Here is a 49,779-nt window from a genome sequence, read left to right on the forward strand (position 1 = left end):
GACAGCCCATCCGCTTCGGCACCGACAGAACACGCGGCGTCCTACGCAACCAGGCCACCGGCGACCTGGAAGTCGTCACCGTCACCGCGCACAACGAAGCGGACATCCTCGTCCACGACGCACACTCCACCTCCCCGACCACCGCCTTCGCCCTCTCCCGCCTCGCCGACCCCGACACCCTGCACCACACCCCGATCGGCGTCTTCCGCAACATCCAACGCCCCGTCTACGACACCGCCATGGCCGACCAACTCGACACCGCCGTCGACCAGAAGGGCAAGGGCGACCTCGCCGCACTGCTCGCCGGCACCGACACCTGGACGGTCGTCGGCTAGGCCGTTCGCCGTCGCTGTCGCTTTTCCGCTCAGCTACGAGGCCCGGGACTGGATTTCCCGGGCCTCGTCGTATGCCTGCCGGGCGCCGAGTACGTCGTCCATGCGCCGCGCGGTCCACTGCGCCAGCGCCCGCACCTGCTCCGCCGCCTCGCGGCCCAGCTCGGTCAGGGAGTAGTCGACGCGCGGCGGGATGACCGGCTTGGCGTCCCGGTGCACGAGACCGTCGCGCTCCAGGGTCTGGAGGGTCTGGGTGAGCATCTTCTCGCTGACACGGCCGATCGCCCGGCGCAGTTCGCTGAAGCGATACGAGCGGTCGAGGAGCTGGATCAGCACCAGCACACCCCAGCGGCTCGTCACATGCTCCAGGACCAGACGCTGGGGGCACATGGCCTCGCCGTCGCCCTTCCACTCACTTACCGACATGCCTGTACCTTACTTTGAAGTGGGTACTTTCCGGAAGTTAGCGCACCTCCTAGGGTTAGCGGCAGAACGCATCCCAGAAGGAGAGGGCACATCATGGGCATCGTCGTCACCGGAGCCACCGGACACCTCGGCCGCCACGTCGTGGAGCAGCTGCTGGAGAAGGTTCCCGCGGAGCAGATCACCGCCGTCGTGCGCGACGAGCAGAAGGCCGCGGACCTCGCGGCGCGCGGCGTACGGCTCGCCGTCGCCGACTACAACGCGCCCGAGACCTTCGACAGCCTCTTCGCCGCCGGTGACAAGGTCCTGCTGATCTCGGGCAACGAGTTCGACAAGGGCCGGGTGCGGCAGCACCAGGTCGTCATCGACGCCGCCAGGGCCGCGGGCGTCGCGCTGCTCGCCTACACCAGCGCCCCGGGCACCCTGAAGGCCGCCCTCGCGGACGACCACCGGGCGACGGAGGAGGTGCTGCTCGCCTCCGGCCTGCCGTACACGCTGCTGCGCAACGGCTGGTACTTCGAGAACTACACCGAGAACCTCGCCCCGGTGCTGGAGCACGGCGCCGTCGTCCAGGCCGCCGGCGCCGGCCGGATCTCCGCCGCCTCCCGCGCCGACTACGCCGCCGCCGCGGTCGCGGTGCTGACCGGCGAGGGACACGAGAACACGACCTACGAGCTGGGCGGCGACGAGCCCTTCGGCTTCGCCGAGTACGCGGCCGAGCTGAGCCGGCAGACCGGCAGGGACATCGCCTACACCCCGGTCACTCCCGAGGCCCTGACCGGCATCCTGAGCGGCGCCGGGCTGCCCGCGGCGCTCGCCGAGATCCTGGCCGGCGTGGACGCCTCCATCGAGAAGGGCGAGCTGGTCGTCACCACCGGCGACCTCACCCGCCTGACCGGCCGCCCGGCGCAGTCGCTGGCCGAGGCGGTCACCGCGGCGGTCAAGGGCTGACCCTCCGCCTCCGCCCGGCCTCCCGGCTGTCATGACCGTATGGCGATACGGGCATGACAGCCGGGCGTGCTCGGCGCTACCTTCGTTCTCGCGCGCGCGTGTGCCGATGCGCCACGAGAAGGAGGGGCCGTGAGCGGGACGTCCAAGAACTCCGGGAGCCCGAAAGGCTCCGGGGGCTCCGCGAGCGAGGACCGGATAGGCCTGCTGAACGGCTTCGCCGCCTATGGCATGTGGGGGCTGGTCCCCCTCTTCTGGCCGCTGCTGAAACCCGCCGGGGCGGTGGAGATCCTCGCCCACCGCATGGTCTGGTCCCTGGTCGTGGTCGGCGTCGCGCTGGTTTTCGTACGGCGCTGGGCCTGGGCCGGAGCGCTGCTGCGCCAGCCGCGCCGGCTCGCCCTCGTCGCCGTGGCCGCGACCGTCATCAGCGTGAACTGGGGCGTCTACATCTGGGCCGTGAACTCCGGCCACGTGGTCGAGGCCTCGCTCGGGTACTTCATCAATCCGCTGGTGACCATCGCGATGGGTGTGCTGCTGCTGAAGGAGCGGCTGCGGCCCGTGCAGTGGGTGGCGGTCGCGACCGGCTTCGCCGCCGTCGTCGTGCTGACCGTCGGCTACGGCCGCCCGCCGTGGATCTCACTCGTCCTCGCCTTCTCCTTCGCCACCTACGGCCTGGTGAAGAAGAAGGTCGACCTCGGCGGCGTCGAGTCACTGGCCGCCGAGACCGCGATCCAGTTCCTGCCCGCGCTCGGCTATCTGCTCTGGCTCGTCGGCCACGGCGAGTCCAGCTTCGTGAACGACGGCTCCGGGCACGCCGTCCTGCTCGCCTCCACCGGCCTGGTCACCGCGCTGCCGCTGGTCTGCTTCGGCGCGGCGGCGATCCGCGTGCCGCTGTCCACGCTGGGCCTGCTCCAGTACCTCGCCCCCGTCTTCCAGTTCCTGCTCGGCATCCTGTACTTCCACGAGGCCATGCCGGTGGAGCGGTGGGCCGGCTTCGCGCTGGTCTGGCTGGCGCTGATCCTGCTCACGGGCGACGCGCTGCGCTCCGCACGCCGCACGCGGCAGTCACTGGTGGTGGCGCGCGGCGGCCAGGCCGAGTCCGCCGCGGTGGACGCCTGACGGCTGTTCCACGGTCACGGCCGTCGTGGCGGGCCGTCGTGGCGGACTGTCGTGTCCGGCGGCCGTTGTCAGTGGTGCGCGCTATAAGTGACGGCCATGTCGACACAGACCCCCGCACCCCTGCACTGGAAGCTCGTCATCGACGCGGCCGACCCGCACGCCCAGGCCGACTTCTGGGCCGCGGCGCTGCACTACACGGCCGAGGACAACAGCGCCCTGATCGAACGGCTGCTGTCCGCCGGCGCGCTGCCCGGCGAGGCCACGGTCGAGTACCACGGCCGCCCCGCCTTCCGTGACCTGATCGCCGTACGGCATCCCGACGACCCGTACGACCGCGGGACCGGCACCGGGCTGGGCCGGCGCCTGCTCTTCCAGCGCGTCCCGGAGCCGAAGACGGCCAAGAACCGGCTCCACCTCGATCTGCACGCTGGCCCCGAGCGGCGCGCACAGGAGGTGGCCCGGCTGGAGGCTCTGGGCGCGCGCGTGGTGCGCGAGGTGACGGAGCCCGCCGGGCGGTGGGTGGTGCTGACGGACCCCGAGGGCAACGAATTCTGCGTGCAGTGAGCCGCGCGGGAGCCCCGTGAGACCCCGCTCACGGCTGTCCGGCGGCCGGACTCACGCCTGTGCGGCGCGGGCCGCCCGGTCGGTCAGGCGGCCCATGCGGGCGCGGGCGGACTCCAGGGGGTACGGGTCGTCGGCGGCGGGACCCGGCTCGGCGCTGAGGTCCGTCCACAGCTCGATCAGGTCGCGGCCCAGCCGCAGGCCCTCCTCGGGGTCGCGCACCGCGCGCCAGGCGGTCGCCGCGCTGCGCACGTTGCCGTAGGCGGCCTCCGCGTCCCGCGCCCGCCGGCGCAGCCGGGCGAGGTCCAGGGACTGCTCGAAGGCGCGGACCGGTTCGCCGCCCAAGTAGGCGATGTAGGCGGACAGTTCCCGCAGGTGCAGCACCTCGGCGTGGCCGGGGCCCAGCACGCTGGAGGCCTCGGTGACCGTGCGGTCGGTCAGCTCCGCCGCCGCCTCGATCCGGCCCGCGCGCACGGCCTCGTTGATCCGCGTCATCGGCTCGGTCAGCAACTCGGCCCCCTCCGCCGTCTCCGTCAGCGGCCCGTCCCCGAGCACCTCCTCGGCGACGGCATCGAACCCGCGGGCCGGGGTGTGGCCGGCGGCCGGTGCCTCCGGCCCGGCGTACAGGGGCAGGGAGGCCGAGAGAGAGGCGGCGAGAGCGGAGGCGGGAGCGGGGACGCGGCCGGAGGTGGGGAGGGGTGCCGCTTCGGGCACGGGGGCGACGGGAGAAGGAACGGAGGCAGCGGCGGCCGTGGTGGTGGTCGCGGTGGCGGCGGCCGTCACCGGCGCGTCCATGACCGGCGGCGGGCCGAACCGCCCCGTCGGCACCCGCGCCGTCCCGGCCGACACGCCCTCCGGCTCCTGGTACGCCCCGGGCTTCCGCGCCGACTGCGCCTCCTGCGTCTCCCCCGGCGAAGCCGTCCGCGCCGGCTCCCCCGTGACGCGGCTGGAGCCGTCCGCCGAGACCTCCAGGGGAACCACGAGGCCCGCCCGGTCGTCCTGGATCGTGGCACGTATCGGGGCGCCCAGGCTGATGGCGAGGCGCTGGAGGTGGTTCAGGACCGTCTGCTGGATATCCTCGCCCGGCACGGCCGCCACCGACGTCCCGCCCACCGACGCGCCACCCGCGCCGAACACCCGGACCGGCACCACCGCCGGGTGCTCCGCGGGCTGCTGCGCCCGCTTCTTCTCGAAGCTCAGTCGAGACATCGGTCTTCCCTCACTCCCCCGGCATCGCGATTCCGGTCGCACGTCTCCTGCCCACCAGTGTGTCGGCTCCCCTCGGCTTCCGCGTCACCACACCGTCACAGCCTCGCACCAGCCGCGCCCGGCAGGCCTGGTCAAATTTAATTGCGTATGCATAAAATGCATGCGTCTTTATTTGTGCGCGACAGCACTCTCCTGGGGGACCCATGAATCGCCGTTTCCTGTTCCTGCTCGGCAGCGCCCGCACCGAGGGCAACACCGAGCTACTGGCCCGCGAGGCGGCCGCGCAGTTGCCCGGTGCCGTCGAACAGCGCTGGATCCGCCTCGCCGACCACCCACTGCCCGACTTCGCGGACCTGCGCCACGACGTCGACCACACGGCGCCGTCCCCGGACAGCACCGCTGGCCTGCTGCTGGACGCCACCCTCGCGGCCACGGACATCGTCATCGCCTCGCCGCTGTACTGGTACTCGGTGTCCGGCCTCACCAAGCGCTATCTCGACCACTGGTCGGGCTGGCTGCGCACGCCCGGCCTGGACTTCAGGGCTACCCTGGCCGGCCGCACCCTCTGGGGCGTCGCCGCACTGGCCCACCGTGAAGCGTCGGTCGCCGCTCCCTACGTCGGCACGCTCAACAACTCGGCCGCCTACATGGGCATGCGCTTCGGCGGGGTCCTGCTGGGCAACGGCAGCGGACCGGGCGACGTGCTGCAGGACACCGACGCTCTCACCCGCGCGAAGACGTTCTTCGCCCAGGACGCGCCCCTCGCCCGCTTCCCGTACGAGGCGGCACGAGAAGGCTGAGCCGGTCCGAACAGGTCAGGCGCTGATGTCCTTCGCCGTGAACCTCGCCCACGCCGCCGTGCCGAACACCGCCGCGTACAGCGCCTGGAGGCCGAGGTTCTTCTGCAGGTCGTCCCAGTAGACCGGGTCGCGCATCAGGTCGGCGAAAGACAGCCAGTAGTGCGAGAAGAAGTACGGCTGGAGGGCGTGCAACTGGGGTATCTGGTCGAGGATCTGAACAGTGGTGAGCAGCCCGACGGTCGTCGCCATCGCCGCGATGCCGCTGTTGGTGAGCGTCGAGACGAACAGGCCGAGGGCGGCCACGCCGACCAGCGAGAGGGCGACGACCAGAGCGATCAGCAGGGCCCGGCCGAGGCCCTCGGCGAAGCTGATCCGCGTGCCGGATATCGTCGTGAGGTCGCCCAGCGGGAAGAGCAGCGCGCCGACGATCAGTGCCGAGACGGCGACGACCAGGGTGGCCAGCAGACAGAAGGCCGTCACCGTTGCGTACTTGGTGAGCAGCAGCCGGGTGCGGCCGGCCGGGGCGACCAGCAGATAGCGCAGGGTGCCCGCACCCGCCTCGCCCGCTATCGCGTCGCCCGCGACGACGCCGACGGCCATCGGCAGGAAGAACGGCAGGGTCGCGGCGAGCGCCGTGAACACCAGGAACAGTCCGTTGTTGGTGATCTGTGAGATGAACGCCGGGCCCTGGCCGCCATGGTCCGCCGACCCGCCGCCGCGCGTCTCGATCTTCACCGCGATCCCGACGAGCACCGGCACCACGGCCAGCACTCCGAGCAGGGCGAGCGTGCGCCAGCGGCGGACGGTCGTGACCAGCTCGCTGCGCAGCAGCCCGAACGTCCACAGGGGGCTCGGTCGCCGCACGGCGGAGGCGACGGCCGCCTCGGCTCCGGGAGCCGCCCTGGGCGCGGGAGCCGCCTCGGACCCGGGGCCCTTCTCGGACAGGGGATCCGTCTCAGCTCGCGACATCGAAACCCTCCCCCGTCAGTGCCACGAACGCGTCCTCCAGCGAGGCCCGTTCGAGCGCGAAGCCGCGCACCCGCACGCCCGCCGTGACCAGCGCGGCGTTCACCTCGGCGAGGTCCCGCGCGGGCGGTTCGCCGGTGACCCGGTCGCCGTCGGCGGTGACGTCCGCGACGCCCTGTTCCTTCAGCACCCGGGCGGCCTCGGCCGGATCCGGAGTGGTGACCACCAGCCGGCCGCGCGCGCCGGCCGCCAGGTCGGCCACCGCGCCCTGGGTGACGAGCCGGCCCTGCGCCATGACCGCCGCGTGCGTGCACACCTGCTCGATCTCGTCGAGCAGGTGGGAGGAGAGGAAGACCGTCGTGCCGTCGGCGGCCAGCTCTCTGATCAGGGCGCGGATCTCCCGCATGCCCTGCGGGTCGAGACCGTTGGTGGGCTCGTCCAGGACGAGCAGCCGGCGCGGCTGGAGCAGGGCCGCCGCGAGCCCCAGGCGCTGCTTCATACCCAGCGAGTACGCTCTCGCCTTCTTCCCGGCGGCCGCCGCGAGGCCCACCCGGTCCAGGGCGGCGGCGACGCGGGCGCTCCGGGTGCGGGGGTCGGCGGTCGGGTCGGCGGCGTCGTAGCGCAACAGGTTGTCCCGGCCGGAGAGGAAGCCGTACAGTGCGGGGCCCTCGATGAGCGCGCCGACCTCGGGCAGCACGGCGCGGGCCGCCCGGGGCATCGGGCGGCCCAGCACACGGGCCGTGCCGGCGGTCGGCTCGATCAGGCCCATCAGCATGCGGATGGTCGTGGTCTTGCCCGAGCCGTTCGGACCGAGGAAGCCGAAGACGCTGCCGGCCGGGACGGTCAGATCCAGACCGTCCACGGCGAGCTGTCCGCCGCGGTAGCGCTTGGTGAGGCCGCGCGTGGCGATGACGCCCGCCTCGGCGTGCCCGGGGACATGCTGCTCGGCGTCCCCCGCCTCCCGCTCCGTGGCGGACGGTCCGTCCATCGGCTCCCCCTCGATCCGTGCCCCCGTAGAGGTCAACGCACGATCACGGTCCGTAGTGCCCGGACGGGGTCACTTTCCTTCGTTCGCCGCCTTCACCAGGGCGTCCTTCGTCACCGCGCCGGCGTAGACCTTGCCGTTGTCGGTCATCAGGACGTTGACCAGGCGAGTGGAGAAGACCGTGCCCTTGCCGAACTTGCCGGAGACCTTGTCGCCGAGCGAGCCGAGGAAGCCGCTGAGGTCACCGGCCTTGGAACCGCCGCTCGGCAGGCCGCCCCTGGCGCCCGTGTCGAACGTGGCGACGGACGTCCAGCCCTTGCCGATGACGGTGCCCTTGTCGTGGCCCTGGGCGAAGCCCTCGCCGGGCTTGAACCCGTCGTGCTCCCGGGCCGCGGCGCCCTTCTTCTGCTCCGTCACCTTCGCGCCCTTGGGCGGGGTGAAGGCGAACGTGGAGGCGGCCGGCCTGGCGAAGGAGACCTCGGTGAAGCCCGCGTCGACGACGGCGGCGCCGCCGCTCTTCGGGGTCAGCGTGAACTTCAGCGGCATGCCGGTCTTCGAGTCGACCGCGATGCTGATCGCGCCGACCGTGGTGCCCGACTGGCGGGGCTTGATCAGCAGCTTGTAGGCGGCGCGGCCGGCGACCTGCTCGGTGCCGTCGACGGTGACGGACGTGGTGCCGTCCACCGCCTTCAGCGCCTGGTCGGCGAAGTCCTTCGGCGTGACCGGCGGCTGCTCGGCCCTGCGGTCCTTGCCGGTCTCGGCGGAGGTGCTGTGGGTGACCGAGTTGGTCTTGCTGTCGTAGCCCCAGACGTTCGCGCCGTCGTGGATGAGGCTGTATTCGGAGCCGCTCTCCAGCAGCGAGACCTTCTGCTTGTCCGGGCCGTCGGCGGCGACGCGCAGCGTGTGCGTGCCGGAGACCAGCTCGGTGAGCTTGGCCTGCGGGTCGGCGGAGGAGCCGCCGCCGGAGCCCTTGCCAGCGCCGGAGCCCAGGCTGCTCTCCAGGCCGCCGAGGTTCGGCAGGCCGAGGTCGGTGCTGATCTTCACCGTGCCGGACAGCTGCTGCACGTCCGACTTGGCGATCTTGTCGATGAGCTGCTTCGCGGTGATCTTGGGCAGGTCGGGGTCGCCCGAGGCGGCGAGCGCCGGGACCAGCCCGATCGTGGCCGCCGCCACGCCCACCACCGCGACCGGGACCGCGTAACGCGCGGCCTTGCGGCGTCCGGCGTGCGGGTTCTCGTCCCGCGCGACGTCCACCGCGTCGTCGGATTCGTACGGTGCCATGTGTGCCTTACCTCCGTCGTCGGCGGCGGCTGTCCTCACGCTGGTCCACCCTGAGCCGCCATTCTCACCCGAATCGGTGAGGAGTGGTGATGTCCGTGTTCCCCATCTCACCAAATCGGCCATGAAGAAGCGTCAGACCACGGAGCCAACTCCGTGTACGACTGCGGTATGACACCCAGGGGTGGCGGCCGCCGGGACCCCTAGGGGTGTGCCAGGTCGCGCGCCGGGTCGTGGACGTCCGCCGCTGTGCCGCGGGAGCGGTCCGACACGCTGTCGCGGGGCCGGCACACCACCCTCCGGCTCGCCGTCGTGGCCCGGTTCGCCGTCGCGGCCGGGGCCTCAGCCCGCGCGGTGGACCACCGCGTCGCACAGCTCCAACAGAGCCGCCTTGGCGTCGCAGTCCCGCAGGGGCGACAGCGCGGCCCGGGCCTCCTCGGCGTAGCGCACGGTGTCGCGGCGGGCCTGCTCCAGCGCGGGGTGCGCGCGCAGCGCGGTCAGCGCCTCGGCGTGCCGGGCGTCGTCGGTGAGGTCGGAGTCCAACAGCTCGCACAGTGCGAGGTCCTCGGGCAGCCCCAGCCGGGCCGCGCGCTCGCGCAGCCGGAGCACGGGCAGCGTCGGGATGCCCTCACGCAGGTCGGTGCCCGGGGTCTTGCCGGACTCGTGCGAGTCGGAGGCGATGTCCAGGACGTCGTCGGCGAGCTGGAAGGCGACACCGAGCCGCTCGCCGTACTGGGTGAGGACGTCGACGACCGTCTCGTCGGCGCCCGACATCATCGCGCCGAACCGGCACGAGACCGCCACCAGCGAGCCGGTCTTGCCACCGAGCACGTCCAGGTAGTGCTCGACCGGGTCACGGCCGTCCGAGGGGCCCGCGGTCTCCAGGATCTGGCCCGTGACCAGCCGCTCGAACGCGAGGGCCTGCACCCGGACCGCCTCGGGCCCGAGGTCGGCGAGGATCTGGGAGGCGCGGGCGAAGAGGAAGTCGCCGGTGAGGACCGCGACGGAGTTGCCCCAGCGGGTGTTGGCGCTGTCCACACCGCGCCGCACGGCCGCCTCGTCCATGACGTCGTCGTGGTACAGCGTGGCGAGGTGGGTCAGCTCCACGACGACGGCCGACGGCACGATGCCCGGCGCGTGGCGGTCGCCGAACTGTGCTGCGAGCATCACGAGCAGCGGCCGGAACCGCTTCCCGCCGGCCCGTACGAGGTGCTGCGCGGCCTCCGTGATGAACGGGACCTCGCTCTTGGTGGCCTCGAGCAAGCCTTCCTCGACAGCCGCCAATCCGGCCTGGACATCGGCTTCGAGAGCCTGGTCCCGTACGCTCAGCCCGAACGGCCCGACGACGGTCACGAGGGGTCTCCTGTCTGCTGGTGTCTGCTGGCGATTACACGGTTTGTCGATAGGTCGCTGCCATCACTCAAGTCAGCGTATCCGGTCCTGTTTCGATCACCGATAGCGCCCACCGGTCCAGCACAGGCGGTATTGGATCATGACCGGTTTGCTTTCGATCAGATGATAAGAACAGACATTCATCGACTTAACAGGACGTCTCCCACTTTGTCGCGAATCGAGGAGCGAGCGGAGTAACACCTCCACCCCGACCCGCCTCCTCACCCCCCTTCCACGTCCCCCTTCCACGTCCCCCTTCCACGTCCCCCTCCACGACCGGCGCCACTCCGAACGTGAGTCCATTAAATCCGTTATGCCCATTCTGTGGCGATTTGCTACTTCGTGAGTTGGGTCACGGACGCTCATGTCCGCCCACCGACCGCCGACCCATCCGTCCCCCTTGCCCTGCGGGGGAGTTGAGGATTGGCAGCGGCAAAGGATCAAGTACCCCAAAGGCCGCACTTCAAGGTCAAACAGGACGTTGTGTGATTCCGGCACTTGTTCCCGACATGTGCTCTCGCATACGTTCCGGCTCGCCGGGCGGACGCCGAATCCTGCCGCCGCCCGCACAACCATCCGCGAACTCATTCGTACGGCAGGAGCGGGGGACCCAGGTAAGTCGCCGGACCGGTCGGCACACGTCGCATCGGAACGGCTAGGGGTGAAGCCGCGCCTTCCCGCGAAGGCACGGCCGGGCACCTCCCCGCCCGAACCCGACAGCTCACCTCGCAGGCGACGGAGAGGAACTCCCCATGTCCGCTGCCGCTCAGCATCGTCGTACCCGCACCAGCCGTCTCATGCGCACCCTCGCCGTCGCCGGCACCGGTGCCGCCGTCCTCGCGATGCCGCTCATCGGTGCCACCAGCGCCTCCGCCGCCACCAGCACGCCCTCGCCGGCCGCCACGACCAGGTCCCTCGTGAACGCCTCCGGGTACACGAACACGCTCGACGGCTGGATCCGCGAGTCTCTCTCGATCATGGCCCAGAAAAGCATCCCGGGCTCCTACAACGGCATCTACCGCAACGTCATGCGGGAGTCCTCCGGCAACCCGCTGGCCATCAACAACTGGGACTCCAACGCCGCCGCCGGCATCCCGTCCAAGGGCCTGCTCCAGGTCATCGACCCGACCTTCCGCGCCTACCACGTGACCGGCACCGCGCTCGACCCGTACGACCCGGTCGCGAACATCACCGCGGCCTGCAACTACGCCGCCGCGCGCTACGGCTCGATCGACAACGTCCACAGCGCGTACTGAGACACCGCGGCCCGGACGCGGCCCAGTACGGAACCGCCTGAGACCCGGCCGACCTGCGCGCACCGATGCGCCGGTCAGCCGGTCAGCCGGTCAGCCGGTCGGAAACAGTCTTTCGAGGACGACGGCGACGCCGTCGTCCTCGTTCGACATGGTGATCTCGTCGGCCACCGCCTTCAGTTCGGGGTGCGCGCCGGCCATGGCGACCCCGTGCCCGGCCCAGTCGAACATCGGGATGTCATTGGGCATGTCCCCGAACGCCAGCGCCCGGCGGGCGCCGACGCCGAGCCGCTCGGCGGCGAGTGCCAGCCCGGTCGCCTTGGTCACCCCGCACGGCTGGAGCTCCACGGTCCCCGGCCCCGACATGGTGACCGTCGCGAGCGAACCCACCACCGCGCGCGCGACAGAGGCCAACTCGTCGTCGGACAGGGCGGCATGGCGCAGCAGCACCTTGCTGATGGGCCTGCGCCACAGGTCGTCGCGCCGGTCGACCCGCACCGAGGGCAGGGTCGGGTGCGGCATCCGGTAGCCGGGCTCGATGAGCGTCAGCCCGTCGACGCCGTCCTGGTCGACGGCCGCGTAGACCTGCCCCACCTCGGCCTCGATCTTGCCGAGCGCCTCCTCGGCCAGCTCCCGGTGCAGCCGGACCGACCACAGCAGGCGCCCGCTTCCGACGTCGTAGACCTGCGCGCCCTGTCCGCACACCGCGAGTCCCGTGCAGCCGAGACGTGCGAGCAGCGGCCGTACCCGAGGAGCCGGACGGCCCGTCACCACCAGATGCCGGGCACCGGCCCGCGCCGCCCGTGCGAGCGCGGCGAGCGACCGGTCGGAGACCGTGTCGTCGCCGCGCAGCAGCGTTCCGTCCAGGTCAGTGGCGATCAGTGCGTATGCGGCTGCCATGATCAGAGAATACGGACGCCAGGCAGGTCCGACTCACCTTGCCGTACCGCGTACTTACGTGCTCATCGCCCCCAAGTGGCGCCCGCGGACCGCCTGGTGGCACTGCCGCGATCATCGCCGCGGTCTCCGCCTCGGACACTGCCGCGGACCCGGAATGCCGTCGCCGTCCCCGGACGCGGCCGCTTCGTCAGCCGTGGGCCGCCGCCAGGTGCCGCGTCAGGCGCGGCGAGGCGAACTCCGTGCCGCACACGAAGCGCATCACCGGGCCGTACGACGACGCCGCCGGCAGGCCCGTGAAGTACAGGCCGGGGACGGAGGAGACGAAGCCGGGACCGAGCCTCGGCGCGCCGCGGCTCACGGCCAGCCGGGTGCGCAGGCCGTGGCCGAGGAAGTCCATCGCCGCGATGTCGACGCGGTAGCCGGTGGCCGCGATGACGTGGTCGGCGGTGAGCCGTTCCGTACCGTCGGCAGGGCTCCCCCCGCGCGGGCCGGTGCGAGGACGGGAGAACGCGCGGACGGTGAGGACGGGGCTGCCGTCCGGTGCCTCCGCGCGGACGATCCGCTCGACTTCCTGCACCTGTACGGCGCTGTCGAACCGCTCGCGCAGCCACCAGGCGCCGAGCGGCCCGAGGACCCGGCGGGCCAGGTGGTGACGGGTGGCCTCGGGCAGGTGGCGGTAATGGTGCGGGTAGTAGCTCAGCGCCCACAGCGACCAGGCGCGGCCGAAGGGGGATGCGGGGCGCAGCCTCGGCTGCTCCCAGGGTGGAGCGCCGAAGGCGACCCGGCCGCGTCCGCGCGCGACCACGCGCACGCGTGCGCCGGCTTCGGCGGCGAGCGCGGCCGTCTCCAGCGCGGACTGGCCGGCGCCGACGACGATCAGCTCCCGGCCGGCGAACCGGCCGAGGTCGTGGTGCTGGGAGCTGTGCGAGAGCGGGCCGGAGGCGGACGGCCCGTCGGACGCCGCGCCCGCGAGTTCCGGCGGTAGGTGGGCGAGGCCGGACAGGCCGGTGGCGACGACCACCGCGCGTGCGGTGCACAACTCTCCCGAGTCCAGCTTGATTTCGAAGCCACCGCGCGCGTCCCGGTCGACGGACACGACCCGTACCCGCTCCAGGCCGGGCAGCAGCTTCTGCTGGAACCACTCGCCGTAGGCGACGAAGGTCTCCACCGGGATGATGTCCTCGTCGGTCACCAGACGGCGGATCCCGGCCGCGTCGCAGTAGTCGGCGAGGGTGTGGCCGGGCTGCGGGCAGTGCAGGCTCGACGCGGCGGGTGTCGACTTCAGGAGCATGCCCTCGGGCATGTGGGCGCGCCAGCTGACCATGGGGTCGCCGAAGACGCGGACGGGGATGCCGCGCGCGCGGAGATGGGCGGCGGTGGACAGGCCGAACGGCCCGGCCCCGATGACTACAACCGGTCGAGTCACGAAGTCCCTCCCCAGGACACGGTGCGCCACTCTCGTCTCGGTGGCTTGGCCTACTTCGTGGAGGTGCTGCCGCCGCGGCGGTTGGTCCGCCACAGCTGATAGAGGTGCTTCGCGCCCGGGCGCACGAAGCGGGCGAGCATCGTGAGGAACGGCAGCGGGTCGTCAGCCGCGAACCAGGCCAGCTCCGTCCCGCTCGCCTTCGCCGGCGCGTGCGGCGTCGTGTAGCCGCTGCGGCGGTAGGCGAGGAGGGCGGGCAGGTCGATGTTCTCCACGACGTAGCGATGGCCGGCGCGCTGTTCCCCCTCCGGTACGGCGCGGCCGGTCAGGTGCAGGTGCAGGGCGCGGACCACGTCCACCCCCGACTCGTTCTCGAAGAGCCGGAACTGGGCGCCCATGCGGGGGTTGAAGTCCAGGAGTTTGTACTGTCCGTCGCGCCGGTCGAAGCGCAGGTCGAGGTCGATGACGCCGCTGAAGCCGATCTGCTTGATGAAACGTGCGGCGACGTCGGCGAGTTCCGGGTTGTCGACGACGTAGGCATTCGCCGTCATCCCGGCGTGCGGTGGCCACGAGCGGACCTTGACACCGGTGAACAGCGCGAGCGGGGTGGAGTCCGGGCCGAAGCAGGCGTGCACGATCCAGTCCTCGGCCTCCTCGCGCGGGAGGTACTCCTGGAGGATCACGCCCGGCTCGTCGCCCCAGTCGCGGGCCAGGGCGAGCAGGCCCTCCCGGGTGGCGATCCGCGTGGTGCCGTTCACGGCGGGCCGGCGCCGCCGTACGAACGCCTCGCGGTTCTTGGCCACCACCGGGAAGCAGGCCGTGTCCGCGAAGGCGACGATGTCGTCGTACGACTCCGGGAACGCGGCCGACGGGCTGGCGATGCCGTGCTCGACGCACAGTTCGTGCAGCCCCTGTTTGCTGGCGAGCCGGCGCGGGAGCCCCGGCTCGACCCTCGGGAAGAGAAAAGATCCGGCCAGCTCGTCCTGGTGCTCGGCGATCAGGACGGCGGCCTCTTCGTCGGTCGGTATCAGGACGGTCGGGCGGCCGATGCGGCGGCCGACGCGCAGCAGCCCCTCGACCAGGTGGCCCGAGTCCTCCGCACCGGTCGTCGGCCACACGAACGCCTTCTTCAGGTAGCGCGAGGAAGCCGCCGGCGTGTACGGATCCTCGGTGATGGCGTACATGGGCACGCCGAGGCGGCCCAGACTGCGAATGGCGCCGACACCGCCGTGGTGCAGCGGGTAATCGCCGAACTTGACGATCAGCCCCGGCACGTCACGGTCGGCCTCGAACGGCACACTGACGGCGTCTCCGGCCACGGGTCCCCCCACGTGTCCCCCCAAACGGAACGGATCCAGCCCGTCCGTGTCCCCAAAGGACGCTAAGCCGGAATTGCCCACTCCGACAAGGCCTATTCAGAGCCTATTCGGACATTGCGAACCCTTTAGGCATCGCGCGGGCAACCTTCGGGGCACCTGGCGGGACATGCACCGGGCACACCTCGGGGCACTGCCCAAGACACGCGTCACGGCCGTAACGTGTGGCGCGACCACATGGAACGCATCGCCATGCATGGCCCGGATGAGAGTGAGGCAGCACCCCATGCCCCCCTTCGACGTCCCCGAGGGCGACCCCTTCGGCCCGCACAACCTTCCCTATGGCGTGTTCTCGCCCTCCGGCAGCACGGAGCGGAGGGTCGGCGTCCGGCTCGGGGACCACGTCCTCGACGCGGGCGCGGCGGCCGCCGCCCTCGGCTCACCGCACCAGGCGCTGCTCGCCCGCCCCACCCTCAACGCCCTGCTGGCCGCCGGCCGCGCGACGTGGTCGCAGGTACGGGACGCCGTCACAGCCTGGGTCACGGACCCCGCACACCGCGAGGCCGTGGAGCCGCTGTTCCGCCCCTTGTCCGAGGTGACCCTGCACCTGCCCTTCGAGGTCGCGGACTACGTCGACTTCTACGCCTCGGAGAACCACGCGCGGAACGTCGGCCAGATCTTCCGCCCGGACGCCGCGGACTCCCTCACCCCCAACTGGAAGCATCTGCCGATCGGATACCACGGCCGCTCCGGCACGGTCGTCGTCTCGGGCACGGACGTCGTACGCCCGTCCGGGCAGCGCAAGGGCCCGACCGACCCGGCGCCCGTGTTCGGCCCGTCGATCAGGCTGGACATCGAGGCCGAGGTCGGCTTCGTCGTGGGCGTCCCGTCCGCACTGGGCAGCCCGGTCGCACTCGGCGACTTCCGGGAGCACGTCTTCGGCCTCTGCCTGCTGAACGACTGGTCCGCGCGGGACATCCAGGCCTGGGAGTACGTCCCCCTCGGCCCGTTCCTCGGCAAGTCCTTCGCCACCTCGGTGTCCGCATGGATCACCCCGCTGGACGCGCTGGAGCACGCGCGCGTGGCCGCACCGCAGCGCACGCACCCCCTGCTGCCCTATCTGGACGACGGGGCGCCGGGCATCGAGCCGGGCGGCTACGACCTGCGGATCTCCGTCGCGATCAACGGCCATGTGGTTGCCGAGCCGCCATTCTCGACCATGTACTGGACCGCCGCCCAGCAGCTCGCCCACATGACGGTGAACGGCGCCTCGCTGCGCACCGGCGACCTGTACGGCTCGGGCACGGTGAGCGGCCCCGCCGAGCACCAGCGCGGCTCCCTCCTGGAGCTCACCTGGAACGGCCGCGACCCCCTCGAACTCCCCGACGGCAAGCGGGCCTTCCTGGAGGACGGCGACGTGGTGACGCTGTCCGCGTGGGCGCCCGGCCCGGACGGACGCCGGGTCGGGCTGGGGGAGGTCAGCGGCCGGGTCGTACCGGCGTGAGCCACGCAGTCGCCACGCGCGTGCGTGCGTGCGTAGCGGCACGTACTGGCGACGGCTGACGCGGCGTCCTCGCCGGACGACCTGGGCCGGGCGGCGGAACCCACCGACGGCACGAGGGAGTTCGTGACCTGGGCGCCGACTCCGGGATTCGGGCCGGAGGCCGTGCCGGAGGCCGTGCCGGAGGCCGTGCCGGAGGCCATGCGGCGGGCCTTGCGGGACCGGGAGACGCAGGGCTTCCGCCCCCGGAGGCCGGACGGTACCGGACGAGGCGGCCGGGGGTGCGGGACGGATCACTGCCGAGACCTGCCTCTCGCCGCCCCTCCCCGGCATACTGGGCGGACAAGGCACCATGCGACGCGCCCCCGGCACATCGCCTCGCACCACCCGCACCCGCGTCCCTCTCCGACCAGGAACCGGAGCCCCGGCATGACCGTCTGCCTGCTCCTGCTGAGCGTCGTCGCCCTGACGTCCGCGCTGCCGGCACCGCGCGCGCTGACCCGTGCCGCCTGGCCCGAGCGGGAACCCGTGGTCGCGCTGTGGGTGTGGCAGTGCCTGGTCGCCACCGTCCTGCTGTGCTGCCTGGCCGCGCTGGTCCTGGGCACGGCGGCCGTCTTCCACACCGTCCGCGACCACGTGTTCGCCCCCGCGCCGCCCTCCGTCACCGCCGCGTACGACCTGTCGGCCACACCGGTGTGGGCCACCGCCCTCACCCTGCTGCTGGCCTGCGGGGCCGCGTGGACGACGGCGATGCTGGCCCGGGAGATCGTCGAGGCCCGCCGCAGCCGCGGCCAGGCTCGCGCGCAACTGCGCGAGCGCGCCCCCGACCTGCCGGCCGGGCTGCCGGCGGCGCGCGGCCCGATGCTCGTGCTGGAGGACGAGTATCCGGACGCCTGGTGGATGCCGGGCCACCCGCCGCAACTGGTCGTCACCACGGGCGCGCTGCAACGCCTCACCGACCACCAGCTCGACGCCGTCCTCACCCACGAACGCGGACACGCGCGTGCCCACCACGACTGGCTTCTGCACCTGTCCACCGCGCTCGCCACGGGCTTCCCGCGCGTGCCGCTCTTCGCCCACTTCTGCGACCAGACGCACCGCCTGGTCGAGCTGGCCGCCGACGACACGGCGTCCCGCCGCTGCGGACACCTCACCACGGCCCTCGCGCTGATCGAGCTGAACCAGCACCGGGGTGTCCTCTCCTGCGACTCCAGCCGCCGCCTGCTGGGCGAGCGCGTGGACCGCCTCCTGGAGCCCCCACCGCGGCTGCTGCGCCGGCACCGGGCCCTGACGACGACCGTGGCGGCCCTGGTGCCGCTGCTGCCCCTGCTGATCACGTTCGCCCCGGGGCTGACGGCGCTGTCCTGACCGGCGCGCCGGTGGCGGATCTTCCCGCCCGCTGAGCGACAACCGCAGCTCAGCGGCGTATCCGACACCCCCTCACCTGGCGCAACACTGCGGCAACACGCCTTTCCCCATCACATCGGTATGGTTCCAGCCATGCCACCCACCGACCGCCCCCGCGACCACGCCGGTCAGGGCGCCGCGACCACCGTCGCCGCCCACCGCGCACGTCGCCGGCTGCGTGCGGACCGGGCCCGGCAGCTTGCCGACCTGCTGCGCCACCAGCTGCTCACCGGCGCCTTCCAGGACGGCCCCCTCCCCCACGAGTCGATCCTCGCCGCCGACTACCGCGCCTCCCGCAACACCGTCCGCCAAGCCCTGGACCTGCTCCGGGCAGAAGGGCTGGTGGAGCGGCAGCCCGGGGTCGGCACCGTGGTCGTCGCCCGGAAGTACCCGCACGGGCTCGACCGTCTGCTGGGTCTCGCGGAAACCCTCCGCGAACACGGCCGCGTCACCAACGAGGTCCGCACCATGGGCCCCGCTCCCGCGCCCGCTCCGGTCGCCGACCGCCTCGGCGTACCGGCTGGCGCCGACGTGCTCTACATCGAGCGCCTGCGCCGTCTGAACGGTCTCCCCCTCTCCCTCGACCTGACCTACATCCCGCTCGACATCGGCACCGCCCTGCTCGGCGCCGACCTGGAGAACACCGATGTCTTCCGCCTCCTGGAAGCCATCACCGGCCAGCGCCTCGGCCACGCGGAGATCACCCTTGAGGCGGTGAACGCGGACGCTCACTCCGCCGCCGTGCTCCAGGCTCCCCGGGGCGGCGCCGTACTGATGCTGGAACGCCTCACCCATCTCGCCGACGGACGCCCCGTCGACCTGGAGTTCATCCGCTTCCGCGGCGACCGCATCACCATGAGCGGCCTGCTCCACCGGTCCTAGCCAAAGGCGGCCGCACCCCACCCTGCCAGCACGTTTCCTGGAGACAGCCATGACCTTGGCGCCCCAGCGGGCCGACGTGCCCGTCACCATCGACGAGTCGAAGTGCATCGACGGCTGCACCCTCTGCGTGGACATGTGCCCGCTGGACTCCCTCGCCATCGACGAGAGCAGCGGCACGGCGTACATGCACGTCGACGAGTGCTGGTACTGCGGCCCGTGTGCGGCCCGCTGTCCCACCGGAGCCGTCACGGTCAACATGCCCTACCTACTCCGGTGAGAGGTACAACCCCCATGAAACGCATGGCAGTTGCCCTGTTCGCCACCGCACTCCTGCTTCCCCTGTCCGCCTGCGGCGGCAGCGCCGAGGCGGGCAGCGGCTCCACGGTCACCGTGACCGTCGGCTACCAGTCCAAGACCATCAACACCGTCACTGCGGGAACCCTGCTGCGCTCCCTCGGCTACTTCGAGCAGCAGCTCGACTCCCTGCACGACGGCCACACCTACAAGGTCGACTGGCAGGACTACGCCGCAGGCGCCCCGATCACCGCCCAGATGACCGCCGGGAAGATCGACATCGGCTCGATGGGCGACTTCCCACTCCTGCTCAACGCTGCCCGCGGCAAGCAGCTCGGCCGCCCCACGCACCTGGTCTCGGTGACCGGCTACAACCTGCGCGGCGGCCTCAACACCGTGGTGACCGCGCCTGATTCGAAACTCGCCTCACTGACGGACCTGAAGGGCAAGAAGGTCTCCACGAGCATCGGCTCCGCCGCCGACGGCACGCTCGTACGCGCCCTTCAACGCGCCGGCATCGACCCGGACAAGGGCATCTCCAAGCTCAACCAGCAACCCGCCGTGGGCGCCTCGGCGCTGGCCTCCGGCAGCGTGGACGCCCTGTCGCAGTTCGTCGCCTGGCCCGGGCTGCTCGCCTACCAGGGCAGGGCGAAGGCCTTGTACGACGGAGCCCAGCTGAACCTGCCCACCTTCCACGGTGTGACCGCCCGCGAAGACTTCGCCCGGCAGCACCCGGCCGTCCTGGAGGCCTTCCTCAAGGCCCAGGCCAAGGCGACGGACTACCTCAACGCCCACCCCGTCACCGCCGCCGAAAAGGTCGCCCAAGCCACGGGCCTGCCGACCGAGGTGGTCTACCTCTACAACGGCGCCCACGGCATCGCCACGTTCGACCCCGCCGTCAAGCCCCAGCTCGTCTCCACGCTGAAGCAGGACGTGTCCGTGCTGAAGGCCGCCAAGCTGACCGGCGACATCGACGTGGACTCCTTCGTCGACGACCAATACGTGAAGAAGGCCCTCGGCACGTCCTACGCCCAGCGGCTCACCGCCGCACCCGCGCCGACCGCGAGCGAGGTGTGGGCCGGAAACAGCGACAAGACCCTCATCTTCACGTCCGCGAAGGCGCTGCTGGCCTACGTGGCCGCGCACCAGGACGGCATCCGCGCCGCCTATGTGCCCGATGCCACCACCGGCACGCTCTGGTTCGCCGGCAAGGCGGTCTGGGTGGCCGACGGCGACCGGTTGCTGCCCTTCGTCACCCCGGCCACCGCGCAGGCCTACGTCACCACCCACGCAGGCGCACGCACCGTGTCGTACCGCGAGGCTCTGGAGCGGGCCGTATGACCCGCCGGCCCCTGATCCGGTATACGCTGCGCACCGCCTCCCTGGCGGCCTTCCTCGGTCTGTGGCAGCTGCTGACCAGCCTGAAGGTCGACCTGTGGCTGCGCTTCTCGCAGTTCCCGACCGTCACCGACGTGGCCCGCGCCTTCGCCGGCCGGCTCTCCGGTGACGACTACTGGACCGACCTCACCGACAGCCTCACCCGGATCCTCAGCGGCTTCGCCCTGGCCGCCGTCCTCGGCGTGGCGACGGGCGTGCTCGTGGCCCGCTCGCGGCTCGCCGAGGATCTGCTCGGCCCGGTCCTGGAGGTGATCCGCCCGATCCCGGCGATCGCCCTCGTCCCGGTCGCGATCCTTCTCTTCCCCTCCAACGAGCAGGGCATCGTCTTCATCACCTGCACCGCCGCCTATTTCCCCGTACTGGTCTCCACCCGGCACGCGGTCCGCGCGCTCACCCCCGTCTGGGAGGAGGCGGTGCGCACCATGGGCGGTGGCCGGCTGCGGATCCTCGGGTCGGTGGTGCTGCCGGGCGCGCTGCCCGGGATCTTCGGCGGACTGTCGGTCGGTATCGGCGTGTCCTGGATCTGCGTGATCTCCGCCGAGATGATCTCCGGCCAGTACGGGGTCGGTTACCGCACCTGGCAGGACTACACGGTGGTGAACTACCCGGGCGTCTTCGTCGGCATGGTCACCATCGGCGTTCTCGGCTGGGTGACCTCCACGGCCGTGGAGCTCCTCGGCCGGCGTCTGACCCGCTGGCTGCCCCGCACCTCGTACGTCCCCGGCGGCCGCGCCCGCGCGGCCCGGCCCGCCGTCGCCCCCGTACGCGGTGGCCGCGATTCCGAGCAGCACGCTCAGCCCGAGCAGCAGGGCCACCAGGACACCGAGGAGGCCCGCGATGAGCACCTCGTCTGAGACCGTCACCTCTCCGGTCACCACGCCGGCACCGGGGAGTGCACGCGGTACCCGGCTCACGTTCCGTTCCGCCGTGCTCGGGCGGCCGGACGCGCCGGTGCTGTCCGGCGTCGACCTGGAGGTCGCTCCCGGCGAGATCCTCACCGTCGTCGGCCCCTCGGGCTGCGGCAAGTCCACGCTGCTGCGCACGCTCGCCGGACTGCTGCCTCCGCTGGGCGGCACGGCCGAGGCGGACGGCGCCGCGCTGACCGGGCCGTCGGCCGACCGTGCGCTGGTCTTCCAGGAGGACGCGCTGCTCCCCTGGCGCACCTTGCGAGGGAACGTCGAACTGCCGCTCGCCATCAGCGGCGTACCGCGCGGTGAACGCCGCGCCCGCGCCGAGTCCTGGCTCGAACGCGTCGGACTCAGCGCGCAGGCGGGGCAGTTGCCGCACCGTGTGTCCGGCGGGCAGCGCCAGCGCGCCCAGTTGGCCCGCGCGCTGGCCGACAGTCCGCGCGCGGTCCTCATGGACGAGCCCTTCGGCGCCCTGGACGTCCAGACCCGCTCCGGCATGCAGGACCTGCTGGTGGAGGTGCTGCGCGGCACGGGCGCGACCGTCGTCTTCGTCACGCACGACGTGGACGAGGCCCTCTTCCTCGGCGACCGCGTGGCCCTCCTCGGCTCCGGCCGGGTGGCCGCCGTGCGCGACGTCCCCGGCCCCCGCGACCGAGGGGCTGTCGACGCTCCCGCCCGCGTGGCCCTGCGCCGCGACATCCTGACCTCGCCCGGCTCCTGAAAGGCACCCCGGTGACCACCCCCGCGCCCACCCTCCCGGAGATTCCCGCCGTCACCGACGCCGAGGAGCTGACCTGCGACGTCCTCGTCATCGGCGGTGGCACCGCCGGCACCATGGCCGCGCTGACCGCCGCCGAGCGCGGCGCCGACGTCCTGCTGCTGGAGAAGGCCCACGTCCGCCACTCCGGCGCGCTCGCCATGGGCATGGACGGCGTCAACAACGCGGTCGTCCCTGGCCGCGCCGAACCCGACGACTACGTCGCCGAGATCACCCGCGCCAACGACGGCATCGTCGACCAGTCCACCGTCCGGCAGACCGCCACCCGAGGTTTCGCGATGGTGCAACGGCTGGAGTCGTACGGCGTCAAGTTCGAGAAGGACGAGCACGGTGAGTACGCGGTGCGCCAGGTGCATCGCTCCGGCTCGTACGTACTGCCGATGCCAGAGGGCAAGGACGTCAAAAAGGTCCTCTACCGGCAGTTGCGGCGGCGCGAGATGCGGGAGCGGATCCGCATCGAGAACCGCGTGATGCCGGTCCGGGTGCTCACTGCGGACGGGCGGGCCGTGGGCGCCGCGGGCTTCCACACCCGCACCGGCGCCTTCGTCACCGTCCGCGCGGGGGCGGTCGTCCTCGCGACCGGCGCCTGCGGCCGGCTCGGGCTGCCCGCCTCCGGCTACCTGTACGGCACCTACGAGAACCCCACCAACGCCGGTGACGGATACGCCATGGCCTACCACGCGGGCGCCGAACTGTCCGGTATCGAGTGCTTCCAGATCAACCCGCTCATCAAGGACTACAACGGGCCCGCCTGCGCCTACGTCGCCAACCCCTTCGGCGGCTACCAGGTCAACCGGCACGGCGAGCGGTTCGTCGACTCGGACTACTGGTCCGGGCGGATGATGGCCGAGTTCGCCGCCGAGGTCGCCGGTGACCGCGGCCCGGTCTACCTCAAGCTCAGCCATCTCCCCGAGGAGTCGGTGTCCGCGCTGGAGTCGATCCTGCACTCCACCGAGCGCCCCACCCGCGGCACCTTCCACGCCGGACGCGGGCACGACTACCGCACCCACGACGTCGAGATGCACATCTCCGAGATCGGCCTGTGCGGCGGCCACTCCGCCTCCGGCGTCCGCGTCGACGACCACGCCCGTACGACCGTCCCCCGCCTGTACGCCGCCGGTGACCTCGCGTGTGTCCCGCACAACTACATGATCGGGGCCTTCGTCTTCGGCGACCTGGCGGGCGGGGACGCCGCCCGGTACACGGCGTACGCGGGTGAACTTCCCGCGGACCAGGTCCGCGAGGCGCACGAGCTGATCTACCGTCCGCTGCGCCACCCGAACGGCCCGCCGCAGCCCCAGGTCGAGTACAAGCTGCGCCGCTTCGTGAACGACTACGTGGCACCGCCGAAGTCCGGCGCGCGGCTCTCCCTCGCCCTGGAGGCCTTCGAGCGGATGCGCGCCGACATCGCCGCCATGGGCGCCCGCACCCCGCACGAGCTGATGCGCTGCGCCGAGGTCACCTTCATCCGCGACTGCGCCGAGATGGCCGCTCGCGCTTCCCTCGCCCGCACCGAGTCCCGCTGGGGCCTCTACCACGACCGTCTCGACCATCCCGGTCGGGACGACGCCTCCTGGTTCCACCATCTCGATCTGCACAAGTCCCCCTCTGGTGCGATGGAGTTCACGGCCCGTCCCGTGGCTCCCTATCTGGTCCCGGTCGAGGAGTTCGCGCCCGTCGGCGGTCCCTCCCGGCGGATCGGCGAGGTCCACCCCGAGCACGTGGCCACGGCCGGGCCGCGCGAGGCGGCACCGATCGCCGCGGGTCCGGCGCCCGCACGCGTCACCGCCTCCGCCTCCGGCGCGCGGGCCGGCACCCACGGCACCGCCTCGTCCCGGCTCCTCCGGCTGCTGGAGCTGGCCGAGGCGGAGCCGGAACTCGCCGCACTGGAGCCCTACTTGACGGACTCCGACCCCGGCGTGCGCCGGACAGCCGTCGCGGTGGTCACCGAGACCGTGCCGCCCGGCGGCGGGCTGGCCCTGGCCGGTGCGCTCGCCGACCCCGACGCCGAGGTCCGGGCGGCCGCTGCGGCCTCGCTGCGCGAGCTCGTCGAGACCCTGCCGCCCGACCCCGCCCTGGGCGGCGCCCTCACCGGCGCGCTCGACCAGGCCGACCCCGTGGTCCGGGCCGCCGCGCTCGATGTGCTGCGCGCCCTGCGGCTCGGCGGGGCCGGTGTGTTCGCCGCGGCGCTGGACGACCCCGACATCGCCGTCCGCACCGAGGCCGTACGGGCGCTGGTCTCCGTCGACGCCGTCCGCCCGCTGGCCGGTGCCGCGGACGATCCCTCCCGGGAGGTCCGGGTCGCGGTGGCCAGAGCGCTGGCCACTGTCGCCCCGGCCGCGTCGGCGGAGGCCGACCAGCAGTTGCTCAGGGCCGCCCTGGACCGGCTGACCGAGGACACCGACGCCCTGGTACGCGGCGCCGCGCTCGGCGCCCTGGCCGACACCGGCTGCCCTGCGCCGCTCGCCGCCTGGGCCGTGGCCGCCCTGTCCGACCCGGCCTGGCAGGTCCGCTCCGGCGCCGCCACCGCGCTGTCGGCCGCGGCCGCCGACACTGCCGTACCCGCGCTGGCCAAGGCCCTGGCCGACGCCAACGCCGACGTGCGCAAGGCGGCCGTCCTGGCCCTGACGCGGCATCGGGGCACGGCACAGGCCCGCGCGGCTCTCGCCACGGCCGCGACCGACTCGGACGCGGACGTCAGGGCCTATGCGGCGCGGGGGCTGTGACGATCTCTCGCGTCTCCTCGGCCCGACGCGCCCGACCCGCTCCGCCCGCTATATCCAGTCGTCGGGTTCCGGCTCCTCGTCCTGCTCCGGCCAGTCGGTGCCCTGCGCGGCACCGGCGGCCGGAGCCGAACCCACCGGATCCGCCGGATCGTCCAGGGAGGCCAGCGCCGCCAGCACGCCCTCCCCGTACGTGGCCAGCTTCTTCTCGCCGACGCCGCTCACCGTGCCCAGTTCGGTCACGGAGGCGGGGTTCAGCGTGACGATCGCGCGCAGGGTGGCGTCGTTGAAGACGATGTACGGCGGGACACCCTGCTCACGGGCCTGTTCGGTGCGCCACGCGCGCAGGGCCTCGAAGGCGGGCACCAGTTCGTCGGGCAGCTCGGCCGCGGCGACCTTGGCCTTGCTGCCGCCGCCGGACGCACCCGCCGACCGCGACCGGGCCACGGCCGGCTTCTTCGGCTCCTTGCGCAGCGGCACCTCCCGCTCGCGCCGCAGCACCGAACTGCTCTCCTCGGTGAGCACCAGCGTGCCGTACTCCCCCTCGACCGCGAGCAGTCCCTGGGCCAACAGCTGGCGGATGGCGCCCCGCCACTCGGCCTCGGTGAGGTCCGTACCGATACCGAAGACGGACAACTGGTCGTGGTCGAACTGGATGACCTTGCCGGTGCGCTTGCCGAGCAGGATGTCGACGATCTGCACGGCGCCGAACTTCTGCCCGCGCTCACGCTGCAGCCGTACCACGGTCGACAGCACCTTCTGCGCGGCGATCGTGCCGTCCCAGGTCTCCGGCGGGGTCAGGCAGGTGTCGCAGTTGCCGCAGCCCGCCGGATCGGGGTCCTGGCCGAAGTAGGCGAGCAGCTGACCGCGTCGGCACTGGGCTGTCTCGCACAGCGCGAGCATCGCGTCGAGGTGGGCGGAGGCGCGGCGGCGGAAGACCTCGTCGCCCTCGCCGGACTGGATCAGCTTGCGCTGCTGTATGACGTCGTTCAGGCCGTACGCCATCCACGCCGTGGACGGCTGTCCGTCGCGGCCCGCGCGGCCGGTCTCCTGGTAGTAGCCCTCGATCGACTTGGGCAGGTCCAGGTGGGCGACGAACCGTACGTCCGGCTTGTCGATGCCCATACCGAAGGCGATGGTCGCCACGACGACCAGGCCGTCCTCGCGCAGGAACCGGGACTGATGAGCGGCGCGCACGCCCGCGTCCAGGCCCGCGTGGTAGGGCACCGCCTCGATTCCGTTGGCGGCCAGGAACTCCGCCGTCCGCTCCACCGAGTTGCGCGACAGGCAGTACACGATGCCCGCGTCGCCCACGTGCTCCTGCCGCAGGAACGCGAGCAGCTGCTTCTTGGGGTCGGCCTTGGGCACGATCCGGTACTGGATGTTGGGCCGGTCGAAGCTGGCGACGAAGTGCCGGGCCGTCGGCAGGTTCAGCCGCTGGGTGATCTCCTGGTGGGTGGCGCGGGTCGCCGTCGCGGTGAGAGCGATCCGCGGGACGTCCGGCCAGCGCTCGCCGAGGAGGGACAGCGCGAGATAGTCGGGGCGGAAGTCGTGACCCCACTGGGACACGCAGTGCGCCTCGTCGATCGCGAAGACGGAGATCTTGCCGCGTGAGAGCAGGTCGAGCGTGGTGTCCAGGCGCAGCCGCTCCGGGGCCAGGTAGAGCAGGTCCAGCTCGCCGGAGAGGAACTCGGCCTCGACCAGGCGGCGCTCGTCGAAGTCCTGCGTGGAGTTCATGAATCCGGCGCGCACGCCGAGGGCGCGCAGGGCGTCGACCTGGTCCTGCATCAGGGCGATCAGAGGGGAGATCACCACGCCTGTACCGGGTCTGACCAGGGCGGGGATCTGGTAGCAGAGCGACTTGCCGCCACCGGTCGGCATGAGGACGAGGGCGTCGCCGCCGGCCACCACATGCTCGATGATCGCTTCCTGCTCACCTCGGAAAGCCTCGTATCCGAAGATCCGGTGCAGCGTGGCCAGCGCCTCGCTGTCGGCCGCGCCCGGCCCCTCGGTCACCTGTGGCATCTCGCTGATCCCGCCCGTCGCTTTCATGGTCCTGTCCCCCGCCGGTCCCCCGTGTGTCGTATCCCGACCGCTGCCTCCACGATAGGGGGCCGCACCGACAGCCACGGAGTTATCCACAGGCTGCGCCCATTCTCCTGTGTCATCGGCCACTGACCTGACGTGATCATCCGGACTCCGCCGGTCCCGGAAACACACCGCTGCCCGGCGCCCCTCCGAAAGAGGGTGCCGGGCAGCGGCCTGTACGCGGCGGAGCGTCAGCGCACGAAGACTCCCGCCTGGCTCGCCAGGTTCAGGAAGTACTGCGGGGCCACGCCGAGCACCAGGGTCACCGCCACGCCCAGGCCGATCGCGGCCATGGTCAGCGGGGACGGGACGGCCACCGTCGGGCCGTCCGGGCGCGGTTCGCTGAAGAACATCAGGACGATCACGCGGATGTAGAAGAACGCGGCGATCGCCGAGGAGATCACACCGATGACGACCAGCGGGGCCGCGCCGCCGGCCGCGGCCGCCTTGAACACGGCGAACTTTCCGGCGAAGCCGGAGGTCAGCGGGATGCCGGCGAAGGCCAGGAGGAAGACCGCGAAGACGGCCGCCACCAGGGGGGAGCGGCGGCCCAGTCCCGCCCACTTGGACAGGTGGGTCGCCTCACCGCCCGCGTCGCGCACCAGCGTGACCACCGCGAAGGCGCCGATCGTCACGAAGGAGTAGCCGGCCAGGTAGAAGAGGACGGACGAGACGCCGTCCTTCGACGTGGCGATGACACCCGCGAGGATGAATCCGGCGTGTGCGATCGAGGAGTACGCCAGGAGGCGCTTGATGTCGGTCTGGGTGATCGCGACGATCGCACCGCCCAGCATGGTGATGATCGCCACTGCCCACATGACCGGCCGCCAGTCCCAGCGCATGCCCGGCAGGACGACGTACAGCAGGCGCAGCAGCGCGCCGAACGCGGCCACCTTCGTCGCCGCCGCCATGAAGCCGGTCACCGGGGTCGGCGCGCCCTGGTAGACGTCGGGCGTCCACATGTGGAACGGGACCGCGCCCACCTTGAACAGCAGGCCCATCACGATCATGGCGCCGCCGATGAGCAGCAGGGCGTCGTTGCCCATGGTGTTGGCGAGCGCCGGGTCGACGTTGGTGACCGTGCCGTCGACGACCTGCGCGATGCGCGCGTACGACACCGAGCCCGCGTAGCCGTAGAGCAGGGCGATGCCGAACAGGGTGAACGCCGAGGCGAACGCGCCGAGCAGGAAGTACTTGACCGCGGCCTCCTGCGACATCAGCCGCTTGCGGCGGGCCAGCGCGCACAGCAGGTACAGCGGCAGGGAGAAGACCTCCAGGGCCACGAACAGCGTCAGCAGGTCGTTGGCCGAGGGGAAGACCAGCATGCCCGCGATGGCGAACAACAGCAGCGGGAAGACCTCTGTCGTGGTGAAGCCCGCCTTCACCGCCGCCTTCTCGCCGTCACTGCCGGGCACCGACGCCGCCTGTGCGGCGAAGGAGTCGACGCGGCTGCCGTGCGCCGCCGGGTCCAGGCGGCGCTCGGCGAAGGTGAACAGGGCGACCAGTCCGGCCAGCAGGATCGTGCCCTGGAGGAACAGGGCCGGTCCGTCGACGGCGATCGCGCCCATGGCCGCGATGTGCGCCTTGGTGGTGCCGTAGCCGTCGGCCGCGAGCCCGACGACCGCTGCGAACGCGGCGCACAGGGCGACGACGGACACGAACACCTGCGCGTAGTACCGGGACTTGCGCGGGACGAACGCCTCGATCAGCACGCCGACCAGCGCGGCACCGACGACGATCAGCGTCGGCGACAATTGCCCGTATTCGATCTTCGGCGTCGGGATCTTCGCGATCGGGTCGGCCGCGGTTGTCCACAGGCTGTGGACGGCTGCTGTGCTCACTTGGCCGCCTCCACCGAGGGCTTGGGGTCGGTCTTGTGTACGTCGGACATGGTCTGCTTGACCGCCGGGTTGACGATGTCCGTGACGGGCTTCGGGTAGACGCCCAGGAAGATCAGCAGCACGATCAGCGGGGCCACGACCACCAGCTCGCGCGCGCGGAGGTCCGGCATCGCCGACACCGCGGGTTTCACCGGGCCCGTCATCGTCCGCTGGTACAGCACGAGGGTGTAGAGCGCGGCGAGGACGATGCCGATGGTGGCGATGATGCCGATCGCCGGGTAGCGCGTGAACGTGCCGACCAGGACGAGGAATTCACTGACGAACGGCGCGAGGCCAGGCAGGGAGAGGGTGGCCAGGCTGCCGATCAGGAACGTGCCGGCGAGCACCGGGGCGACCTTCTGCACCCCGCCGTAGTCGGCGATGAGCCGCGAGCCGCGCCGGGAGATGAGGAACCCGGCGACCAGCATCAACGCGGCTGTGGAGAGGCCGTGGTTGACCATGTACAGCGTGGCCCCGGACTGGCCCTGGCTGGTCATCGCGAAGATGCCCATGATGATGAAGCCGAAGTGCGAGATCGACGCGTACGCCACCAGGCGCTTGATGTCCCGCTGGCCGACGGCGAGCAGTGCGCCGTAGACGATGCTGATCAGGGACAGGACGAGGATGGCGGGCGTCGCCCACTTCGAGGCCTCCGGGAACAGCTGGAGGCAGAAGCGGAGCATCGCGAAGGTGCCCACCTTGTCGACGACCGCGGTGATCAGGACGGCGACCGGGGCGGTGGCCTCCTGCATGGCGTTGGGCAGCCAGGTGTGCAGCGGCCACAGGGGCGCCTTCACCGCGAAGGCGAAGAAGAAGCCGAGGAACAGCCAGCGTTCGGTGCTGGTCGCCATGTGCAGCGAACCCGACGCGCGCGCGTGCGCGATGTCCACGAGGCTGAAGCTCCCGGCGACGACGTAGAGGCCGATCACCGCGGCAAGCATGATCAGGCCGCCGACGAGGTTGTAGAGGAGGAACTTCACGGCCGCGTACGACCGTTGCGTCGAGGCCGCCGCCTCGCCCTGTGCGTGGGCGCGGTCGCCGAAGCCGCCGATGAGGAAGTACATCGGGATGAGCATGGCTTCGAAGAAGATGTAGAAGACGAAGACGTCGGTGGCCTCGAAGGAGATGATCACCATCGCCTCGACGGCCAGGATCAGCGCGAAGAAACCCTGTGTGGGCCGCCAGCGCCGGCTGCCCGTCTCCAGCGGGTCGGCGTCGTTCCAGCCGGCGAGGACGATGAAGGGGATCAGCAGGGCGGTCAGCGCGACCAGCGCCACCGCGATGCCGTCCACGCCCAGCTCGTACCGCACCCCGAAGTCCGCGATCCAGGCGTGGGACTCGGTGAGCTGGTAGCGGGCGCCGCCCGGGTCGAAGCGGACCAGGATCGTGATCGCCAGGGCGAGTGTGGCCAGCGAGACGAGCAGCGCCAGCCACTTGGCGGCGGTACGCTGCGCGGCCGGTACGGCGGCCGTGGCGACGGCCCCCACGGCCGGGAGCGCCGCCGTCGCTGTCAGCAGAGGAAAGGACATCGGTATCAGACCGCCCTCATCAGCAGGGTCGCGGCGACGAGGAGTGCCGCGCCGCCGAACATCGAGACCGCGTAGGAGCGGGCGAAGCCGTTCTGGAGCCGGCGCATCCGCCCGGACAGACCGCCGAAGCCGGCCGCCGTGCCGTTGACGACACCGTCGACCAGGGTGTGGTCGACGTACACCAGCGAGCGCGTCAGGTGCTCGCCACCGCGGACCAGGACCACGTGGTTGAAGTCGTCCTGGAGCAGGTCGCGGCGGGCCGCGCGGGTGAGCAGCGAGCCGCGCGGGGCGACGGCCGGGACGGTCCTGCGGCCGTACTGCGCCCAGGCGATGCCGACGCCGATGACCAGGCAGACCATGGTGGCCCCGGTGACCGTCCAGGCACTGACCGGGGAGTGGCCCTCGCTGTGTCCGGTGACCGGCTCCAGCCAGTGCAGGAAGCGGTCGCCGATGCTGAAGAAGGCGCCGCCGAAGACCGAGCCGACGGCGAGCACGATCATCGGGATCGTCATGACCCTCGGGGACTCGTGCGGGTGCGGCTCGTTGCCGTTCTCGTCGGGCTGCCAGCGCTTCTCGCCGAAGAACGTCATCAGCATCACGCGCGTCATGTAGAAGGCGGTGATGGCCGCGCCCAGCAGGGCCGCGCCGCCGAGGATCCAGCCCTCGGTGCCGCCCTTCGCGAAGGCCGCCTCGATGATCTTGTCCTTGGAGAAGAAGCCGGACAGGCCCGGGAAGCCGATGATGGCGAGGTAGCCGAGGCCGAAGGTGACGAAGGTGACCGGCATATACGTCCTGAGGCCGCCGTACTTGCGCATGTCGACCTCGTCGTTCATGCCGTGCATGACCGAACCGGCGCCGAGGAACAGCCCGGCCTTGAAGAAGCCGTGCGTCACCAGGTGCATGATCGCGAAGACGTAGCCGATGGGGCCGAGGCCCGCGGCGAGGATCATGTAGCCGATCTGCGACATGGTCGAGCCGGCCAGCGCCTTCTTGATGTCGTCCTTGGCGCAACCGACGATCGCACCGAACAGGAGCGTGACCGCGCCGACGACGGTGACCGCCAGCTGTGCGTCGGGAGCGGCGTTGAAGACGGCTCCCGAGCGGACGATCAGGTACACGCCCGCGGTCACCATCGTCGCCGCGTGGATCAGGGCAGAGACCGGGGTCGGGCCTTCCATGGCGTCCCCGAGCCAGGACTGCAGCGGCACCTGGGCGGACTTGCCGCAGGCGGCGAGCAGCAGCATCAGGCCGATCGCGGTGAGCTTGCCCTCGGAGGCGTCGGTCGCGTGGCCGAGGACCGGACCGAAGGCGAACGTCCCGTACGTCGCGAACATCAGCATGATCGCGATCGACAGGCCCATGTCGCCGACGCGGTTGACCAGGAATGCCTTCTTCGCGGCCGTCGCGGCGCTGGGCTTGTGCTGCCAGAAACCGATCAGCAGGTACGACGCGAGACCGACGCCCTCCCAGCCGACATACAGCAGCAGGTAGTTGTCGGCGAGGACGAGCAGCAGCATGGCCGCGAGGAACAGGTTGAGATAGCCGAAGAAGCGGCGGCGCCGCTCGTCGTGCTCCATGTACCCGACCGAGTACAGGTGGATCAGTGAACCGACGCCCGTGATGAGCAGGACGAACGTCATCGACAGCTGGTCCAGGCGGAGTGTGGCGTCCGCCTGGAAGCCGGCCACCGGGACCCAGCTGAACAGGTGCTTGATCAGGGTGCGGTGTTCGGCGTTCTTGCCGAGCAGGTCGGCGAAGAGGATCAGGCCGAACACGAAGGAGGCGGCCGACAGGAGCGTGCCGATCCAGTGGCCGACGCGGTCCAGGCGCCGGCCGCCCGTCAGCAGGACGGCCGCTCCGAGCAGGGGCGCCGCGATGAGCAGCGCGATCAGGTTCTCCACGATTCTTCCGACCCCTTACAGCTTCATCAGGCTGGCGTCGTCGACCGAGGCCGAGTGGCGGGTACGGAACAGCGACACGATGATCGCGAGGCCCACCACGACCTCCGCGGCGGCGACGACCATCGTGAAGAACGCGATGATCTGGCCGTCGAGGTTGCCGTGCATCCGTGAGAAGGTGACGAACGCGAGGTTGCAGGCGTTCAGCATCAGCTCGATGCACATGAAGACCACGATGGCGTTGCGCCGGATCAGGACGCCGGTCGCACCGATCGTGAACAACAGGGCCGAGAGATAGAGGTAGTTGACCGGGTTCACTTCGACGCCTCCTCGGACCGCTTGAACGTCGTCGGTTCGATCGCCGTGCGCTCCAGGCGCTCCTCCGCGCGCTGCTCCAGCGCCTTGAGGTCGCCGAGCGCCTCCGCCGAGACGTCACGGATCTGGCCGCGTTCACGCAGCGTCTTGCTGACGGTCAGCTCGGACGGGGTGCCGTCGGGCAGCAGGCCGGCGATGTCCACGGCGTTGTGCCGGGCGTAGACACCGGGGGCGGGCAGCGGCGGGACGTGCTTGCCCTCGCGGATGCGCTGCTCGGACAGCTCGCGCTGGGTCCTGGCCCGCTCGGTGCGCTCCCGGTGCGTGAGAACCATGGCGCCGACGGCGGCCGTGATCAGCAGGGCGCCGGTGATTTCGAAGGCGAAGACGTACTTGGTGAAGATGAGGGAGGCGAGGCCCTCCACGTTGCCGTTCGCGTTCGCCCGGCCGGTGCCGTCGAACTCCTTCAGCGAGGCGTTGCCGATGCCGGCGAACAGCAGGACGCCGAAGCCGATCCCGCACAGAAGGGCCAGCCAGCGCTGGCCCTTGATGGTCTCCTTCAGCGAGTCCGCGGCCGTCACGCCGACGAGCATCACCACGAACAGGAACAGCATCATGATCGCGCCGGTGTAGACGACGATCTGCACGATCCCGAGGAAATAGGCGCCGTTGGCGAGGTAGAACACCGCCAGGACGATCATGGTTCCGGCGAGGGAGAGGGCGCTGTGCACGGACTTCTTCATGAAGACGGTGCACAGGGCGCCGATCACCGCGACGGTGGCGAGCACCCAGAACTGGAAGGCCTCGCCGGTGGATGTGGTGTAGGCGGCGAGCTGCGGGCTCATGCGTCCACCTCCTGCTCCCGGTCCTGGTCCTGCTGCCGGTCCTCGGGGGACTCGCCCTTGGAGACGGCGACCTGCCGTACGGTGCCGGGCGCGGCCTGGGTGACCAGGCCGCGGTAGTAGTCCTGTTCGTCGGTGCCCGGGAAGATCGCGTGGGGCGTGTCGACCATGCCGTCCTCGAGCCCGGCGAGCAGTTGCTCCTTGGTGTAGATGAGGTTGGCGCGGCTGGAGTCGGCCAGCTCGAACTCGTTGGTCATCGTGAGCGCGCGCGTGGGGCACGCCTCGATGCACAGGCCGCACAGGATGCAGCGGGCGTAGTTGATCTGGTAGACGCGGCCGTACCGCTCGCCCGGCGAGTAGCGCTCCTCGTCGGTGTTGTCGGCGCCCTCGACGTAGATCGCGTCTGCGGGGCAGGCCCAGGCGCACAGCTCACAGCCGACGCACTTCTCCAGGCCGTCCGGATGGCGGTTGAGCTGGTGCCGTCCGTGGAACCGCGGGGCCGTGGTCTTCTTCTGCTCGGGGTACTGCTCGGTCAGCCGCTTCTTGAACATGGCCTTGAAGGTCACGCCGAAGCCGGCCACGGGGTTCAGGAAACCGGGCTTGGTCTCCTTGGGCTCCTCAGCCATCGGACGCCTCCTTTCCATCCGAAGATCCGTCACTGACAGTGTCCGACCCACCACTGACAATCAGCTCCCGCTCGCGGCGGGGGCGGCGCCTCGGCACCGGCGGGAGCTCCTGTCCGGGCAGCGGCGGGACCGGGAATCCGCCCGCCATCGGGTCGAATCCGGCCTCCTGCACGGCGGGCTGCTCGGTCTCCTTCGCCTTCTCACGGAACATGTCGGCGACGAAGGAGAGCAGCAGCAGGGCGAGGACTCCACCGCCGACGTAGAGGGCGATGTCGGCGAAGTCGTAGTGCGCGTTACGCAGGGCCCGCACCGTCGCCACCAGCATCAGCCAGGTCACCGACACCGGGATGAGGACCTTCCAGCCAAGCTTCATCAGCTGGTCGTAGCGCACGCGCGGGAGTGTGCCGCGCAGCCAGATGAAGAAGAACAGCAGCAACTGGACCTTGATCACGAACCAGAGCAGCGGCCACCAGCCGTGGTTGGCGCCCGCCCAGAGGGTGCTGATCGGCCAGGGAGCACGCCAGCCGCCGAGGAAGAGCGTGGTCGACACGGCCGAGACCGTCACCATGTTCACGTACTCGGCGAGCATGAACATCGCGAACTTGATGGACGAGTACTCGGTGTTGAAGCCGCCGACCAGGTCGCCCTCGGACTCCGGCATGTCGAAGGGGGCGCGGTTGGTCTCGCCGACCATCGTGACGATGTAGAGGATGAAGGAGACCGGCAGCAACAGGATGTACCAGCGGTCGTGCTGCTGCTCCACGATCGTGGACGTCGACATCGACCCCGAGTAGAGGAACACCGAGGCGAACGCGGCGCCCATGGCGATCTCGTAGGAGATCATCTGCGCGCAGGAGCGCAGACCGCCGAGGAGCGGATAGGTGGATCCGGAACTCCAGCCCGCCAGCACGATGCCGTAGATGCCGACGGAGGCGACCGCGAGGACGTAGAGCATCGCGATCGGCAGGTCGGTGAGCTGCATCGTGGTGCGGTGGCCGAAGATCGAGATCTCGTTGCCGGCCGGGCCGAAGGGGATCACCGCGATCGCCATGAAGGCCGGGATGGCCGCGACGATCGGCGCGAGGACGTAGACCACCTTGTCCGCGCGTTTGACGATGACGTCTTCCTTGAGCATCAGCTTCACGCCGTCGGCGAGCGACTGGAGCATGCCCCAGGGGCCGTGCCGGTTGGGGCCGATGCGCAGCTGCATCCAGGCGACGACCTTGCGCTCCCAGACGATGGAGAACAGCACGGTCACCATCAGGAAGGCGAAGCAGAACACCGCCTTGACGACGACCAGCCACCAGGGGTCGCGGCCGAACATCGAGAGGTCTTCAGCGGCGAGGAACGGGCTCATGCCTCCACCTCCTTGGGGGCCTCTTCGGCGACTGCCGCCGGGCCGATGCGGACGAGGGAGCCGGGCTGTGCCCCGGTGTCGGAGGCAACGCCGGCACCGGCGGAGTTCAGCGGGAGCCAGACCACACGGTCGGGCATCTCGGTGACCTGGAGCGGGAGTTCGGTGGTGCCGGCCGGGCCGGTGACGGCGAGGAGTCCGCCGTCCCGCACGCCCGCCTCGGCGGCCGTCGCCGCCGACACGCGCGCGCGTGCGGCGTGCCGGGTGCCGGCGAGCGCTTCGTCGCCCTGCTGGAGGACGCCCTGGTCGAGCAGCAGCCGGTGCCCGGCGAGCACGGCCTCGCCGACGGCCGGACGCGGCAGCGCGCCCGGGGACTCCTGGGGCTCGGTGGCGTGCGGGCCGTCCCAGGAGCCGAGCCGGTCGATCTCCGCGCGCGTGGTGCGCAGATCCGGCAGGCCGAGGTGGACGTCCATGGCGTCGGCGAGCATCTGCAGCACGCGCGCGTCGGTCGGCGGGAGACGGCGGGTCATCTGGTCGGGCTTGAGGGCGGCCTCGAAGAGCCGCACCCTGCCTTCCCAGTTGAGGAAGGTGCCCGCCTTCTCTGCCGCCGCGGCGACCGGCAGGACGACGTCGGCGTGCTCGGTGACCTCGCCGGGCCGCAGCTCCAGCGAGACCAGGAAGCCGACGCTGTCCAGTGCCTCGCGCGCGCGTGCCGGGTCGGGCAGGTCGGCGACCTCCACACCGGCGACGACGAGGGCGGACAGTTCACCCGTGGCGGCGGCCTCGACGATGTGGTGCGTGTCGCGGCCGTAGCGCAGCGGGAGTTCGGCCAGCCCCCAGGCGGCGGCGACCTCCTCCCGCGCGCGCGGGTCGGTGGCCGGGCGGCCGCCCGGCAGGAGCGACGGCAGCGCGCCGACCTCGACGGCACCGCGTTCACCGGCCCGGCGCGGGATCCACACCAGCCGGGCGCCGGTCGCGGTGGCGGCGCGGACGGCTGCGGTGAGCCCGCCCGCGACCGAGGCGAGCCGCTCCCCGACCACGATGACCGCGCCCTCGCCGCGCAAGGCCTCCGCCGCGCGCGTGCCGGGCTCCTCCAGGCCGACGCCGCTCGCGAGGGCGTCCAGCCACTCGGTCTCGGTGCCCGGCGCGGCCGGCAGCAGCGTGCCGCCCGCCTTCGCGAGGCCCCGGGTCGCGTGCGTGGCCACCGCGAAGACCTGCTGCTTGTGCCTGCGCCAGGCCTTGCGCAGCCGCAGGAAGACGCCGGGCGCCTCTTCCTCGGACTCGAAGCCGACCAGCAGGACGGCGGGCGCCTTCTCCAGGGAGGTGTACGTGACGCCCGTACCGTCGAGGTCTCGGCCGCGGCCGGCCACCTGGGACGCCAGGAAGTCGGCCTCCTCGCCGCTGTGCACGCGCGCGCGGAAGTCGATGTCGTTGGTGTCGAGCGCCACGCGCGCGAACTTGCTGTACGCGTAGGCGTCCTCGACGGTGAGCCGGCCGCCGATGAGGACGCCGGCCCGGGAGCGGGCGGCGCTCAGCCCACGCGCGGCCGCGTCCAGCGCCTGCGGCCAGGAAGCGGGCTCCAGGACGCCGTCGGCGCCCCGGACCAGCGGGGTGTCGAGACGGTCCTTCGCCTGCGCGTACCGGAACGCGAAGCGTCCCTTGTCGCAGATCCACTCCTCGTTGACCTCGGGGTCGTTCTCGGCGAGCCGCCGCATGACCTTGCCGCGCCGGTGGTCGGTACGGGTGGCGCAGCCGCCGGAGCAGTGCTCGCACACCGACGGCGAGGAGATGAGGTCGAAGGGGCGGGAGCGGAACCGGTAGGCGGCCGAGGTGAGGGCACCGACCGGGCAGATCTGGATGGTGTTGCCGGAGAAGTACGACTCGAACGGGTCGCCCTCGCCGGTGCCGACCTGCTGCAGCGCGCCCCGCTCCAGCAGCTCGATCATCGGGTCGCCCGCGATCTGGTTGGAGAACCGGGTGCAGCGGGCACACAGCACGCACCGCTCGCGGTCGAGCAGCACCTGGGTGGAGATCGGTACGGGCTTCTCGTAGGTGCGCTTCTTGCCGTCGAAGCGGGACTCGGCCGCGCCGTGCGACATGGACTGGTTCTGCAGCGGGCACTCGCCGCCCTTGTCGCAGACCGGGCAGTCCAGGGGGTGGTTGATGAGCAGCAGCTCCATCACACCCTTCTGGGCCTTCTCTGCGACGGGCGAGGTCAGCTGGGTCTTCACCACCATGCCGTCGGTGCACGTGATGGTGCAGGACGCCATCGGCTTGCGCTGGCCCTCGACCTCGACGATGCACTGGCGGCAGGCGCCGACGGGGGCGAGGAGGGGATGGTCGCAGAACCGGGGGATCTCGACGCCGACCTGCTCGGCGGCCCGGATGACCAGGGTGCCCTTGGGCACGCTGAGCTCGATGCCGTCGATCGTCAGCGTGACGAGGTCCTCCGGCGGGACCGCCGCCTGCCCCCCTCCGGTGGGGGCGCTGGTGGTCACGGTCATGCGTTCACCTCCGGGCGGTCCGCCCAGGCCGTCGACTTGGCCGGGTCGAAGGGGCAGCCCCGGCCCGTGATGTGCTGCTCGTACTCCTCGCGGAAGTACTTCAGCGAGGAGAAGATCGGGGACGCGGCGCCGTCGCCGAGGGCGCAGAACGACTTGCCGTTGATGTTGTCGGCGATGTCGGCGAGCTTGTCGAGGTCGGACATGGCGCCCTTGCCCGCCTCGATGTCCCGCAGCAACTGCACCAGCCAGTACGTCCCTTCGCGGCATGGCGTGCACTTGCCGCAGGACTCGTGCGCGTAGAACTCGGTCCAGCGGGTCACCGCCCGCACCACGCAGGTCGTCTCGTCGAAGCACTGGAGCGCCTTGGTGCCGAGCATGGATCCGGCCGCGCCCACTCCTTCGTAGTCGAGAGGGACGTCGAGGTGCTCGTCGGTGAACATCGGGGTCGAGGAGCCGCCGGGCGTCCAGAACTTGAGGCAGTGGCCGGGCCGCATCCCGCCGCTCATGTCGAGGAGCTGCCGGAGCGTGATGCCGAGCGGGGCCTCGTACTGGCCGGGGCTCGCGACGTGGCCGCTGAGCGAGTAGAGCGTGAAGCCCGGGGACTTCTCGCTGCCCATCGACCTGAACCAGTCTTTCCCTTTTTTCAGGATGGCGGGAACCGACGCGATCGACTCGACGTTGTTCACAACAGTCGGGCAGGCATAGAGCCCTTCGACAGCAGGGAAGGGGGGACGCAGCCGCGGTTGACCACGGCGGCCTTCGAGCGAGTCCAGCAGTGCGGTCTCCTCACCGCAGATGTACGCGCCCGCGCCCGCGTGCACGGTGAGCTGGAGGTCGAGCCCGCTGCCCAGGATGTTCTCGCCGAGGTATCCCGCCACGTAGGCCTCGCGCACGGCCTCGTGCAACCGCCGTAGAACGGGGACGACTTCACCACGCAGATAGATGAAGGCATGCGACGACCTGATGGCGTAACACGCGATCACAATGCCCTCGATGAGGCTGTGCGGGTTCGCGAAGAGGAGCGGGATGTCCTTGCAGGTCCCGGGCTCCGACTCGTCGGCGTTGACAACTAGATAGTGCGGTTTTCCATCACCCTGCGGAATGAACTGCCACTTCATTCCGGTCGGGAACCCCGCGCCACCGCGACCGCGCAGACCGGAGTCCTTGACGTACGCGATCAGGTCGTCCGGCGACATGGCGAGTGCCTTGCGCAGCCCCTCGTACCCCTCGTGCCTCCGGTAGACGTCCAGCGTCCAGGACCGGTCCTCGTCCCAGAAGGCCGACAGCACGGGTGCGAGCAGCTTCTCGGGGCTGGTGTCCTTGAGCTCGGCTGCCACGGTCATCACTCCCCCTCCTCTGCGTCCTGGTCGACGGACGTCGTGTCCTGGGGTTCCTCGTGCGGACCTCCGCGCGGATGGACCACGCGCGCGGGTGCGGCCTCTCCCCTTGCCAGGCGAAGGCCCACCAGCGACGCGGGTCCCGCACTGCCGCCCTCCTCGACGGCCCCGGGCCGCTCGTCGGGGAAGCCGGCCAGCATCCGCGCGGTCTCCTTGAAGGTGCACATCCGCGCACCGCGCGTGGGCTGCACGGGCCGCCCCGCGCGCAGATCGTCGACCAGGCGCTTGGCGCTGCCGGGCGTCTGGTTGTCGAAGAACTCCCAGTTGACCATCACGACCGGCGCGAAGTCGCAGGCCGCGTTGCACTCGATGTGCTCCAGGGTGACCTTGCCGTCGCCGGTGGTCTCGCCGTTGCCGACGCCCAGGTGCTCCTGGAGGGTCTCGAAGATCTCGTCGCCGCCCATCACCGCGCACAGCGTGTTGGTGCACACGCCGACCTGGTAGTCGCCGGACGCCTTGCGCCGGTACATGGTGTAGAAGGTGGCGACGGCGCTGACCTCGGCCGTCGTCAGGTCCAGCATGTCCGCGCAGAACCGCATTCCGGTGCGCGTGACGTGGCCCTCCTCCGACTGCACGAGGTGGAGCAGCGGCAGCAGGGCGGAGCGGGAGTCCGGGTAGCGCGCGATGACGTCGCGCGCGTCCGCCTCCAGCCGTACCCGGACGTCGTCCGGGTACGCGGGCGCGGGCAGTTCGGGCATGCCCAGGCTGACGCCCCGCTCCGAAGAAGAGGTGGTCACCGGTCGACGCCTCCCATCACGGGGTCGATGGACGCGACGGCGACGATCACGTCGGCGACCTGGCCGCCTTCGCACATCGCCGCCATGGCCTGCAGGTTGGTGAAGGACGGGTCGCGGAAGTGGACCCGGTAGGGGCGGGTGCCGCCGTCGGAGACGGCGTGCACGCCGAGCTCGCCCTTGGGGGACTCGACGGCCGCGTACGCCTGTCCCGGCGGGACGCGGAAGCCCTCGGTGACGAGTTTGAAGTGGTGGATCAGGGCCTCCATGGAGGTGCCCATGATCTTCTTGATGTGGTCGAGGGAGTTGCCGAGTCCGTCCGGTCCCAGGGCGAGCTGGGCAGGCCAGGCGATCTTCTTGTCGGCGACCATGACCGGTCCGGGCTGGAGCCGGTCCAGGCACTGCTCGACGATCCCGAGCGACTGGCGCATCTCCTCCAGGCGGACCAGGAAGCGGCCGTAGGCGTCGCAGGTGTCGGCGGTCGGGATCTCGAAGTCGTACGTCTCGTAGCCGCAGTACGGCTGCGCCTTGCGCAGGTCGTGCGGCAGGCCGGCGGAGCGCAGGATCGGGCCGGTGGCGCCGAGGGCCATGCAGCCGGCCAGGTCGAGGTAGCCGATGTCCTGCATGCGGGCCTTGAAGATGGGGTTCCCGGTGGCGAGCTTGTCGTACTCCGGGATGTTCTTCTTCATCTTCTTCACGAACGCGCGGATCTGGTCCACCGCGCCGGGCGGCAGGTCCTGGGCGAGTCCGCCGGGCCGGATGTACGCGTGGTTCATGCGCAGGCCCGTGATGAGCTCGTAGAGGTCGAGAATCATTTCACGATCGCGGAATCCGTAGATCATGATCGTGGTGGCGCCGAGCTCCATGCCTCCGGTGGCGATGCACACCAGGTGGGAGGAGAGCCGGTTCAGCTCCATCAGGAGCACCCGGATGATCGTGGCGCGCTCGGTGATCTCGTCCTCGATGCCGAGGAGTTTCTCGACGGCGAGGCAGTAGGCGGTCTCGTTGAAGAAGGACGTGAGGTAGTCCATGCGCGTGACGAAGGTGGTGCCCTGCGTCCACGTGCGGAATTCGAGGTTCTTCTCGATACCCGTGTGCAGATAGCCGATGCCGCAGCGGGCCTCGGTGACGGTCTCGCCCTCGATCTCCAGGATCAGGCGAAGCACTCCATGGGTGGACGGGTGCTGCGGACCCATGTTGACGACGATGCGTTCGTCGTCGGCGCGGGTCGCGGACTGGACGATCTCGTCCCAGTCGCCACCGGTGACCGTGTATACGGTGCCCTCGGTGGTCTCGCGCGCCGATGCGGCGTCGGCGGATGCTGACTGCGTGCTCACGAGTACGACCTCCGCTGGTCCGGAGCCGGGATCTGGGCGCCCTTGTACTCGACGGGGATGCCGCCGAGGGGGTAGTCCTTGCGCTGCGGGTGGCCCTGCCAGTCGTCCGGCATCATGATCCGCGTCAGGGCCGGGTGACCGTCGAAGACGATCCCGAAGAAGTCGTAGGTCTCGCGCTCGTGCCAGTCGTTCGTCGGGTAGACGGGGACCAGGGACGGGATGCGCGGGTCGCTGTCGGGTGCGCTGACTTCGAGGCGGATCAGCCGGTTGTGGGTGATCGAGCGCAGGTGGTAGACGGCGTGCAGCTCGCGGCCCTTGTCGTTCGGGTAGTGGACGCCGCTGACGCCGGTGCACAGCTCGAAGCGCAGGGCCGGGTCGTCGCGGAGGGTGCGGGCGACGCGGACCAGGTGCTCGCGTTCGATGTGGAAGGTCAGCTCGGCGCGGTCGACGACCGTCTTCTCGATGGCGTTCTCCGGGAGGAGTCCCTGTTCCGCCAGGGCGCCTTCGAGTTCGTCGGCGACCTCGTCGAACCAGCCGCCGTAGGGCCTGCTCGCGGGTCCCGGGAGGCGGACCGAGCGGACCAGTCCGCCGTAGCCGGAGGTGTCGCCGCCGTTGTTGGCGCCGAACATGCCGCGCTGGACGCGGATCTCCTCGCCGCCCTGGCCTCGCTGGCCGGGGAGGTTGGAGGCGGACAGGTCCTTCTCGGGGTTCACCCCGTTCGCGGATCCGCCGGCGCCGTTGGTGCCGTTCGCGTCGCTCACCGCAGCAGCCCCTTCATCTCGATCGTGGGCAGGGCCTTGAGCGCCGCCTCCTCCGCCTCGCGGGCGGCCTCCTTGGCGTTCACGCCGAGCTTGGAGGTCTGGATCTTCTGGTGGAGCTTGAGAATCGCGTCCATCAGCATCTCGGGGCGGGGCGGGCAGCCCGGCAGATAGATGTCGACCGGGACGATGTGGTCGACGCCCTGGACGATCGCGTAGTTGTTGAACATGCCGCCCGAGGAGGCGCAGACGCCCATGGAGATCACCCACTTGGGGTTGGGCATCTGGTCGTAGACCTGCCGGAGCACCGGCGCCATCTTCTGGCTGACCCGGCCGGCGACGATCATCAGGTCGGCCTGGCGCGGCGAGCCGCGGAAGACCTCCATGCCGAAGCGCGCCAGGTCGTAGCGGCCGGCACCAGTGGTCATCATCTCGATGGCGCAGCAGGCGAGGCCGAAGGTGGCCGGGAAGACGGATGCCTTGCGCACCCAGCCCGCGGCCTGCTCGACGGTGGTGAGCAGGAAGCCGCTCGGCAGCTTTTCTTCGAGTCCCATGTCTAAAGGCCCCTCAGTCCCATTCCAGGCCGCCGCGCCGCCATACGTACGCGTACGCGACGAAGACGGTGAGCACGAAGAGCAGCATCTCCACGAGCCCGAAGATCCCCAGGGCGTCGAAGGTGACGGCCCAGGGGTAGAGGAAGACGATCTCGATGTCGAAGACGATGAAGAGCATCGCCGTCAGGTAGTACTTGATGGGGAAGCGCCCGCCGCCGGCCGGCGTGGGGGTCGGCTCGATACCGCATTCATAGGCCTCGAGCTTCGCGCGGTTGTACCGCTTCGGCCCGATCAGCGTGGCCATGACCACGGAGAAGATCGCAAAGCCTGCCCCGAGGGCTCCCAGTACGAGGATGGGCGCATACGCGTTCACCGCTCCTCGCTCCTCTCAGTCGGCGCTGACTGCTGGCGGTTCACAGGGCCCACACCCGCCTCACCGGTCCCACGCGCCCCGCTCGTCCCGGGCGAAGATCGAGAACATGTGAAGCAGGTCACAAGCCCAACTGCCTCGCATCTTATGCCCGCCGCTCTGTGATCTGCGACACGGGGTATTCCACAAGCTTTGTGATCTCCACCACCTGACGAAGGATCATGAAGTCGGATGATGGGTGATCTTCATACGCGAAGCGTTCACTTGATCACCAGAAGTGACATTCCGGCTCGTCACCGCAGGCCGGAGCGGGCGTCTCAATATCAAGAGACTTCGCTTGCATGCAAATTGGCGCTGGACGCGACCGCCTGATAGAGGGCCGTGTTCACACATCAGGGGGAGCGCGGAGTGCGATGTGGACGCGGGTGGGGTGCGTGCACCCGTTCACGAGCTCCGCGCACACGGGACGCCGCCCTTCCGGTAACCGTTCCGTGACCTCCGCCACATTGATGAGAGGCCCCTGAGAACCGGGGTTGGCCAACCACCCCAACCGGTGGTAGGTGCGGGGCAATTCGGGCGTAATGATCAAAGACCGTGATCAAGGGCTTGATCGCCAACGTCCGCTATGTCCGTTACGGCGTCAATAAAGAGCGACACGCCCGGGATTCAGGGTCTCGATTGAGCAACTGTGGCGCAGCACACGTTTCTTGAAGATATGAAGGAGCCCCTGGTACCCGTTGTCCTCATGTCCCACACCGCTCACATACGCAGCCACCGGAAGCCCCGCCGCAGCGCGTCGACCTTCGCGATGCGGGCCGGAGTTGCCGGTGGCGTCCTCGGCACCCTGGCAGTCGCCGGAGCGTCCGGCTCGGCGAACGCGGCCGAGCCGGTGACGCAGACCCTCGAACTGCCCACCCTGACGGCCGACCTGGCCGCTCAGGCCGCCCAGTCCGCGGACGCCACGCAGCAGGCCGCCGCGAACTACCAGCTCCAGGCGGAGCGCGACGCGGCCGCCGCGAATGCCGCGAAGCAGGCCAAGGCCGACCTCGCCGAGGCACAGCAGAAGGCCGCGGAGGCCAAGAAGAAGGCCGACCAGCAGGCCCGCATCGAGGCCGCCGCCCGTGCCTCGCGCAACGCGGAGCGCACCACGCTCTCCGCCTCGTCGAGCACCGGCACCTCCTCCACCGACACCGGCTCCGCGACCGGTTCGGCCGCCACGGTCATCGCCTTCGTGAAGGCGCAGATCGGCAAGTCCTACGTGCTGGGCGCCTCCGGCCCGAGCGCCTACGACTGCTCCGGCCTGGTGCAGTCCGCCTTCAAGCAGATCGGCGTCGACCTGCCGCGCGTCTCCCAGGACCAGTCGACCCAGGGCACCCAGGTCTCGCTGAGCAACCTCCAGCCGGGCGACATCCTCTACTGGGGCAGCGCGGGCAGCGCGTACCACGTGGCGGTGTACGTCGGCGACGGTATGTTCGTCGGCGCGCAGAACCCGTCCACCGGGATCGTCGAGAAGCCGCTGTCGTACGACCCGCCGACCGGCGCCGTGCGGGTGCTCTGAGGGCACCGGCACCACTCGACACGCGTAGGGCCGCAGCCGCTCGGGGGCAGCGGCCCTTGCGTCGTACCGGCGTACGGGCCGGTCTTTCCTGACATGCTCGGTCCGGGCCGTCGTACGGCGGTCCGGTCACGAGTGAAGGAGACCGCGCGATGCCACGCGTGTTCGTACAGGGAAGTCCCGCCGACCACTACCCGCGCTACGCCCCCGAGTCCGGGCGTGGCGCGGTGCGCCGGATCACGGAGGTCGGCGAGGAGGTCCTGCACAAGCCGTGCCGGGACGTCACGGAGTTCGGGCCCGACCTCGCCGCGCTCATCGACGACATGTTCCTCACCATGTACGTCGCCGAGGGGGCCGGCCTCGCGGCCAATCAAGTGGGCGTCGATCTGCGTCTGTTCGTGTACGACTGCCCCGACGACGACGGTGTCCGACATGTCGGACACATCGTCAATCCGGTGCTGGAGTCCGCCCCGGCCGGGCGTCGGCTGATCGACGAGGGCGAGGGCTGTCTGTCGGTGCCGGGTGCCGTGATGGCCGTACCGCGGCCGGAGCGCGCCGTCGTGCGCGGGCAGGACAAGGACGGCAATCCGCTCGTCATCGAGGGCACGGGATATTTCGCCCGCTGCCTGGCCCACGAGACCGACCACACCTACGGGCACATCTATCTGGACCGGCTCTCCACGCGCGAGAAGAAGGACGCGCTGCGACAGATGGCGGCCCGGCGGGACGAGGTCTTCGCCCGCCGGGCCGCCCGCACCGGGGAACTGAGCCGGCCCCAGGAGGGGTTCACGCCTTCGGGGCCACCCGGCTCAGGCCGTTGATCACGCGGTCCATCGCGTCGCCGCCCGTGGGATCGGTGAGGTTCGCGAGGAGCTTGAGGGTGAACTTCATCAGCATCGGGTGCGTGAGGCCGCGCTGGGTGGCGATCTGCATGACCTTCGGGTTGCCGATGAGCTTCACGAAGGCACGGCCGAGGGTGTAGTAGCCGCCGTAGGTGTCCTTGAGGACGCGCGGGTAGCGCTGGAGGGCGATCTCGCGCTGGGCGGGCGTGGCCCGCGCGTGGGCCTGGACGACGACGTCGGCGGCGATCTGGCCGGACTCCATGGCGTAGGCGATGCCCTCGCCGTTGAAGGGGTTCACCAGGCCGCCGGCGTCACCGACGAGCAGCAGGCCGCGCGTGTAGTGCGGCTGGCGGTTGAAGGCCATGGGCAGAGCGGCGCCGCGGATCGGGCCGGTCATGTTCTCGGGGGTGTAGCCCCAGTCCTCGGGCATGGAGGCGCACCAGGCCTTGAGGACCTCGCGCCAGTCCAGCTCCTTGAAGGAGGCGGAGGTGTTCAGCACGCCGAGGCCTACGTTCGACGTGCCGTCACCCATGCCGAAGATCCAGCCGTAGCCGGGCAGCAGGCGGTCCTGGGCGCCGCGGCGGTCCCACAGTTCCAGCCAGGACTCCAGGTAGTCGTCGTCATGGCGGGGCGAGGTGAAGTAGGTGCGGACCGCGACGCCCATCGGACGGTCCTCGCGGCGGTGCAGGCCCATCGCGAGGGACAGCCGGGTGGAGTTGCCGTCGGCGGCGACGACCAGCGGCGCGTGGAAGGTGACCTCGCGCTTCTCCTCGCCGAGCCTGGCCCGCACGCCGGTGATGCGGCCGGTGCGGTCGTCGATGACCGGGGCGCCCACGTTGCAGCGCTCGTACAGCCGCGCACCGGCCTTCTGGGCGTTGCGGGCGAGCTGCTCGTCGAAGTCGTCGCGCTTGCGGACGAGTCCGTAGTTCGGGTAGGCAGCGAGATCCGGCCAGTCCAGCTGGAGGCGGGAGCCGCCCCCGATGATGCGCAGGCCCTTGTTGCGCAGCCAGCCGGCCTCCTCGGAGATGTCGATGCCCATGGCGACGAGCTGCTTCACCGCGCGCGGGGTGAGGCCGTCGCCGCACACCTTCTCGCGCGGGAACGCGGTCTTCTCCAGGAGCAGGACGTCGAGACCGGCCTTCGCGAGGTGATAGGCGGTCGTGGAGCCGGCCGGCCCCGCGCCGACGACGATCACGTCGGCGGTGTTCTCGGAGAGGGGCTCCTTCACGACGGTCACAGCGGGATCTCCCCAAGTTCGAAATCTGCGTGCCGACCGGCACTGGACATGGGCAGTCTATTCAGCAGAATTGATCACCCGGATGAAGGGCTGCCCTGTGAACCGACCCCTCCCCGCGGTACGGCTGCGCGTCCCCACGCACGAGGACGCCGTCGCCTGGCACCGGGTCTTCGGCGATCCCGAGGTCATGGAGTTCCACGGCGGCAGGCCGGCGGCCCTGTCCGTCTACGAGGAACTCACCGCGCGCCAGCGGCGGCACGACGCGGAGCTCGGCTTCTGTCTGTGGACGATGCTGGACGAGACCGGCGAGGTCATCGGGTTCACCGGCGCCCAGCCCTGGCGGCCCGGCTGGGGTCCGGTCGGCGAGACGGAGATCGGCTGGCGGCTCGGTCGCGCGCACTGGGGCAAGGGGTACGTCACGGCGGCCGCGCGCGAGACGCTGCAGCGGGTGCGGGCGGCCGGGGTGAAGGAGGTCGTGGCGATGGTCCGGCCCGGCAACGAGCGGTCGATCGCGGTGGCCCGGCGGCTCGGCATGCGGTCGGCGGAGACCTATCCGCACCCGACGCTGGACGAGCGGGCCCTCTGCTTCCGGCTCGCGCTCGACTCCCCCGCCGACCCCGTCGATGACGCCGACCACCCCGATAACGCAGAGTAGTCGTCTGTCACAGAAAGACACCGGCTCCTTCCGGCCGGGGCGTACGGGGGTTACCCTGCCAGTACCGCTGGGGGTGACATCTGTGCGTATAACACCCAAAACACCCGAAGTGCGTGTGCCACGGCTGGTCGGACTGATGGCCGTGGACGCGCGCGAAACGGCCCGGGCGCGGGGCCTGTTCCTCAACGCGCCGGACCGCCCGGACTTCCACCACACCGTCGTCGACTACGTCGTGCGCCAGTATCCGCAGCCCGGCGCCGAGGTACCGCCGGACTCGATGGTGTACGTGTGGTTCGACTTCGGGGAGGGCGAGGGCGGCGGGGGCGTGCGCGAACCGCGCATCCCGCGCCCGCCGAGCGGCGGGATGCAACGCGAACTCGGCGAGCCCGGCGACGCCTTCGAGATGATCAACCGGTGAGACAGCGGTGGAGGTTCAGCTCTCCTTGAAGCCCCGGTGCAGCGCGACCACACCGCCGGTGAGGTTGCGCCACGCCACCTTCGTCCAGCCCGCCTTGCGCAGCCGTTCGGCGAGGGCGGGCTGGTCGGGCCAGGCACGGATGGACTCGGCGAGGTAGACGTACGCGTCCGGGTTCGAGGAGACCGCGCGCGCGACCGGCGGCAACGCCCGCATCAGGTACTCGGTGTAGACGGTGCGGAAGGGCGCCCAGGTCGGGGTCGAGAACTCACAGATGACCACGCGGCCGCCGGGGCGGGTCACCCGGTGCATCTCCCGCAGGGCCGCGTCGAAGTCCTGGACGTTGCGCAGCCCGAAGGAGATCGTCACGGCGTCGAAGGTGTCGTCCTTGAACGGCAGCCTCGTCGCGTCCCCGGCCGTGAACGGCAGCCAGGTGTGCTTCCGCTTGCCGACCCGGAGCATCCCGACCGAGAAGTCGCAGGGGACGACGTACGCGCCCGTGCGCGCGAAGGGCAGCGAGGAGGTGGCCGTACCCGCCGCGAGGTCGAGGATCTTCTGCGCGGGGCGCGCGTCGACCGCCTTCGACACCTCCTTGCGCCAGCGCCGGTCCTGGCCGAGCGACAGCACGTCGTTGGTCAGGTCGTACCGTTCCGCCACGTCGTCGAACATCGAGGCGACTTCGTGCGGCTGCTTGTTCAGGGAGGCGCGGGTCACCCGCCCATTGTTGCAGCCCGGTCTCCCGGGACGAGGGCGGGCTTCGTGCGTGCGCGCGTTGAAGACCGTGACCGTCCGGTCCAGGCGGGTCAGCCGGGTCAGCCGGGTCAAGTCGATCCCGACGTACGCCTTCGCCCACATCAGCAGCACGAGACGCCTGGGGTGTCGATGGGGTCGGCCTTCCGGGACCGGCCGTGCGCGGACGGGGGGGCCGGCCGGGGCGACGCTGCGGCCGGCCGCAGCGGGGTCGGCCGGCGTACGGGGGCGTTCGCGGAGAGGTTCTCCGGCCGAGCCCGGTCAGCGGCCCCGGTACACCAGCCGGCCGCCCAGCACGGTCGCCACGCAGGTCACCGCGCCGCGTTCGCTCAGGGCGGGCTCGTCGGGCACGTCGAACACGGCGAGGTCGGCCCGGCCGCCGACGGTCAGGGGGCCGTGGACCGTGCCGGCGAGGTCGTACCCCTCGGCGAACGGGTCGAGGTCGGGACACTCGCCCAGCAGCATCCCGGGGGCGCCCTGGACGCCCACGACCGTCAGCCCGGACCGGGCGACGGCCGTGGCCACCAGCGGATCGGCGAAGCGTGCACCCGGGGACGCGACCGCCGTCGTGCCGTACCGCAGCATCCGCTGCACACCGCGCCGGACACTGCCCGACCAGCGGCTCTCGGCGAGGTCTCCCAAGGCGGCCAACCGCTCGCCCCACAGTGGCAGTTCGCCCAGCTCGTCGGCTTCGCGCGGGTCGGGGTGGTAGCAGCGGCGCAGCAGCCACAGCGGGTGCCACTGGCGCAGCCCCGGGGTGAGCACGCCCGGCCAGCGCCGCACCCGCGCGCCCGGCGCCGCGGCGACGGCCTCCTCGTACGGCCCGACGGCCGTGATCCGGTCGCCGTCCACCACCACGGCTCCGTCCGTGACGGGTGCCGCGCCCACCGGCAGGACCAGCGGGGCGGCGTGGATCGTCAGCACGGCGGCGTCAGTTGGAGGTCAGCAGCTTCAGCTCGGGGTGGGCCGTGCCGCCCTCGATGGCCGTGGAGGAGATGTGCGAGACGACGCGGTCGTCGACGGGGTCGTTCGCCGGGTCGTCGTGCACGACGAGGTGCTCGTACGTCGTCGCGCGCTGCGCCGGGACGCGGCCCGCCTTGCGGATCAGGTCGATGATCTCCAGCCGGTTCGAGCGATGCTTGGCACCGGCCGAGGAGACGACGTTCTCCTCCAGCATGATCGAGCCGAGGTCGTCGGCGCCGTAGTGGAGCGACAGCTGGCCGACCTCCTTGCCGGTGGTGAGCCAGGAGCCCTGGATGTGCCGGACGTTGTCGAGGAAGAGGCGGGCGATCGCGATCATCCGCAGGTACTCGAAGAGGGTGGCCTGCGTGCGGCCCTTGAGGTGG

At 71.0% G+C, this 49,779-nt stretch carries 44 protein-coding genes, 2 pseudogenes and 1 riboswitch; of the genes and pseudogenes, 18 read left to right on the top strand and 28 right to left on the bottom strand.

The window, feature by feature from the left end:
• Positions 1–335, top strand: a pseudogene (locus BIV23_RS30760) (2-oxoacid:ferredoxin oxidoreductase subunit beta); the annotation flags it as partial.
• Positions 336–368: 33 nt separating this feature from the next.
• Here the strand turns inward: BIV23_RS30760 and BIV23_RS30765 are convergent.
• Complete coding sequence (locus BIV23_RS30765) at positions 369–758, bottom strand: winged helix-turn-helix transcriptional regulator (RefSeq protein ID WP_071384261.1); 390 nt, start codon at positions 756–758, stop codon at positions 369–371.
• A 93-nt stretch (positions 759–851) separates the two neighbouring features.
• Here BIV23_RS30765 and BIV23_RS30770 point away from each other — a divergent pair, with 93 nt between their 5' ends.
• From BIV23_RS30770 to BIV23_RS30780, 3 genes are all read left to right on the top strand, one after another.
• Positions 852–1,706 (top strand): SDR family oxidoreductase, encoded by an 855-nt coding sequence (locus tag BIV23_RS30770; RefSeq protein WP_071384262.1) that lies wholly within the window; start codon positions 852–854, stop codon positions 1,704–1,706.
• Positions 1,707–1,835: 129 nt separating this feature from the next.
• Positions 1,836–2,822, top strand: coding sequence for an EamA family transporter RarD (gene rarD / locus BIV23_RS30775; protein WP_071384263.1), 987 nt, complete (start codon positions 1,836–1,838; stop codon positions 2,820–2,822).
• A gap of 96 nt (positions 2,823–2,918) precedes the next feature.
• Positions 2,919–3,386 (top strand): VOC family protein, encoded by a 468-nt coding sequence (locus BIV23_RS30780; RefSeq protein WP_071384264.1) that lies wholly within the window; start codon positions 2,919–2,921, stop codon positions 3,384–3,386.
• A 51-nt stretch (positions 3,387–3,437) separates the two neighbouring features.
• Here the strand turns inward: BIV23_RS30780 and BIV23_RS30785 are convergent, their stop codons facing one another.
• Complete coding sequence (locus tag BIV23_RS30785) at positions 3,438–4,592, bottom strand: hypothetical protein (protein ID WP_071384265.1); 1,155 nt, start codon at positions 4,590–4,592, stop codon at positions 3,438–3,440.
• Positions 4,593–4,795: 203 nt separating this feature from the next.
• On the opposite strand from BIV23_RS30785, the gene BIV23_RS30790 reads away from it, so the two are divergent.
• On the top strand, positions 4,796–5,392 hold the full coding sequence (locus BIV23_RS30790; RefSeq protein WP_071384266.1) for a flavodoxin family protein: 597 nt from the start codon (positions 4,796–4,798) through the stop codon (positions 5,390–5,392).
• A 15-nt stretch (positions 5,393–5,407) separates the two neighbouring features.
• Here BIV23_RS30790 and BIV23_RS30795 read toward each other — a convergent pair whose 3' ends face one another.
• From BIV23_RS30795 to BIV23_RS30810, 4 genes are all read right to left on the bottom strand, one after another.
• Positions 5,408–6,361 carry an ABC transporter permease gene (locus BIV23_RS30795; protein ID WP_245790708.1) on the bottom strand — a complete coding sequence of 318 codons (954 nt, stop codon included), beginning with the start codon at positions 6,359–6,361 and terminating at the stop codon, positions 5,408–5,410.
• Positions 6,348–7,346, bottom strand: a complete 999-nt coding sequence (locus BIV23_RS30800) for an ABC transporter ATP-binding protein (RefSeq protein WP_071384267.1) — start codon at positions 7,344–7,346, stop codon at positions 6,348–6,350. Before BIV23_RS30800 ends, BIV23_RS30795 begins: the two co-directional genes overlap by 14 nt.
• A gap of 69 nt (positions 7,347–7,415) precedes the next feature.
• Positions 7,416–8,624: a LolA family protein gene (locus tag BIV23_RS30805; protein WP_071384268.1), complete on the bottom strand. Its 1,209-nt coding sequence runs from the start codon at positions 8,622–8,624 to the stop codon at positions 7,416–7,418.
• Between the two features lie 339 nt (positions 8,625–8,963).
• Positions 8,964–9,974, bottom strand: coding sequence for a polyprenyl synthetase family protein (locus BIV23_RS30810; RefSeq protein WP_071384269.1), 1,011 nt, complete (start codon positions 9,972–9,974; stop codon positions 8,964–8,966).
• A gap of 606 nt (positions 9,975–10,580) precedes the next feature.
• A riboswitch (cyclic di-AMP (ydaO/yuaA leader) is annotated at positions 10,581–10,761 on the top strand.
• Between the two features lie 4 nt (positions 10,762–10,765).
• On the opposite strand from BIV23_RS30810, the gene BIV23_RS30815 reads away from it, so the two are divergent.
• Positions 10,766–11,269, top strand: coding sequence for a transglycosylase SLT domain-containing protein (locus BIV23_RS30815; RefSeq protein WP_071384270.1), 504 nt, complete (start codon positions 10,766–10,768; stop codon positions 11,267–11,269).
• A 90-nt stretch (positions 11,270–11,359) separates the two neighbouring features.
• On the opposite strand, the gene BIV23_RS30820 is transcribed toward BIV23_RS30815, so the two are convergent.
• The 3 genes from BIV23_RS30820 to BIV23_RS30830 form a co-directional block, all read right to left on the bottom strand.
• Positions 11,360–12,166, bottom strand: a complete 807-nt coding sequence (locus tag BIV23_RS30820; RefSeq protein WP_071384271.1) for an HAD family hydrolase — start codon at positions 12,164–12,166, stop codon at positions 11,360–11,362.
• Between the two features lie 187 nt (positions 12,167–12,353).
• Positions 12,354–13,592: an FAD-dependent oxidoreductase gene (locus BIV23_RS30825; protein WP_071384297.1), complete on the bottom strand. Its 1,239-nt coding sequence runs from the start codon at positions 13,590–13,592 to the stop codon at positions 12,354–12,356.
• Between the two features lie 50 nt (positions 13,593–13,642).
• The gene (locus BIV23_RS30830; RefSeq protein WP_071384298.1) at positions 13,643–14,887 is read right to left on the bottom strand and encodes a carboxylate--amine ligase; all 1,245 of its coding nucleotides are present in this window, start codon (positions 14,885–14,887) and stop codon (positions 13,643–13,645) included.
• Positions 14,888–15,191: 304 nt separating this feature from the next.
• On the opposite strand from BIV23_RS30830, the gene fahA reads away from it, so the two are divergent.
• From fahA to BIV23_RS30870, 8 genes are all read left to right on the top strand, one after another.
• The gene (fahA, locus tag BIV23_RS30835; RefSeq protein WP_071384272.1) at positions 15,192–16,409 is read left to right on the top strand and encodes a fumarylacetoacetase; all 1,218 of its coding nucleotides are present in this window, start codon (positions 15,192–15,194) and stop codon (positions 16,407–16,409) included.
• Positions 16,410–16,835: 426 nt separating this feature from the next.
• Positions 16,836–17,774 carry a M56 family metallopeptidase gene (locus BIV23_RS30840; RefSeq protein ID WP_071384273.1) on the top strand — a complete coding sequence of 313 codons (939 nt, stop codon included), beginning with the start codon at positions 16,836–16,838 and terminating at the stop codon, positions 17,772–17,774.
• Between the two features lie 132 nt (positions 17,775–17,906).
• Positions 17,907–18,695 (top strand): GntR family transcriptional regulator, encoded by a 789-nt coding sequence (locus BIV23_RS30845; RefSeq protein WP_071384274.1) that lies wholly within the window; start codon positions 17,907–17,909, stop codon positions 18,693–18,695.
• Positions 18,696–18,744: 49 nt separating this feature from the next.
• Complete coding sequence (locus tag BIV23_RS30850) at positions 18,745–18,972, top strand: 4Fe-4S dicluster domain-containing protein (RefSeq protein WP_071384275.1); 228 nt, start codon at positions 18,745–18,747, stop codon at positions 18,970–18,972.
• Between the two features lie 14 nt (positions 18,973–18,986).
• Positions 18,987–20,330: an ABC transporter substrate-binding protein gene (locus BIV23_RS30855; RefSeq protein WP_071384276.1), complete on the top strand. Its 1,344-nt coding sequence runs from the start codon at positions 18,987–18,989 to the stop codon at positions 20,328–20,330.
• Positions 20,327–21,241: an ABC transporter permease gene (locus BIV23_RS30860; RefSeq protein WP_079173496.1), complete on the top strand. Its 915-nt coding sequence runs from the start codon at positions 20,327–20,329 to the stop codon at positions 21,239–21,241. Before BIV23_RS30855 ends, BIV23_RS30860 begins: the two co-directional genes overlap by 4 nt.
• Positions 21,225–22,016 (top strand): ABC transporter ATP-binding protein, encoded by a 792-nt coding sequence (locus BIV23_RS30865; protein WP_071384277.1) that lies wholly within the window; start codon positions 21,225–21,227, stop codon positions 22,014–22,016. The genes BIV23_RS30860 and BIV23_RS30865 overlap by 17 nt, the downstream gene beginning before the upstream one ends.
• An 11-nt stretch (positions 22,017–22,027) precedes the next feature.
• A complete protein-coding gene (locus BIV23_RS30870) occupies positions 22,028–24,799 on the top strand; it encodes a fumarate reductase/succinate dehydrogenase flavoprotein subunit (RefSeq protein WP_071384278.1) in 2,772 nt (923 codons plus the stop codon).
• A 48-nt stretch (positions 24,800–24,847) separates the two neighbouring features.
• On the opposite strand, the gene recQ is transcribed toward BIV23_RS30870, so the two are convergent.
• The 15 genes from recQ to BIV23_RS30945 form a co-directional block, all read right to left on the bottom strand.
• On the bottom strand, positions 24,848–26,848 hold the full coding sequence (gene recQ, locus BIV23_RS30875; RefSeq protein ID WP_071384279.1) for a DNA helicase RecQ: 2,001 nt from the start codon (positions 26,846–26,848) through the stop codon (positions 24,848–24,850).
• 227 nt (positions 26,849–27,075) lie between these two features.
• On the bottom strand, positions 27,076–28,725 hold the full coding sequence (gene nuoN / locus BIV23_RS30880; RefSeq protein ID WP_071384280.1) for an NADH-quinone oxidoreductase subunit NuoN: 1,650 nt from the start codon (positions 28,723–28,725) through the stop codon (positions 27,076–27,078).
• Entirely contained in the window at positions 28,722–30,293 is a 1,572-nt protein-coding gene (locus tag BIV23_RS30885) for an NADH-quinone oxidoreductase subunit M (protein WP_071384281.1), read from the bottom strand. The genes nuoN and BIV23_RS30885 overlap by 4 nt, the downstream gene beginning before the upstream one ends.
• Before the next feature lie 5 nt (positions 30,294–30,298).
• Positions 30,299–32,194: an NADH-quinone oxidoreductase subunit L gene (gene nuoL, locus BIV23_RS30890; protein WP_071384282.1), complete on the bottom strand. Its 1,896-nt coding sequence runs from the start codon at positions 32,192–32,194 to the stop codon at positions 30,299–30,301.
• Positions 32,195–32,209: 15 nt separating this feature from the next.
• Positions 32,210–32,509, bottom strand: a complete 300-nt coding sequence (gene nuoK, locus BIV23_RS30895) for an NADH-quinone oxidoreductase subunit NuoK (RefSeq protein ID WP_071384283.1) — start codon at positions 32,507–32,509, stop codon at positions 32,210–32,212.
• Entirely contained in the window at positions 32,506–33,348 is an 843-nt protein-coding gene (locus BIV23_RS30900) for an NADH-quinone oxidoreductase subunit J (protein WP_071384284.1), read from the bottom strand. Before BIV23_RS30900 ends, nuoK begins: the two co-directional genes overlap by 4 nt.
• Positions 33,345–33,971, bottom strand: a complete 627-nt coding sequence (gene nuoI, locus BIV23_RS30905; RefSeq protein ID WP_071384285.1) for an NADH-quinone oxidoreductase subunit NuoI — start codon at positions 33,969–33,971, stop codon at positions 33,345–33,347. The genes BIV23_RS30900 and nuoI overlap by 4 nt, the downstream gene beginning before the upstream one ends.
• Positions 33,964–35,328 carry an NADH-quinone oxidoreductase subunit NuoH gene (gene nuoH, locus BIV23_RS30910; protein ID WP_071384286.1) on the bottom strand — a complete coding sequence of 455 codons (1,365 nt, stop codon included), beginning with the start codon at positions 35,326–35,328 and terminating at the stop codon, positions 33,964–33,966. The genes nuoI and nuoH overlap by 8 nt, the downstream gene beginning before the upstream one ends.
• Positions 35,325–37,829, bottom strand: coding sequence for an NADH-quinone oxidoreductase subunit G (locus BIV23_RS30915; RefSeq protein ID WP_071384287.1), 2,505 nt, complete (start codon positions 37,827–37,829; stop codon positions 35,325–35,327). The genes nuoH and BIV23_RS30915 overlap by 4 nt, the downstream gene beginning before the upstream one ends.
• On the bottom strand, positions 37,826–39,175 hold the full coding sequence (gene nuoF, locus BIV23_RS30920) for an NADH-quinone oxidoreductase subunit NuoF (RefSeq protein WP_177240096.1): 1,350 nt from the start codon (positions 39,173–39,175) through the stop codon (positions 37,826–37,828). Before nuoF ends, BIV23_RS30915 begins: the two co-directional genes overlap by 4 nt.
• Positions 39,172–39,963, bottom strand: a complete 792-nt coding sequence (gene nuoE / locus BIV23_RS30925) for an NADH-quinone oxidoreductase subunit NuoE (RefSeq protein ID WP_071384289.1) — start codon at positions 39,961–39,963, stop codon at positions 39,172–39,174. The genes nuoF and nuoE overlap by 4 nt, the downstream gene beginning before the upstream one ends.
• Positions 39,960–41,297, bottom strand: coding sequence for an NADH-quinone oxidoreductase subunit D (locus BIV23_RS30930; protein ID WP_071384290.1), 1,338 nt, complete (start codon positions 41,295–41,297; stop codon positions 39,960–39,962). Before BIV23_RS30930 ends, nuoE begins: the two co-directional genes overlap by 4 nt.
• Positions 41,294–42,058 carry an NADH-quinone oxidoreductase subunit C gene (locus tag BIV23_RS30935; protein ID WP_071384291.1) on the bottom strand — a complete coding sequence of 255 codons (765 nt, stop codon included), beginning with the start codon at positions 42,056–42,058 and terminating at the stop codon, positions 41,294–41,296. Before BIV23_RS30935 ends, BIV23_RS30930 begins: the two co-directional genes overlap by 4 nt.
• Entirely contained in the window at positions 42,055–42,609 is a 555-nt protein-coding gene (locus BIV23_RS30940) for a NuoB/complex I 20 kDa subunit family protein (protein WP_053654534.1), read from the bottom strand. The genes BIV23_RS30935 and BIV23_RS30940 overlap by 4 nt, the downstream gene beginning before the upstream one ends.
• A 13-nt stretch (positions 42,610–42,622) precedes the next feature.
• On the bottom strand, positions 42,623–42,982 hold the full coding sequence (locus tag BIV23_RS30945; RefSeq protein WP_003992243.1) for an NADH-quinone oxidoreductase subunit A: 360 nt from the start codon (positions 42,980–42,982) through the stop codon (positions 42,623–42,625).
• A 742-nt stretch (positions 42,983–43,724) separates the two neighbouring features.
• Between BIV23_RS30945 and BIV23_RS30950 the strand changes: the two genes are divergently transcribed.
• Both BIV23_RS30950 and def read left to right on the top strand, forming a co-directional pair.
• Positions 43,725–44,537: a C40 family peptidase gene (locus BIV23_RS30950; protein WP_079173497.1), complete on the top strand. Its 813-nt coding sequence runs from the start codon at positions 43,725–43,727 to the stop codon at positions 44,535–44,537.
• Positions 44,538–44,686: 149 nt separating this feature from the next.
• Positions 44,687–45,355, top strand: coding sequence for a peptide deformylase (gene def / locus BIV23_RS30955; protein ID WP_071384292.1), 669 nt, complete (start codon positions 44,687–44,689; stop codon positions 45,353–45,355).
• Here def and BIV23_RS30960 read toward each other — a convergent pair.
• The gene (locus BIV23_RS30960) at positions 45,321–46,613 is read right to left on the bottom strand and encodes a geranylgeranyl reductase family protein (protein ID WP_071384293.1); all 1,293 of its coding nucleotides are present in this window, start codon (positions 46,611–46,613) and stop codon (positions 45,321–45,323) included. The genes def and BIV23_RS30960 overlap by 35 nt on opposite strands.
• Positions 46,614–46,710: 97 nt before the next feature.
• Between BIV23_RS30960 and BIV23_RS30965 the strand changes: the two genes are divergently transcribed.
• Together BIV23_RS30965 and BIV23_RS30970 are read left to right on the top strand one after the other, a co-directional pair.
• On the top strand, positions 46,711–47,268 hold the full coding sequence (locus tag BIV23_RS30965; RefSeq protein ID WP_071384294.1) for a GNAT family N-acetyltransferase: 558 nt from the start codon (positions 46,711–46,713) through the stop codon (positions 47,266–47,268).
• A 109-nt stretch (positions 47,269–47,377) separates the two neighbouring features.
• A complete protein-coding gene (locus BIV23_RS30970; RefSeq protein WP_079173498.1) occupies positions 47,378–47,686 on the top strand; it encodes a PASTA domain-containing protein in 309 nt (102 codons plus the stop codon).
• A gap of 15 nt (positions 47,687–47,701) precedes the next feature.
• Here BIV23_RS30970 and BIV23_RS30975 read toward each other — a convergent pair whose 3' ends face one another.
• The 3 genes and pseudogenes from BIV23_RS30975 to BIV23_RS30985 all read right to left on the bottom strand — a co-directional run.
• The gene (locus BIV23_RS30975; RefSeq protein ID WP_071384300.1) at positions 47,702–48,397 is read right to left on the bottom strand and encodes a demethylmenaquinone methyltransferase; all 696 of its coding nucleotides are present in this window, start codon (positions 48,395–48,397) and stop codon (positions 47,702–47,704) included.
• A 297-nt stretch (positions 48,398–48,694) separates the two neighbouring features.
• A complete protein-coding gene (locus BIV23_RS30980) occupies positions 48,695–49,357 on the bottom strand; it encodes an amidohydrolase family protein (protein WP_071384295.1) in 663 nt (220 codons plus the stop codon).
• A gap of 7 nt (positions 49,358–49,364) precedes the next feature.
• Positions 49,365–49,779 (bottom strand): annotated as a pseudogene (locus BIV23_RS30985) (dehypoxanthine futalosine cyclase); the annotation flags it as partial.

It is taken from the genome of Streptomyces monashensis, from assembly GCF_001866665.1.
GTDB lineage: Bacteria > Actinomycetota > Actinomycetes > Streptomycetales > Streptomycetaceae > Streptomyces > Streptomyces monashensis.

Coding starts and splice junctions, on each gene's coding strand:
- BIV23_RS30840 (WP_071384273.1), top strand. CDS start 16,836: ATGACCGTCTGCCTGCTCCTGCTGAGCGTCGTCGCCCTGACGTCCGCG.
- BIV23_RS30855 (WP_071384276.1), top strand. CDS start 18,987: ATGAAACGCATGGCAGTTGCCCTGTTCGCCACCGCACTCCTGCTTCCC.
- BIV23_RS30795 (WP_245790708.1), bottom strand. CDS start 6,361: ATGTCGCGAGCTGAGACGGATCCCCTGTCCGAGAAGGGCCCCGGGTCC.
- BIV23_RS30820 (WP_071384271.1), bottom strand. CDS start 12,166: ATGGCAGCCGCATACGCACTGATCGCCACTGACCTGGACGGAACGCTG.
- BIV23_RS30900 (WP_071384284.1), bottom strand. CDS start 33,348: ATGAGCCCGCAGCTCGCCGCCTACACCACATCCACCGGCGAGGCCTTC.
- BIV23_RS30785 (WP_071384265.1), bottom strand. CDS start 4,592: ATGTCTCGACTGAGCTTCGAGAAGAAGCGGGCGCAGCAGCCCGCGGAG.
- BIV23_RS30790 (WP_071384266.1), top strand. CDS start 4,796: ATGAATCGCCGTTTCCTGTTCCTGCTCGGCAGCGCCCGCACCGAGGGC.
- fahA (WP_071384272.1), top strand. CDS start 15,192: ATGCCCCCCTTCGACGTCCCCGAGGGCGACCCCTTCGGCCCGCACAAC.
- BIV23_RS30805 (WP_071384268.1), bottom strand. CDS start 8,624: ATGGCACCGTACGAATCCGACGACGCGGTGGACGTCGCGCGGGACGAG.
- BIV23_RS30860 (WP_079173496.1), top strand. CDS start 20,327: ATGACCCGCCGGCCCCTGATCCGGTATACGCTGCGCACCGCCTCCCTG.
- BIV23_RS30950 (WP_079173497.1), top strand. CDS start 43,725: ATGTCCCACACCGCTCACATACGCAGCCACCGGAAGCCCCGCCGCAGC.
- def (WP_071384292.1), top strand. CDS start 44,687: ATGCCACGCGTGTTCGTACAGGGAAGTCCCGCCGACCACTACCCGCGC.
- BIV23_RS30800 (WP_071384267.1), bottom strand. CDS start 7,346: ATGGACGGACCGTCCGCCACGGAGCGGGAGGCGGGGGACGCCGAGCAG.
- BIV23_RS30915 (WP_071384287.1), bottom strand. CDS start 37,829: ATGACCGTGACCACCAGCGCCCCCACCGGAGGGGGGCAGGCGGCGGTC.
- BIV23_RS30885 (WP_071384281.1), bottom strand. CDS start 30,293: ATGTCCTTTCCTCTGCTGACAGCGACGGCGGCGCTCCCGGCCGTGGGG.
- BIV23_RS30770 (WP_071384262.1), top strand. CDS start 852: ATGGGCATCGTCGTCACCGGAGCCACCGGACACCTCGGCCGCCACGTC.
- nuoI (WP_071384285.1), bottom strand. CDS start 33,971: ATGGCTGAGGAGCCCAAGGAGACCAAGCCCGGTTTCCTGAACCCCGTG.
- recQ (WP_071384279.1), bottom strand. CDS start 26,848: ATGAAAGCGACGGGCGGGATCAGCGAGATGCCACAGGTGACCGAGGGG.
- BIV23_RS30780 (WP_071384264.1), top strand. CDS start 2,919: ATGTCGACACAGACCCCCGCACCCCTGCACTGGAAGCTCGTCATCGAC.
- nuoH (WP_071384286.1), bottom strand. CDS start 35,328: ATGAGCCCGTTCCTCGCCGCTGAAGACCTCTCGATGTTCGGCCGCGAC.
- BIV23_RS30940 (WP_053654534.1), bottom strand. CDS start 42,609: ATGGGACTCGAAGAAAAGCTGCCGAGCGGCTTCCTGCTCACCACCGTC.
- BIV23_RS30865 (WP_071384277.1), top strand. CDS start 21,225: ATGAGCACCTCGTCTGAGACCGTCACCTCTCCGGTCACCACGCCGGCA.
- BIV23_RS30815 (WP_071384270.1), top strand. CDS start 10,766: ATGTCCGCTGCCGCTCAGCATCGTCGTACCCGCACCAGCCGTCTCATG.
- BIV23_RS30845 (WP_071384274.1), top strand. CDS start 17,907: ATGCCACCCACCGACCGCCCCCGCGACCACGCCGGTCAGGGCGCCGCG.
- BIV23_RS30850 (WP_071384275.1), top strand. CDS start 18,745: ATGACCTTGGCGCCCCAGCGGGCCGACGTGCCCGTCACCATCGACGAG.
- BIV23_RS30765 (WP_071384261.1), bottom strand. CDS start 758: ATGTCGGTAAGTGAGTGGAAGGGCGACGGCGAGGCCATGTGCCCCCAG.